Origin of the sequence: Streptococcus viridans (assembly GCF_900636365.1) — a bacterium.
In the GTDB taxonomy this organism is placed as follows: Bacteria; Bacillota; Bacilli; order Lactobacillales; family Streptococcaceae; genus Streptococcus; species Streptococcus viridans_A.
This window is the reverse complement of the sequence record NZ_LR134266.1, coordinates 1057846-1115516: the sequence shown is the minus strand read 5'-3', so window position 1 is coordinate 1115516 and position 57671 is coordinate 1057846. Positions and strand designations below refer to the sequence as shown.

The window sequence follows — 57671 nt, the reverse complement described above, 5'->3', positions numbered from 1 at the left end:
AAACATAACTCTTTTAGAAAAAGCTTTTCAAGCAGGAGCGCGACGAGTAGAACTATGTGATAACTTAGCGGTAGGAGGTACGACTCCTAGCTATGCTGTGATCAAAGAGGCTGTGAGGCTTGCTAAAGAGTATCAGGCCAAGGTTATCGTCATGATTCGTCCACGAGGTGGAGATTTTGTATACTCTGATCAAGAGCTAGACATCATGTTAGAAGATTGGAAAGTTGCTCGTGATTTGGGTGTTGATGGCTTGGCGGTAGGTGTCTTGACTGCTGACAATCAGCTGGATAAAGACGCCATGCTTCGTTTCATCCTAGCTAGCCAAGGGTTTGAATTGACCATGCATATGGCATTTGACCAGATTCCTCTAGAAGATCAAGCGTCGACAATCGAGTGGATGAAAAAGGAGGGTGTGACCCGACTATTAACAAGAGCCGGCAGTCCAGAAACAGACTTAGAACAACGGTTGGAACGCTACGAAGAGTATGCTAAGTTAGCGGATGGCCAGGTAGAAATCTTGGCAGGTGGCGGTGTTTCCTTGGAGAATCGTCAGCTTTTCCTTGACGTTCCTGGAGTGGATCAGGTCCATGGGACCCGCGTTGTCTTTTAAATCTATATGAGTTGAGGACCATTCTCAACTCATTTTTTGCTTCTTTTTGGTATACTGGAGAAGAAGGAGTAGACCAGTGTTTTTACCGGATTATTTTGAGAAATATAGTATAGATAAAGAAAAAGCCCTGGCTTATGGGTTTTCAGAGCAGGGAGAGACCTATCACTATGAGCAACTAATCCTCGATGGAGACTTCAAGCTCTATGTGACTGTTCAAGGTAAGGAAGTGAATTTTTGGTTAGTGGATCAAGAAACAGGTGACGACTATATGCAGCTCCATATGGACCAGATGGTGGGTCAATATGTGGGTCAAGTCAGAGAAGCCTGTCAGCAGGCCTTAGAAGATATAAGAAAGTCTTGTTTTGCTGTCAAAGATTTTATGTATCCACAGACCAAGCGCTTGGTGAATTGGATCAGTCAGCAGTATGATCGTCCCCTCGAATATCTCTGGGACCGCTCACCGGACTCGGGCGTCTTTCGTCATCAAAAGGATCTCAAATGGTTTGGCGTTTTTATGAAGATTGACTGGTCCAAGCTTGATGCGAAACAAGAAGGGAAGATTGAGGTCTTAAATCTTAAACTGGACCATGTCAGCCAACTCTTAGAAGAGCCTCCTTTCTATCCGGCCTACCATATGAACAAGAAATACTGGATCAGTATTCCCTTGGATGAACGAGTAGAGGATAATTATCTTTTCGAGCTTGTGGCCAAGAGTTGGACCTTGACCAAGAAGTAGGGGTTAACACAATTAATTTGTGAAAGTGAATAAAACACAAAAAAAGAATGTTGAGGGGTCAACATTCTTTTTTTTATTGGAGAATTTCCTGTCCTTATTGCTCTTTGGTCAATGAGAAGTGGAAATCTCTGTAATTGCTATAGTCAAAATCTGTATTGATATCTGTTGTGAAGGCTATCGGAGTATAATGACCTTCCTCAAGGATAAATCCTGGTTTGAAGCGGAAATTTGCTACTCCTAATCCAGTAATACCAGGAAGTAGTGCATCTGCGCCGTTAAGACCTTCTGACTCCCAGTAATAGACATTGCCAGATGCTTGAATAGCTCTTGCAGTATAGGTGGCTGTGCGGGTTGGTTCACTATCATTTTTAAAGCTAACGACAGTTGTAATATCACCATTGGCTTCAATAGTCATTTTGATGCTATCCGCCTGAGGGCTAGATCCTACCCATGTGCCGACAAGATCTGCAGGAACAACTGCTTGATCAGTTGAAGATGTATCTTCTGCCTTGTTCGGTTCAGTTGAAGCTGATGGGTTACTTGCCTGACTTGAAGGAGTAGTATTTTCTTTTGCTTGAGAAGAAGAAACTGTAGCTTTTTTATTCAAGCTGGCTTTTGGTTTTTTCTCAACTTTCGAGCTAGAAGCTTTTTCGGATGAGGAAGTTGTTTTATCTTTTGAGCCACACCCTCCCAAAGCAAGTCCAAGTGATGCAGCCACAAGAGAGGCTGCAGTCCAACGAATCAAAGATCGTTTCATAATATCACCTCTTTATCTTTCTGACTTAGATTATACTCCTATTGTTACAGATGTCAAGTGATTTTTGTAATAAATGTAATGTTTCTGTAACATAGTTTTATATATAAAAATAACTCAAGAATAGAAGGATGGGATTGAATCATAGATATGCGTTAATTTGGGGTAAAACCTCTTCCAGTTTATCCTGATTGATACGGGCAAAGGCATAGGGACAGCTTTGAATATAGGCAGATTCGAAGAAGTGGAGAGGGAGACCGCTATGTTTCAGTCGAGCGACTGAAGGGACCTGTCTTAAATCTAGTAAGACTCCTCCAATGACTGGCCATACAGGGACGGACAGGGAATGTTGCTGGAGTAGGGAAGCAGCTTGCTCTTTTTGGATGACTTGCTGTTGGTGAAGGAGCCCTTTATTTTTTGCAAACATGCCATTATCAATATAGAGGCTTAAGGCCTTCTGCATGACCAAGTTACTTTCGTAGTCGAGTGTTCCCTTAAGTTTTAAGACAGGGGCAAGAAGCGCTTGGGGGAGGATCATAGAAGTGATGCGGAGGGCAGAAAATAGGCTGGTAGAAAAGGACTTGATGTAGATAACCCGGTCAGATGCATCCAGATAATGAAAGCTAGGAGAAAAATGTGGATCATAGTCTCCCAAGTAATCGTCCTCGACAATATAGACATCATAGAGGTCTGCTAAGGCCAATATCTGTTCCTTCTCTTGTTTGCTATAACTATGTCCCAGCGGGTAATGGTAGCGTGGAATGGTATAGAAAAATTTGATCTTGCCACTTTTGAAAATGGCTTCTAGTTGCTCAAAGTCAATTCCTTGGGGCAAGCGATTGATGCTTTGGTAAGGCAAGTCTTGCTCCTGAATTAATTTATTGATGCGGTAATAGGTTGGTTGCTCTACTAGGATTTCTTCTTTTTGGTTCGGAAAGGCGACCTGGCTTAGGAGGTAGAGGGCTTGCTGAGTTCCTGAAGTAATAACGATTTGTTGCTCCTGGGTATAAATCGCATCTTCTCGCAGGAGAGAAGCAATAGATTGACGGAGATCGACTAGACCTTCCTGTTTTTCATAGTAGTTGAAGAGGTAATTATCACGACCGACAAGGGTTTCGTTGATACAAGTCCGAAAGTCTTCAAAGGCTTGGAAGCGATCTTCCTTGAGGCGAAGAGGCAGGTCGGTGTGCTTTCCAGTCTCTTCCTCCAGGACATAATAGCCACTTTGGGGCTTGGCATAGATATAGTTCTTGTAGCTGAGCTCGAGCAGGGCTCGTTGGACGGTGTCCTTGCTGCAGGCATACTGACTGGCTAGTTGGCGAACAGAAGGCAGGCGGTCTCCAGTTTTTAGGATCCCCTGGTCAATCTGGTTTTTCAATGTTGTAAAAATCTTTTGGTATTTGGTTGTCATAACTGTCCCCGTACAATTTTTCTTTATTGTAGTCAATATGGTGTAAAAAAGCAACTAAAAAGTGACTCCCTATAAGAGAGTCACTGTCTTACATGACATACACAATCGCGATATATTGGAGAGCTGAAGCAGCGAGGATGAAGAGGTGCCAAATCATGTGGAAATAAGGTTTCTTTTTGGCGTAAAATCCAGCTCCAACTGTGTAACATAGGCCACCCATCAGCATCAAGCCCCAGAAGGTTGGACTTGTCTGGCTGATGATCTGAGGGATAATGAAAATCACCAACCATCCCATAATCAAATAGAGGGCCAAGCTGAATTTTTCATTTACCTTCTTAGCAAAAATCTTATAAAGAATTCCGAAGATGGTCGTCCCCCATTGAATCAGGATAATGGCATAGCCGAACCAGTTGTTCATGAGAGAAAGAACGACGGGTGTGTAGCTACCTGCAATGGCAATATAAATCATGGAGTGATCAATGATCCGAAGGACATACTTCTGAGGTGAGTCATAGGCCATGGCATGGTAGATAGTCGATGAGAGAAACATGAGAAAGAGACTGATGACAAAAATCGAAGTCCCTACAGCTGCTAAAGTGCCATGTGTTTCATAACTATAGATAGCAGAAGTTGGTAATAGAAAGAGCATCAAAACAGCCCCGACGGCATGGGTGACACTATTTGCGATTTCTTCTCCAAAGGATAATCGTTTACTTAATTTACTAGCATAATTCACTTTTATTTTTCCTCCTCAGAATGAACATGGATATAGGATAGGGTTTCTTGGTAGAGTAGCACGGTACGACAGGCAGATTCGATAATAGGTGCTAAAGGTTCTTTCTCTTCATGAAGAAAGTCCACAAAACTATTGTAGAGGTCTGCGGAATTGGCTTGACTCTGCAAGAGGTTCAAGGTAGCCGCGATCTCTTGTATCGAAAAAACCGTCTTTAAGGTCGTAATAGCAATGAGACGGGCAACCTGCTGTCGCTTGTATTTCTTTTTATCTGGTTTTGGCAGGTAGCCATGTTTAACGTAATTATTGACCATGGAGGCTGTCAAGCCCTTGTCTGTTTCTGAGATAAAAGGCGCACACACCTTATTGACATAGAGGAGGACTTGGTCCAAATAAAGGTCAATATCAGGAATTTCTTCCCACTTGGGATAAGTGTAGTTGAATAAAATAGTTCTCACCTCTTTGTTATCTAGTTTTAATAACTAGATGATAACATGATGGTAATTTTATGTCAAGCGAAAATGAAATATGGTACAATTATTCTATGAAACTATTAATTCCAACTGCAAAAGAAATGAATCTGGATACCCCAGAAAAAACGGATCATCCTGTATCAAATGAGACACAAGCGGTCATCGATGCCTTAGCTTCATTATCTCTAGAAGAGTTAGCCTCACTTTATAAGATTTCTGAAGATCGAGCAAGTGAAGAAGAGCAACGGATCCAAGCGCTCAAGTCGGGTACAGCTAAGACCTATCCAGCTTTGAATCTCTTCGACGGCCTCATGTATCGGAATATCCGCCGTACGGACTGGACAGAAGCAGAAGCTGCTTATGTACAAGACCATCTCTTGATTACCTCAGCTCTTTATGGGGTGATTCCAGCCCTTACTCCGATTGCTCCTCATCGTTTGGACTTTCTCATGAAGCTCAAGGTCCAGGGGAAATCCTTAAAGACTTTTTGGAAGGCTAGCTATGATCAAGCCCTTCAAGATGAAGACCTCGTTATTTCTTTACTTTCCAGTGAGTTTGAAACAGTCTTTTCTAAGGAGATTCAAAATCGGATGGTGACTTTTAAATTCCTTGAAGAGAAGAATGGGCTGTTGAAGGTTCACTCAACCATTTCAAAGAAAGCGCGTGGGGCTTTTGTGACAGCTTTATTAGAGAAGCAGATTACAAAGGTCGAAGAGATGAAGCAGCTAACCTTTAGTGGCTTTGCATACCAGTCTGAGTTATCAACTGATAAACAATTAGTCTTTGTGAAATATGAGTAAATGAAAGAGAGTGGGACAGAAATCGGTAATTCGTTAGAATTCGATTTCTGTCCCACCACCTCACAGTTGAGTAGGGCTGTAAAAGCTGATGAAAACAGCGTAGTAGAGCTCACTCAACCACTGCGTCTTGCTCGACAATCCAAATACAATTGAGAGGCTAGGACTTTTGTCCCAGCCTCTTTTGTTTTTGAGAATCAAAAAACGTGTTCATAGCTAGCAACTGTAGTTAGTTGGCCATGAACACGACTGATTGAATGGTTAGAATTTAGTGGGAGCCCTTTAATTTTTTCAGAAGAGTTTGGAGTTGTTTTTGCTCTTCTTCGCTAAAGACACTCATGACTTTTTGAATATTTCGTATATGATCAGGAAGAACTTCGATAATTTTTTTACGGCCCTTTTCTGTCAAAGAAACAATGCAGGCACGACGGTCGTCTGGATCCGTTTCGCGTTTGATCCATCCATCACGCACCATATTTCGAATCACGACGGTCATATTTCCAGAGGTCGCTAAAATACTGTCAATCAGGTTCTGGATACGGAGATCCCCCTTACTGTACAAGGTTTCCAAAACGGAAAACTGAGTAGGGGTCAACTGATGATCCTTAAAGACATGAGACTCTGCTGCACGAAAAGTCCGTTCCGCTTTGTGAAAGACAATCATAGTTTTTAATTCTGTTTGGGCTTCTTCAAATAGTTTTTCTAAATTCTTCATACTATCATTTTAGCAATAAATAGTATTAGACGCTATTAAGCCTTAATATCAAATAGATTACAGGCGGGTGACAAGATAATGGAATTATCAACAGAAGAAAAAATGACTGTTAACTTTAGTGTCAAATTATTTTTTTGTCGAATAGTAAGAAGGAGTAAAGTTTCTTTGCAATCCTTAGTAAAATCTTGCTCCAAGTCTAATCTATGGTGTATAATATAGGTATTGTAGCCAGTTTCTGGTAGAATCTAAGTCTAAATTGGTTCGTCTGTTACTGGTCCCAGATAGAAAGTAGGTAAGGTATGAAAATTTCTGATCGTGTATTAAAGATGGAAGAAAGTGTCACCCTGGCAAGTGACGCCAAAGCGAAAAAATTAAAGGAAGAAGGAAAAGATATTCTCTTTCTAACCTTGGGCCAGCCTGATTTTCACACTCCTGAGAATATTCAAGATGCTGCAGTAGAAGCCATTCGGGATGGGCGGGCTTCCTTTTATACGGTTGCTTCTGGCCTGCCAGCATTAAAGGCTGCCGTCAATACCTATTTCGAACGATATTATGGATATTCAGTATCACCAAACCAAGTCACTTTTGCGACTGGAGCGAAGTTCTCGCTCTATACCTTCTTTATGGCTGTGCTCAATCCAGGTGATGAGGTCATTATCCCAACACCATACTGGGTCAGCTATGGGGACCAGGTCCTAATGGCGGAAGGGGTTCCTGTCTATGTCAAGGGGCACCAAGTCAATGATTTTAAAGTTTCCGTTGAACAATTGGAAGAAGCTCGGTCGGAAAAGACGAAGGTCTTGGTCTTGAATTCTCCATCTAACCCGACGGGTATGATTTATAGCAAGGAAGAACTCTTAGCCATTGGTAATTGGGCTGTCGAACATGACATTATTATCCTAGCGGATGATATCTATGGTCGTCTAGTCTATAACGGCAATGAGTTTGTTCCGATTTCAAGCTTATCTGAAGCCATCCGCAAACAAACGGTTGTCATTAACGGGGTTTCAAAAGCCTACGCCATGACAGGTTGGCGGGTTGGTTATGCGGTTGGTGATCCAGAAATCATTGCAGCTATGAGTAAACTGACTGGTCAAACAACTTCCAACCTGACGGCCGTATCGCAGTATGCTACGATTGAAGCGCTCACTGGTCCACAAGACTCGGTAGAAGTGATGCGTCAAGCTTTTGAGGAACGTTTGAACACCATCTATCCTCTTTTGTGCGAAGTTCCAGGTTTTGATGTCATCAAGCCACAGGGAGCTTTCTATCTCTTCCCAAATGTAAAAAAAGCCATGGAGATGAAAGGTTATACGGATGTGACAGAGTTTGCAACTGCCATCCTGGAAGAAGTGGGTGTTGCCCTTATTACAGGAGCTGGATTTGGAGCACCAGAAAATGTCCGTCTTAGCTATGCAACTGACCTGGAAACGTTGAAGGAAGCTGTTCGCCGCTTGCATCAATTTATGGAAAATTAAAATAAGAGGCTGGGACAAAAGTCCTAGGCTCTCAATTATTTTTGGATTGTTGAGCAAGACGCAGTGGTTGAGTGGGCTCTACTACGCTGATTTCATCAGCTTTTACAGCCCTACTCAACTGTGCGGAGGTGGGACGACGAAATCGAATTCTAACGAATTACCGATTTCTGTCCCACTCTCTTTTCTATGGCATTATAAGTAATCGACAGAAAGAATAGTATTCGCCTTTTTTACAGGTACTCGGGTCTTAGCCCCATTGTTTCCTTTTGGAAGGCGGAATTTTTTCACTTCTGGACTAGATGGTTTTGCTTGAGTCTTCTTGCTAACAGGTACGCGTGTTTTGGCTCCATTATTTCCTTTTGGAAGACGAAGTTTCTGAACAGGTTTTTCTGGAGTAGAAGGAGTCACCGGTTTCTCAACAACTGGGCTTGTCACTTCTTTATAGAAATAGGTTACTGTAACCAGGTTAGAAACCTGGAGTTTATGAGAGGTCAATTCTCCTTTGTCAGCTGATTGGAAGGTATAAGTTTTTCCATTGGCTTGGATCTGAGCGGGTGCTGTTGGGAGACCAGCTTCATAAGCCAAATCAAGGCTCCGCTCGACGCTGTTTTCTTGGGAAGGCGCGATTTCTTGTCCATTTTCATCCACATAACGAGCTCGTTTAATAACGTCTGGATTCAAATCGATATCGTCATAGAGATGAATGACTTCAATGACGGGTGCGGTGGCAGTCCCTTTTTCAGGAGCGCTCTTGTAGTGGAAGCCATCTTTAATATCAAGTTCAGAATATCTCACTCGATACCATGTTTTTCCATTTTCGTCTGTAACGGTTGCAGGCCCATTTCCAGAAACGTCATATTCGGTAAAAGCATGGGCTTCAACTGTTTTGTAAACGACATCTGTTGAAGATGCAATTGGAGAAAAGTCTGGTTTCAGAGTGCGACGACGATGGATGACACGAATTTCGGAGATTCGTGGATCTACTGGTGTTTCAGCGGGAGCTGGGGTTGATTCCTCAACTGTTGGGATAGCAGTTTCTTCGCTAGGAAGTGGAGCTGTTGCTTCGTTTGTAACTGTAGCAACTGAACTATCTGAAGTCGCTGAAACAGGAGCAAGCCCATCTTGTCGTTCAGTGATAGGAGCAGTGACAGGTGTTGTCTGCTCATCCGCAAATGTGGTTGTTGCGAGACTGAGGGCTAAAACAGCTGCACACAATCCCGTAGTGAGTTGAATTTTCTTTTTCATATTTTCCTCCTTATACATACTGTTAGTATAACTTGTAAGCTTTTGACTTGTCAAAAATGGTTGCTAGAAAGGCTTAAAATGACAGGATTTTCCTTTGAAAAATCAAATTATAGGATAAAATATTTTAATAGGTTCAAGAATTTGAAAAAGTTGATTGACTTTTCTTTAAAAAAGTCAGTTTTCGCTAAAAAAGACGGATTTTTAGATTGTGAGAGATAGCTATCGGCTATTATTTGTGGTAAAATGAAAGGTGATCATGTCTTCGGACAAGTACAATGAGAAAAGGAAGATCTATTATGACAAAACGGATTACCATCATCGAAGTAAAAGACTATGTCGGTCAAGAAGTGACCATCGGTGCTTGGGTTGCGAATAAATCAGGAAAAGGGAAGATCGCTTTCTTGCAATTGCGTGACGGAACGGCCTTCTTCCAAGGTGTTGCTTTCAAACCAAACTTTATCGAAAAATTCGGCGAAGAAGTAGGTCTTGAAAAATTTGACACTATCAAACGCTTGAGCCAAGAAACATCTGTCTTTGTAACGGGTGTTGTCAAAGAAGACGAGCGTTCTAAATTTGGTTATGAGCTCGATATTACAGACATCGAAGTGATCGGTGAATCTCAAGATTACCCAATCACTCCAAAAGAACACGGAACAGACTTCTTGATGGACAACCGCCACTTGTGGTTGCGTTCTCGTAAGCAAGTCGCAGTCATGCAAATCCGTAACGCTATCATCTATGCAACTTATGAGTTCTTTGATAAGAATGGTTTCATGAAATTTGATAGCCCAATTCTTTCAGGAAATGCTGCAGAAGATTCGACTGAACTTTTTGAAACAGACTACTTTGGTACTCCAGCTTACTTGAGCCAATCAGGTCAGCTTTATCTTGAAGCGGGTGCTATGGCCCTTGGTCGCGTCTTTGACTTTGGTCCAGTATTCCGTGCTGAGAAATCTAAGACTCGTCGTCACTTGACTGAGTTCTGGATGATGGACGCTGAGTACTCTTACTTGACACACGATGAATCACTTGACTTACAAGAAGCTTATGTCAAAGCCCTTCTTCAAGGTGTGTTGGACCGTGCTCCTCAAGCCTTAGAAACATTAGAGCGTGATACTGAGCTCTTAAAACGCTACATTGCAGAGCCATTCAAACGCATCACTTACGATGAAGCGATTGATCTCTTGCAAGAGCATGAAAACGATGAAGATGCGGATTACGAACATCTTGAACATGGAGATGACTTCGGTTCACCACACGAAACATGGATTTCAAACCACTTTGGTGTACCAACCTTCGTGATCAACTACCCATCAGACATCAAAGCTTTCTACATGAAACCAGTTCCTGGTAATCCAGACCGCGTACTTTGTGCGGACTTGCTCGCACCAGAAGGTTACGGAGAAATCATCGGTGGTTCAATGCGTGAGGAAGACTACGATGCCCTTGTCGCTAAGATGGAATCACTCGGTATGGATCGTACAGAATACGAATTCTACCTTGACCTTCGTAAATATGGTACAGTACCACACGGTGGATTTGGTATCGGTATCGAGCGTATGGTAACTTTCGCAGCTGGTACAAAACACATCCGTGAAGCCATTCCATTCCCACGTATGTTGCACCGTATCAAACCATAATAACTATGAGGCTGGGACAAAAGTCCTAGCCTCTCAATTGTCTTTGGATTATCGAGCAAGACGCAGTGGTTGAGTGAGCTGTAAAAGCTGATTTCATCAGCTTTTACAGCCCTACTCAACTGTGCGGAGGTGGGACGACGAAATCGAATTCTAACGAATTACCGATTTCTGTCCCACTCTCACTTTAAATGAAAGAGGTGGAGAAAATGTAGGCAACTCTAAGTAAGTCTTTTAGAAACAGTCATACTATATATTGAAAGAGAGAAAACAATGTTTAAAAGAACTTACAAAGGCAATATTCCACTCCTAGCGGGTCTGGAATTCACATCTTATTTTGGCATTACCAGTTTTTGGATTTTATTTTTTATTCAGAATGGTCTTTCCTTGCTTCAAATCGGTCTATTAGAGAGTATCTTTCATGGGACAAGTCTCTTGTGTGAGATCCCATCCGGTATGTTGGCCGATCGATTTAGCTACAAGACCAATCTCTATTTGGCTCGCTTGGCCAGCATTGGATCCTCTATCTTGATCTTGTTTGGTCAGGGGAATTTTTGGATCTATGCGCTTGCTATGATGGTCAGTGCTTGGTCTTATAATTTTGACTCGGGAACCAGCACCGCTTTCTTATACGATTCTGCGGTAGAAGCAGGGCAAAAGGACCGGTATCTTCAGATTTCTAGCTTTTTGTCTGGCGTGGCCGAAGTCACCCGAACTTTAGGTACCGTTATGGCAGGCTTCTTTGTTCACGGAGCATTGGCTTGGACCTATCTAATTGCTATTGGTCTCTCCTTGCTTTCCATTCTCTTGATTTTTCTAATGAAGGAGCCAGAGAGCAAAAGTGGTGAAAGAAATCACTTGACCTTAAAACGGATATTGGTAGTAGTGAAACAAGAATGGCAGGAGAAACCAGTCTTGTTTTACTGGATGCTCACCTATCAGTTGGTAGGGACCATCATGTGTATGTTTTATTTTTACTACCAACAGAAAATCAGTGACTTGGCCAGTTGGCAAGTTTCGCTCATCATGTTGATTGGTAGTGGATTCAATATCCTAGCGGTCTATTTAGCCAGTCAAATTGGGAAAAAATGGAATAGTAATCAAGTCTTTCCGGTTTTGGTTGCATTGACAGGGTTGGCCTTGTTTTTTGTAGGCTTCAAGACTCCATTCGCTTATCTAAGTGTCTATCTCTTGACCAATGCCCTTTACGCAGTTTATCAACCTATCTACTACAATGAGTTACAAGCTTATTTACCTTCTAGTGTACGAGCAACCATGCTGAGTATTAATTCGATGATGTTTAGTCTTTCCATGATCGTGATCTTCCCACTGACTGGTTGGTTGATCGATACTTGTGGATTTGTAGCTGTTTTTCTTGTGCTAGGCCTGATAACACTCATCTCTTTCCCTCTCTTACTGATTGGATTAGGGAGAATGGGCAAGACCTTAGGAAAGGTGACAAAGAAGGAATAAGATTTCTGACCTTCATCAGGTCATTATTCAACTCTCTCTGCTTTGCAGGGAGAGTTTTTTTATCTTTCTAAATTGTGGTAAAATAAGTACATCCTTTAGAAAGAAAAACGACTAGTATGAAAGACTTATTAAAATACTTCAGGAATTATAAAAAAGAAACCATACTGGGACCGTTTTTCAAGTTGTTAGAAGCAACTTTTGAATTACTGGTTCCACTTTTAATTGCCCATCTAGTCGATCAGCTCATCCCCAGTCAGGATCAAGGAGGGTTGCTTGGACTGGTTGTTCTCTTGTTTGTTTTTGCTGGTTTTGGGGTTCTTGTAGCGATAACGGCCCAATATTATTCGTCAAAAGCAGCGGTTGGCTATACCAAGGAATTGACTAATGACCTATATGAGAAGATTCTCAGCTTGTCTAAGGAGCAAAGAGACCGTTTAACCACCTCAAGTCTCGTGACGCGCTTAACCAGTGATACCTATCAGATTCAAACGGGGATTAATTTATTTTTACGTCTATTTCTCCGTGCGCCGATTGTCGTTTTCGGATCTATCTTTATGGCCTTCACCATTAGTCCGCAACTGACCTTATGGTTTATTGGTATGGTTGCCCTCTTGACCTTAATCATTGTCCTTATGTCTCGTCTGGTCAATCCTCTTTATGCGCGCATCAGGAAAATTACGGACCGAATGGTTACCATTACGCGTCAGCAGTTACAAGGGATGAGGGTTATCCGCGCCTTTGGGCAGGCATCTCACGAAGAAGCAGAGTTTAATGAGGTCAACCAAGACTATACGAAGTGGCAATTAGTGGTCTCTAAATGGTCTAGTTTAATTAGTCCCTTGACTTTCCTCGTCGTGAATGGAACCTTGATCTGTATTCTTTGGCAAGGGCAAGCCTCTATTCAAATGGGGACCCTCAGTCAAGGAATGTTGGTTGCTTTGGTCAATTACCTGCTTCAAATTTTGACGGAATTACTGAAGTTAGCCATGTTGGTGACATCGCTCAACCAAAGCTATATTGCTGCTGGTCGGATTGTCCAGGTCTTTGATGAGAAAAGTGAAGAGCTGGATCAAGAGTTGGATAATGTATCTGTTTCTGACCCTCAGCTGGCTCTTCAGATCCAAGACCTTGTCTTTACCTATCCTTTAGCCTCAAAACCATCCTTAGAAGGTATTGATTTATCGTTAAAGAAGGGACAAACCTTAGGAATCATAGGAGGGACAGGTGCTGGTAAATCTACTTTGGTTCAATTGTTAGGTCATCTGTATGAAGCAAGCAAAGGAAGTCTAACTATTTTTAAAGATGGAGAAAATCCAAAGACTCTTCGTCAGTGGCGTGACTGGGTAGCAGTAGTTCCTCAAAAAGCAGAGCTCTTTAAAGGGAGTATACGTTCAAACCTAACTTTAGGATTAAATGAGGAACCGAATGAAGAGCGGTTGTGGTGGGCCTTGGGAGTTGCGCAAGCAGCTGTTTTCGTCCATGAGAAAGAGGGAGGACTAGAGGCTCCCGTAGAAGCCTTTGGACGGAATTTTTCTGGTGGTCAACGGCAACGTCTGACCATCGCTCGGGCTATCCTTCGCCAAGCTCCATTTTTGGTGTTGGATGATTCTACATCTGCCTTGGACTATTTGACAGAAGCACGACTCTTACAGGCTCTAAAAGAGGAGTTGACGGAGACGAGCCTCATTCTCATTTCGCAACGGACCAATAGTCTGAGAAGTGCTGAGCAAATTCTCGTCTTAGATAAAGGTCGTCAAGTCGGCCTAGGAAATCATGAGGACTTGGTGGCAACGAATCCTTTATACCAAGAGATTCATTACTCCCAACAGAAGAGAGAGGAGTGGGCAGAATGAAACAGAAGACTTATTTACGGCGCTTGCTTGCTGATATAGCCAAACAGCCCATTTGGCTAATCTTATCCAGTCTGGGAACCATCTTGCAAGTCTTGTTAACCGTCTATATCCCTATCCTGATCGGGCGGGCAATAGACTTAGTGGTGCTCCCTGATGCAGCTCACCTCTTACTCCCACTTATCCTGCAAATGAGTCTAGTGATTCTCTTTGCAACGCTAATTCAATGGTTGAATCCTTTAATTTACAATCAGATGATTTATCGCTACAGTAAGGATTTAAGGGAGAAGGTCATCCAGAAAGTGCATGTCCTACCTTTATCTTACCTGGATCGTCAAGGTACTGGGGATTTGGTCAGTCGCTTGACCACGGACGTTGAACAACTGAACAATGGTTTATTCATGGTCTTCAGTCAGTTCTTTGTTGGTCTTCTTACGATTTTAGTGACCATAGCTAGTATGGCCCGATTGGATTGGATGATGATGGGGATGGTCTTGATCTTGACACCCTTATCACTCTTTATCGCCCGTTTTATTGCCAAGCGTTCTTACCATCTCTTCAGGATGCAGACCCAGGCGCGTGGGGCTCAGACGCAAATGATTGAAGAATCTCTTAGTCAAGAAAGCTTGCTTCAAGCCTTCAATGCTCAGGGTGCATTTCATAGGAAGTTTATCGAGATCAATGGCGACTATGCTGCTTACTCTCAAGAAGCGATTTTTTACTCCTCCACCGTTAATCCTGCGACGCGCTTTGTCAATGCCCTAATCTATGCCCTCGTGACGGGATTTGGTGCCTTCCGTATCCTATCTGGAACTGGCTTTACTGTTGGTCAGTTGGTGACTTTTCTCAACTATGTCAATCAGTATACCAAACCCTTCAATGACATTTCCTCTGTCCTTGCTGAACTGCAGAGCGCCTTAGCTTGTGCAGAGCGCCTCTATAGTATCCTAGACCAAGAGGAAGTGAAAGAAAGTGGTAAGAGAGACTTGCAAGAAGAGACTGTCAAAGGAGCAGTCCAATTCGATCATGTCAGCTTTGGTTATCGCCCTGATCAGACCCTCATAAAGGATCTCTCCATTTCCATCCCGCCGGCTAGTAAGGTAGCCATTGTTGGTCCAACTGGAGCTGGGAAATCTACATTGATTAACCTTCTCATGCGATTCTATGATGTGGATCAAGGTCGCCTACTCTTAGACCAAGTACCTGTAAGTGACTATAGTCTTGCTAGCTACCGCAAGCAGTTTGGAATGGTGCTCCAAGAGACTTGGCTCAAAGTTGGAACGGTTCATGAGAATATCGCCTTTGGTCGACCAGATGCTAGTCGGGAAGAAGTGGTCCAAGCAGCAAAAGCTGCCAATGCTGATTTCTTTATCCAACAGCTTCCAGATGGTTATGATACCTATCTAGCAGATGCTGGAGAGTCCCTCTCTCAAGGGCAGAGACAGCTTCTGACCATTGCTCGGGTCTTTCTTGCAGTACCTAAGATTCTGATCCTAGATGAGGCGACCTCTTCCATTGATACACGGACAGAGTTGCTCATTCAGGATGCCTTTAATAAGCTGATGGTGGGGCGGACCAGTTTTGTGATCGCCCATCGCCTGTCAACGATTGAAAATGCAGACCTGATTCTTGTCATGGTAGATGGAAATATCGTCGAACATGGGGATCATTCGGAGTTGATGGCACAAAAAGGTGTTTATTACAAAATGCAAACTGCCCAACTTTAGAATCAGTAAGACACAAAAAGACTGGATGTTTTTTCCAGTCTTTTTGTTTATTCGTGATGATCTTTTAAAAGATAGAGAAGAGAGAAGGCTAGGAGAGCCATAGCAATACCTAATACAGTAAAGATAAAAGAGTTACTGTCGGAGATGAGACCGATGGTATTGAGGGCGAAAGGTGTAATGGCCGCTCCGAAGCTACATCCCAAGACGGCTACTGAGGTCACCTGGTTTAATCGTCTAGCAGGAATCTTGGCTGACAAGATTTGGAAAACCATGGTAAGAGCAGTACTGTATGTATAGCCTGAGAAGAGGGCGGAAAGAGCCAGAAGAGAGATACTTGGTGAAAGGGCTACAGCCATCATTGAGATTCCGTAAGCAATCCCGGCATAAGTGATCAATTTGCTCTTGAACAAATGAACAAGACCAAAGAAGGTGATACCAGCTAGAATGCCAATCAATTGCATAGCGCTTAGAATGAAGCTGGCTGAATTATGCTGATCCTTGAAGGTGTAGGCGACAATACTAGGAATGCGAAGAGTTACTCCGACGTTGCATAGAACGATCATAGCGGCTACAATGGCTAAAATAATAGTCAACTTCCATTCTTCTTTTTGGAGTGGTTCTTTATGATTGGCATGGATATATTGACTTTCTTCTTGCTGGTGATAAGGAACGAAGGTCATGAAGAGAAAGAGAACGATTAAACCTGCCCCGTAGGCTAGGAAGCTAGAAGTCCAGCCGAATTGGAGGAGGAAGCCAACCAATAAAGTGACCAGGGCTGTCCCTACGACTTCGGCAGAACCACGAAAACCAAGAGTTTGGATTCGTTCTCGTCCCTGGTAGCGTTCGCTGATAATTGAAATAGCCTTAGCATTGATCAATCCGACTCCCATCCCGAAGATGAAACGAGAGATGAAGAGGATAGGATAGGTTTGGTTAAAGAAAGGGACCATTCCAAAGATTGAGAGGATTAATAGACCGGTGATAATCATCTTTCTCTCATCTAAGAAGCGTTCGATAAAGGTGTTGAGGAAGAGGGTGACCATAATCCCAGCGGATGGAAGGGATACTAAGAGTTCGATTTGACTTTTTGGGAGATCCTTATAGTATTCGAACATATAGGGAAGAGCACTAGAAATCGAAAAAGACGTCGTTAATACAAGAGATAAAGAAAGGATACTAACCTTTTCTAATAATTTTTTCATAATCATCCTTTAATCACATATTTAGTCAAAAGACACTCTACTATGGTATAGTTTTTTGCTTCATTTAGCAAGTTATTTAAATGAAATTTCTTAATAATTTTCATCTTTGGAGGAAGAAAAAAACTAGAGGTTTATTCCAGTTTCAAATTGAAGACAAAGTGATTTTAAAAACTTTCCTTAGGTGAGTACGGACGTCAGCGAACTTCTATGAAGTTCCATGACTTAGTTTTGAGCCTAAGGTCTCAAAACTCCCGAGTGCCTGAAACAACTCTGATTCAGGCACTTTTCTCACGGCGGAAAGTTTTACATCTACTTAAATAACTATAAAAAATAATTTTTTTTGAAAATCATCTAGCTGTTTTATGTAAAACAATCGTTTGTATACATTCAAAAAACTGGAGGTTTAACTCCAGTTTTTATTTCTATTACACGTTTAAGACCTTATCTAAGAATTCTTTCAATCGTGGGTGTTGTGGATTGTCGAAAATTTGGTCTGGTTTGCCGTCTTCGAGGAATTCACCATCTGCTGTGAAGATGACACGATTGGCCACTTGGCGAGCAAATCCCATCTCGTGGGTGACGATGATCATGGTCATCCCTTGCTTAGCCAAGTCTTTCATAACATTCAGTACATCTCCGACCATCTCCGGATCAAGGGCAGAAGTCGGTTCGTCAAAGAGCATGACATCTGGTTTCATTGCCAAACCACGCGCAATGGCTACGCGCTGTTTCTGACCACCTGATAGACTATCAGGAGAGACATCAGCTTTGTCAGCCAGTCCAACCTTTTCCAAGAGTTCCATTGCTAGTTCTCTAGCTTCTTCCCGACTCATGCGTTTGTGCTCCAAAGGAGCAAACATGATGTTTTCAATAACACTCATATGAGGGAAGAGGTTGAAATGCTGGAAAACCATCCCGACATTTTCACGAACGATATCAATGTTGGTTTTAGGATCAGTCAGGTCATAGCCGTTCACAGTAATTTGTCCCTTGGTTACTTCTTCAAGAAGGTTAAGACTGCGAAGGAAGGTGGATTTACCAGAACCAGATGGACCGATAATACAAACCACATCTCCTTCGTAGAATTTTGTTGAGATGCCTTTTAGGACCTCATTTTCACCGTAATATTTGTGGAGGTCATGGACATCAATTTTTAATTTAGCCATTAATTAGCCCTCTTTTCTAATCGTTTTGCAAAGCGTGTCAATAAGGTAATGATGACGAGGTAAAAGACAGCAAGGATTGCATACATCTTGAAACTTTGATAATTTCGAGCGATGATAATCTTACCAGTCTGGAAGAGCTCGACCAAACCGATAGCTGACACGATAGTCGTATCTTTCAGTGCAATGACAAATTGGTTGACGAAGTTTGGAAGCATGAGTTTGGTTGCTTGAGGCAAGATAATCTTGCGCATGGTCTTGCTATAAGAAATCCCGAGGCTTCGACTAGCTTCCATCTGTCCAGCTGGTACGGCTTGAATCCCACCACGAACAATCTCAGCAATATAAGCAGCAGCATTGAGTGAGAGAGCAATCGTACCTGCAAGGAAGTCATTGATTGGGGATTGGTGACCCGTCATGGACTCGATCAAATTAGGAATTCCCCAGAAGATGAAGGCAGCAAGAATCATCAGTGGGATACCACGGATGACATCGACGAAAATCTCAGCAGTCCAACGAAGCCATTTATAAGGACTGACACTGAACATCCCGAAGATGATTCCGATCACCATAGCGATCGCAAATGATAGAAGTGCTAGTGCAATAGTGACCCCAAGTCCACTTAACAATTGTTTGTAGTTGTTTTGGAGCAAGCCCCAGATAGTCGTTTCATCCACTGAAGTAGATTCTGTGGTTTCATCACTATCGCTTGAAAGATACTTATCCAAGATTTTTTGGTATTCGCCACTTTCTTTTAAGTTGGCTAAACCGTTGTTAAACATTTCAATCAATTCAGGGTTCGAATCTTTTTGGACAGCAAAAGCAATCTGACCACTTGGAGTACCTTCGATAGGTGTTTTGAATTTACGTCCTTGTTTAATGGCGTATTTGATCACAGGTTCGTCATCCATGATAGCAGCTACAGAACCAGAGTTCAAGCTATCATACATAGAAGCCCCATCTGAGAAGGTTTTGATTTTATATCCATACTTACTCTTGTTTTCCTCGAGGAAAGTTTGAGAAGCCGTGCCATTTTTGACACCGACTGTTTTTCCTTTTAGATCTTCGTAGGAAGCAATGTTACTACTTTCTTGAACGGCAAGAATCGAATTGGTTGTGTAGTATGGGTCAGAGAAGTCAAAAGTTGCCTTACGAGCATCTGTCACAGTCATGCCGGCAATCATTCCATCGGCATTTCCATTCTGGACATCACTGACGGCGGCATCAAAACCAGGGTTGCTAATTTCTAGTGTAAAGCCTTGGTCTTTGGCAATCGCCTTAATTAATTCCATATCAATCCCAGTGTATTTACTTTGATCATTTTGGAAGACAAAGGGAGCAAAAGAGGAATCACTAGAAATTTTGTAGGTTTTCTTCTTTGGAGTTGCTTTTTGTCCTGCTTCAGTGCTCGTTTCTGGAACAACAGAAGTGCTAGCGGTAGTTGTTGTTGCAGATGATGATTGGCTGCTACCAGTCCATTTTTCAATAATTTGATCCAATGTACCATCTTTCTTCATTTGAGCAAGAGCTGTATTGAATTGTTTAATGAGGTTTTCATGAGAACCATCCTTCTTGACCCCAAAGGCAAAGCTTCCGACAGCTTCCCCTTCCATATTAATAGAAAGATCTTGGCCTTGCTTAATGGCGTATTCGATAACAGGTTGGTCATCCATAATGGCATTCACTGCACCAGTTGATAAACTATTGTTCATCAAATCACTGGTATCGAAGGTCTTGATCGTATAACCGTACTTGTCCTTGTTCTTTTGAAGGAAGCGTTGAGCAGCTGTACCGTTTTTAACACCGACTGTCTTGCCTTTAAGCTGGTCATAGGAAGTGATTTTGTTAGCTTTCTTAGTCGCAATCACGACTTTTGTATCATAGTAGGTATCAGACATGGCAAAGACTTGCTCACGTTCCTTGGTCTTGGTCATCCCTGCCATAATGGCATCGGCTTGACCAGCTTGAACTGCATTGACCGCTGCATCAAAGCCTGGGAATGACTTTTCTAAGGTCCAACCGTTGATTTCAGCGACCTTATCCAAGATTTCAACATCAATTCCTTTATAAACTTGGTCTGAGTCTTTAAATTCGAAGGGGGCATATGCCGTATCGAAAACGACTTTTACAGTTTCAGCCTGTGCTTGACTCGCAAAGGCGAATAGTGGAAATAAGAAAAGCAAACATGCTACTAGTTTTTTCTTCATTTCGTTCTCCTTTATATCTAATCCACTGATCTCGAGAAGAGCAATGGAAGGGATACCCAAAAGGGCTCAAAAAAATAAAGAATTCACACTGAAAACAAGTATGAATTTCATCATTTATTTTTTACAGGTATTATCATATCATAAATAAAACCTAAAATCAAGAATTTCAATCATCTCATGTGAGGTTATCTAACATGATTTAATCTTGCAGTCTCAGTTTTTCTTTGCTACAATGGACCTATTAGATAAATGGAGGTCGATCATGAAGAAAGGTAAGATTATTCAAGATATAAAAACTAACACCTCATGGCCAGTACTTGTTTCTACACTATTCTATGTGTTTTTAACCTTCCTATTTGTTGAAGGTGGACTTTGGTTTGGGAGTGAGTTTGTTGGACCATTTTCTCTAGTCATAGAGTTTTTAACAGAGCTCTTTTCACCAGGCAATGGAGGAGCGAGTGTCCAAGAATTTTTCTACCATTATTTTCTTTATTATGAGCTTTTCAGTTTTGTATTCATTCTCTTACTCTTTATTTTTTGGGTGAAGTTCATTGAGAAGAATCCTCTATCCACTTTAGGTTTTGTAAAAAAGAATTGGCTCAAGTTTCTAGGTTGGGGGATCTTGCTTTCACTGCTTCAAATGGGTGTGATTGCCCTTGTCTACCAGTTGGGTGGAATTGGGTCTTTTGAGCTTAATGAATTAAGTTTAGAACCCATTCTCTTTATTCTAGGCTTATTTCCATTTTGGCTCCTTCAAGGAGGAACGGAAGAAGTAGCGACGAGGGGTTGGCTCCTAACTCGGATTGCTGCAAGAACTAATCTACCTTTAGCGATCGCGATTTCTAGTAGTCTCTTTGGCTTTCTTCATCTGGGAAATTCAGGAGTGACCTTCTTATCCGTACTGAATATCATCCTCGATGGAGTGCTAGCTGGTTTGCTTGTTATCTACACCGATAGTATCTGGCTAGTGGTTGCCCAACACGGTACTTGGAACTATGTACAAGGAAATCTCCTTGGTTTTCAAGTCAGTGGGACGGGCGCAGATGCGTCTATCTTTAGTTTTACCATGGGTTCAGGACCTGACTGGCTGACCGGAGGGGCATTTGGTGCAGAAGGATCGATCATCACAACTCTGGTTCTTCTTGTATCCCTAGTGATTGTTTATCGTTTAGGGGAGAGGAGAGAAAGTGCTGTTACTGAACAAGTGTGAAATGGCTGAAAGGAAATAATGATGAATAAGGAGACAGGTTATTGAGCCTGTCTTTTTCTGTACAAGGATCCTCTTTTCAAAAGTCAGAGAAATATCCTTCATTGTGGTAAAATAAAAGGAGTATAGTCAAAGGAAGAAAGTATGATTAATCGAATTACAGATAACAAATTTAAACTCGTCTCCAAATACCAACCGTCTGGGGATCAACCGCAGGCGATTGAACAGTTGGTGGATAACATCGAGGGAGGAGAAAAGGCACAAATCCTGATGGGAGCGACTGGTACGGGGAAGACCTATACCATGAGCCAGGTCATCGCCCAAGTCAATAAGCCGACCCTGGTCATCGCCCACAATAAAACGCTAGCAGGCCAGCTCTATGGGGAATTTAAGGAATTTTTCCCTGAGAATGCCGTCGAGTACTTCGTATCTTACTACGATTACTATCAGCCAGAAGCTTATGTGCCGTCGAGCGATACCTATATCGAAAAAGATAGTTCTGTCAATGATGAGATTGACAAACTACGTCACTCAGCAACCTCAGCTTTGTTGGAGCGTAACGATGTCATCGTTGTAGCTTCCGTCTCTTGTATCTATGGTTTGGGTTCGCCTAAGGAATATGCCGATAGCGTGGTCAGCCTGCGACCCGGTCTGGAGATTTCTCGTGATCGTTTGCTCAATGACCTGGTGGACATCCAGTTTGAACGCAATGACATCGACTTTCAACGGGGCAAATTCCGTGTTCGGGGGGATGTGGTCGAGATTTTCCCAGCTTCGCGTGATGAGCATGCCTTTCGCGTTGAGTTTTTCGGGGACGAAATTGACCGCATCCGTGAGGTTGAAGCTCTGACTGGTCAAGTCCTTGGTGAAGTGGATCATTTAGCGATTTTCCCAGCTACCCACTTCGTGACCAATGACGACCATATGGAAGTTGCCATTGCCAAGATTCAAGCGGAACTTGAAGAGCAGTTAAAGGTCTTTGAAAAAGAAGGCAAGTTGCTGGAAGCCCAACGCCTGAAACAACGGACCGAGTATGACATCGAAATGTTGAGGGAGATGGGCTATACCAATGGGGTCGAAAACTACTCTCGCCACATGGATGGCCGAAGTGAAGGAGAGCCTCCCTACACCCTTCTTGACTTCTTCCCAGAAGATTTTCTCATTATGATCGATGAAAGTCACATGACCATGGGACAGATCAAGGGCATGTACAATGGAGACCGCTCGCGCAAGGAGATGCTGGTCAACTATGGTTTCCGTTTGCCGTCAGCCTTGGATAACCGGCCACTGCGTCGTGAGGAGTTTGAAAGCCATGTCCACCAGATCGTTTATGTGTCTGCGACACCAGGCGACTATGAGATGGAGCAAACGGATACTGTCATCGAACAGATCATTCGTCCGACAGGTCTACTCGATCCTGAAGTCGAAGTGCGTCCGACTATGGGACAAATGGACGATCTCTTGGGTGAGATCAATGCGCGTGTAGAACGTGGAGAGCGGACTTTTGTCACCACCTTGACCAAGAAGATGGCAGAAGACTTGACCGACTACTTCAAAGAAATGGGTGTCAAAGTCAAATACATGCACTCGGATATTAAGACCTTGGAGCGGACTGAGATTATTCGTGATTTGCGTTTGGGCGTCTTTGATGTCTTGGTCGGTATCAACCTCCTTCGGGAAGGGATTGACGTACCGGAAGTGAGTCTAGTTGCCATCCTCGATGCGGATAAGGAAGGTTTCCTCCGTAATGAACGCGGATTGATTCAGACCATCGGTCGTGCAGCCCGTAATAGTGAGGGTCACGTGATCATGTATGCGGACACCATGACTCAGTCTATGCAAAAAGCCATCGATGAAACAGCCCGTCGTCGTCAGATTCAGATGGCTTATAATGAAGAGCATGGCATTGTGCCACAAACCATTAAGAAGGAAATCCGTGACCTGATCTCTGTTACCAAGGCTGTGGCCAAGGAAGAGGACAAGGAAGTGGATATCACCAGTCTCAACCGCCAAGAGCGCAAGGAACTAGTCAAGAAACTGCAAGGACAAATGCAAGAAGCCGTCGAAGTGCTTGACTTTGAGTTGGCAGCACAAATCCGCGATATGATGTTGGAAGTCAAGGCCTTGGATTAGGGAGGAGATAGGAATGAAAATTCTAGTCATCAATGGGCATCCAGATAAGGAAAGTTACTGTCAGGCTATTTTTCAAACCATAGTCGAAACTATTGACTCAAAGCGCCATGAGCTTGAAGTCATCAGTCTCAATGAAGAGGATTTTGACCCTGTATTACGCTATGGCTATCGAAAGCGGATGGAAGAAGATCCCTTTATCCTTCGTTCTCAGGAATTGATCCAGTGGGCGGATCATTTCATCTTTGTCTATCTCATCTGGTGGAGTAGTATGCCGAGTCTCTTGAAAGGTTGGATCGATCGGGTCTTCACACCTGGAATTGCCTACTCGGCTAATGATCAGGGAAGCTTTATCTGGAATTACCTGAGAGGCAAGCAATTTAAGAAGTTGCTTAAAGGCAAAACGGCTAGTGTTTATGCGACCTCCATGGCGCCTACTTGGTGGTATAAGATTTTTTCAGGCCCCCTTAACATTCCTGATAGTTATGGCATCTCTGTTTTGAAGAATGCCGTCTTGAACCATTGTGGAATTAAAACCAAGCGCGTCTGCATCTTGGGAGAAGTCGGCCGAGATGTGAATACCGCTAGCATACGGGAACAGCATCTCCAAAAGGTGGCAGCAGAAGTCAAGAAACTTTGATCAGAGATGGGTTACTACTGATAAGTTAGTGTCTTTAGTTGTATTTTGAATAGGTTTTAGTTAAACTATTAACATAATCTATAAAACATAGGAATGATTTAATATGCTACTTTTTATCTATATGATCTATGTCATTTATTCACTATCAAAAATGAAAAATGAAGGCAAAAGAGTCTCAATTTTCACTAAGTTGATTGTTTACGGCTTATTGATACTCTCTTTGTTTATGCTCTATTTCAGTTTTTTGTCATTTTTATTTAGTCCGTTACCATTTTTTGGCTTTCTAGCTGCTTTTGCTATTGGTGGTATGATGCTATCTCTGAAAATAGTCATTGCCTTTCTTTTGCTTCTATTATCACTCAGCCTATTCTTAGATAGTAAAAATAGTGAACCGGATACGCCTCTGATTGATCATTGGCTACGGTTAGCAGTCCATATTCTGTTGATTATTATTTAAGGGGAGCACGCTATTCGTTTTATCTTAAACTCAAACCAATGTTTACATAGCAGAGGTCAATGATGGGAAAGCATTTGAATCTGTTTAGGATCCTGTATCTAATTCTTTTACTTTTTGTTTTTGTTAACTTTGTATTAGGTTACTATGGCTATGCCTTTACTCCTCTCTTGTGGAATCCTTGGTTATATCTAGGAGCTGTGATAGTTTTTTGTCATATCTGGTATCGCTTCTATCGAACTCACGCAGTCAATTGGAAGAATGTAGTGGGGCTACTGTTTAGTTTCTTTGCTAGCCTGATCCTAGTATTATTCATTGTGTTTTTCTTTAGTTTTGATGGTCATGGTTCGGTAACGATTCACTCGGAGTATTATTTAAAAGAGAATTCAATTGTCTTTCAGAGAGGTTCCCTTTTAGATGCCTTCGATGAATACCATGAGCTAGTAAATCCCTTTGTCATGAAAAAAGAAATACAGAAAAAAGTGTATATTGATGAATGAATTACATCATAGAAAGGAACTTTATGTCACGTACAACGCCTACTATACTGTGCAATCTTTGCATGGTCGAAGATCTTGAAAATGGGAAGGTGGTCCTCCAATACCGCTCACCTGAAAAGACTCACTGGGCTGGCTATGCTTTTCCAGGTGGCCATATTGAAGAAGGAGAAAGCATTGTAGAATCCGTCATTCGTGAAATCTACGAAGAGACAGGACTTACAATTACAAATCCAAAACTGGTTGCAGTCAAAGACTGGCCACAAGATGAGGGCGGCCGCTACATCGTCTTTTGCTACAAAGCGACAGAATTTACAGGCCAGCTAAGATCGTCTGATGAAGGAGAAGTTTCTTGGGTTGAGAAGGACCAATTAGATCAGTTGGACTTGTCCTACGACATGCTTCCTCTGCTGGAAGTGATGGAAGACCCAGATTTATCCGAGTACTATTATCGCAAACGGACAGACGATGATTGGGAAAAATTTCGCTATTAAGGAGTTGGGTAGACCAGCTCTTTTCTTATTCTTGTAAGAAGTGGAAAAAAGTAGTATGATGGAAGGGTTTAGGAATACCTGATCTAGGGGGATTTATTATATATGAAGGATTTTCACTTTGATGCTATTGCGGCATTTGAAAATTACGAAATTGAAACCATGAGAGATGGCCATGTGGTGGTGACCACCAAGGTGGTCGAATCGTCGCTCAATTATTATGGAAACGCGCACGGTGGCTATCTCTTTACCCTGTGTGACCAGATCAGTGGCTTGGTCATTATTTCACAGGGAGTAGATGGTGTGACCTTGCAGTCTTCCATCAATTATTTGAAAGCAGGGCGCCTAGGAGATGTCCTAACGATTCACGGGGAATGTGTCCACAGTGGCCGGACGACTCGGGTTGTGGATGTCGATATTACCAATCAGGAAGGTGCCAATGTCTGTAAGGCCACCTTTACCATGTTTGTAACGGGAGAAAGAGATGAATCAGCAAAAGTACGCATTTAAAAACTATATTTTTGATTTTTATGGAACCTTGGTCGATATCGAAACTGATGAGTCGAGTCCAGTCTTGTGGGAGACCATGGCCCAGATCTACCAGTCCTATGGAGCTCTTTATACAGGGGACAGCCTGCAAGTCCGGTATAAGGAGTTGGTACAGCAAGCTGAGCAAAGTATCGCTAAGGAAAAACAGGTCACTTATCCGGAGATAGACTTGACTGTGATTTTCGTTCAACTCTATCTAGAGAGTCATCCAACAGGAGCCAGTGTCCATCATCTTAAAGAGTGGGGACGCTTGATTGCTCGGACCTTCCGTGTCCTCTCTCGCAAACGATTGGAGCTCTATCCGCACACGAAAGAAGTCTTAGAAGAAATGAAGGCGGCAGGGTGTCGGATCTATCTCTTATCCAATGCCCAAGCGGACTTTACCAACCCAGAGATTGATTTGGTCGGCTTGAGAGAGATTTTCCATGATATTTATCTGTCGTCTGATGCAGGGATTCGCAAACCTCAGCGCGAATTTCTCATGAAAGTCATCAAAGAACACCAGTTAAATCCTGATAAAACGGTCATGGTAGGGAATGACTTCACTACAGATGTGGCTGTGGCGAAAAGTATCGGCATGCAAAGTATCTTGATCAATACCTTCCCCTACTCGGACGAAGAATTACAGAATAGGAGTCAAGCAGGCGTGCGCGTGATTCGAGACATTCAGGAATTGCAAGAAGATTAAAGGTGATCATCGATTCTAGGAGGCCAAGTTGCCTCTTCTTTTATTGAAAATGCTACAGTTAAACAGAATTTGTCAAATTTTCCCATTCATGGTATACTATGGGAGTTAATTTTGCTAAGGAGATTGAAATGAATAACTTACCAAACTGTCCAAAATGTAATTCGGAATATGTCTACGAAGATGGTACCCTCTTGGTCTGTCCAGAGTGTGCCTATGAATGGAACCCAGCTGAACTCGTAGAAGAAGAGGGTGTTGTAGCCATCGACGCGAATGGAAATAAATTGGCTGATGGCGATACTGTCACTTTGATCAAAGACTTAAAAGTGAAGGGTGCACCAAAAGATTTGAAACAAGGAACGCGCGTGAAAAACATCCGTATCGTAGAAGGCGACCACAACATCGATTGTAAGATTGATGGCTTTGGCGCAATGAAACTCAAATCAGAATTTGTCAAGAAAATCTAAAGATAAGAAGAAGGGCCTAAACCCTTTTCTTTTGGGAGAATACTATGAAATTCAAACTATTGTTTAGCTATCGTTTTCTATTGTTTATCTTGAGTGTGATCGGCGTTTATCTGCAACTGACCAAGCATGGTGGCTTTGGGATGATGCTCTATTACACCATTTTGTCCAACATGTTGGTCATGTTCTTTATGGGGGACATGGTCTGGCGCATGATTCGTGGTCGTTCGACCCAGACTCAGGGCTATCTTCGCTTAAAGGGTGGTGTCACCATGTCTATCATGATCACCTGTGTCATCTACCACTTTATGCTAGCACCCATCGCGACACCTGAGAAGTTTTACCGTTTGGAAAACTTCCTCTGTCACTACATTGTTCCTTTGATGTTCTTCTTTGACACCCTGGTGATTGATAAACCGAAACAATACCGTAAGTCGGATCCATTAGCTTGGACCTTGCTTCCCTTGCTCTATATGGTCTTTGCTCTTCTCAATGGTTTGGTCCTTAAGTGGCCAGTTCCAGGGGCAAAAGACAGTCCTTTCCCTTATTTCTTTATCAATGTCAATCGTTTTGGCTGGCTCTATGTGGTTAAGATGGCGACCATCATTTTTGTTGCTTATTTACTAGCAGGATGTGGCTTGTTTGCCTTGAAGAAGATTGGGAAAAAAGGAACAGATCATCATTAAATAAAAGATTTGTGGATGTAAATCCGAACATTCGTAGAAAATAATGAGTTTTTTCTTGCATCCCACTATAAACTGTGATATAGTATGGATAATTAAATAGTCCTTTAATCCTGTCCCGTGAGGCAGGCAAGGAGTCTGATCAAAATAAGGGGTGAACTAGATGCGTTCTAGGTCTTATCTCTTGATATTTTTCTGAAGCCTCCTTGGAAAGGGAGGCTTTTTTCTATCAATTAGGAGGAAAAGATGAAGATCAAAAAAGTCGTTGATGATCTGACCATGAAGCGAGCAATTACTCGCATCACTTATGAAATCATCGAACGGAATAAGGATCTGAGCCAAATTGTTTTGGTAGGGATCAAAACTCGTGGCGTTTTCATTGCCAATCGCATCAAAGAACGGTTAGCACAGCTAGAACAAATAGAAGTTCCAGTCTGTGAATTGGATACCAAGCCTTTCCGTGATGATATCAAAGTAACAGAAGATTCAACCGTTTTACCAGTAGATATTACTGGCAAAGATGTCATCCTGATTGATGATGTCCTTTATACAGGTCGGACCATTCGAGCAGCCATCGATAATCTTGTCAGTCGTGGACGTCCATCACGTGTCAGCCTGGCAGTCCTAGTGGATCGTGGTCATAGAGAATTGCCGATCCGACCAGATTATGTTGGAAAGAACATTCCAACAAGTCGATCAGAGGAAATCATTGTCGAGATGACTGAGCTAGATGGTCAAGATCGCATCTTGATCGAGGTGAGTGAATAAGGTAGTTTTCAAATCGTCGCTATATACAGGAGTGACTGAGGAAGCTTCCTGTATCGTTTTCACATATGCATATCTTTGGAATGGAGTTACAACATGTCTACAAATCAAATCGCACTTAAAAACCTTGTCTCAATGGAAGCTTTATCAAACGAAGAAGTTATGGCCTTGATTAAGCGTGGTATTGAGTTTAAAAATGGAGCAAAAGCTCATTACGATGAGCAACATATCGTGGCTAACCTCTTCTTTGAGTCGTCAACACGTACGCACAAAGCATTTGAAGTGGCTGAGTTGAAATTAGGTTGTGACCTCCTTGACTTTGATGTGAAAACGAGCTCTGTAAACAAGGGTGAAACTCTGTACGATACCATTTTGACCATGTCAGCTCTCGGAGTTGATATCTGCGTCATCCGTCACCCAGAAGTAGACTACTACAAGCAATTGATTGAAAGTCCAACTATCACAGCCTCTATTGTCAACGGGGGAGATGGATCCGGTCAACACCCAAGTCAAAGTTTGCTAGACTTGATGACCATCTATCAAGAGTTTGGTCATTTTGATGGACTTAAGGTTTGTATCGCTGGTGACTTGGATCACTCACGGGTTGCAAAATCCAATATGCAAATCTTGAAACGCTTGGGAGCAACTCTTTACTTTGCTGGTCCAGACGAGTGGAGAAGTGCAGAGTTTGAAGAATACGGAACCTTTGTGACGATTGATGAAGTAATCGAAGAGGTCGATGTCATGATGTTCCTCCGTGTGCAACACGAGCGTCATGATTATGAATCTCTCTTCTCAAAAGAGAACTACCATCGTTTGCATGGCTTGACACAAGAACGCTATGATCGTATGAAAGACACAGCCATCTTGATGCACCCAGCTCCAGTAAACCGTGATGTGGAGATTGCTGACCATTTGGTAGAAGCTCCTAAATCACGCATTGTGGAGCAAATGACCAACGGTGTCTTTGTCCGCATGGCTATCATCGAAGCGGTTTTAGCTGGACGGAAATAATAGAGTAAGAAAATAGAAAGGAGAAGTGAGGGAGTCTACAAAAAGGTGGTCTTTTCTCACTTTTCTTTTTGGAGTTTGTAAGGAGAATTTATGGTAAAACGTCTCTTAGTGTTAGAAGATGGGACGGTTTTTGAAGGAACTGGTTTTGGAGCTGATACCTATGTCAGTGGAGAATTGGTCTTAAATTCTGCCATGACGGGTTATCAGGAGTTGATTACCGACCAGTCCTATAAGGGGCAAATTTTAGCCTTTACTTTTCCAGTTATCGGTACAACTGGGATAAACCGAGATGATTATGAATCTATTTTTCCTGGGTGTCTAGCAGTGGTAGTGCATCAATTAGCGAGTCATCCCAGTAATTGGCGCAAACAGTTATCCTTAGATGCTTATCTGAAGAAACACAATATTCCAGGGATCCAAGGAGTCGATACTCGAAAGCTGGCTAAAATTGTTACTGAACATGGAAGTATGAAGGCTACAGTGGTCAATGAGGGGGATGCGATCGAGCATATCTTAGACCAGCTTCGGGCAACCGTCTTGCCTTTTGACCAAGTCCGTCAGGTGTCGACCAAAACGCCCTATGCTGCACCAGGATTTGGGAAGAGTATTGTCCTGATTGACTTGGGCTTACGGCATTCCGTTTTGCGTCAATTGATTGCGCGGGGTTGTAACGTCACGGTCGTTCCTTATTCAGTTAAATTGAAGGAATTGAAGGATTTGCAGCCAGATGGCATTATTCTATCTAGTGGTCCAGGGAATCCTCATCATATCGATGGTATTTGCCAGGTTATTGCTAAAATTGATCCTCATATTCCGATTATGGGGATCGGCTTGGGGGCAGAATTGCTGGCCCTTGCCCACGGGGGAAGCCTCGCGAAACTAAAAAGTCCTCATCGAGGTCTCAACATTCCGGTAAAAGAGGTGGCTACTGGAAAAGTCGAAATCACTAGCCAGAATCACCAGTACAACATCGAGCGCGATACTCTTCCACGTGATTTTCTGATCACCCATGAGGAGCTTCATGATCACTCGATTGAGGCCTTTCGTCACCGCTATCTTCCTTTGATCGGTGTCCTCTACCATATTGAGTCCAGTCCAGGACCAAGGGAAAGTCTCTATTTCTATGACGAATTTATGGATCTGATTGAAAGTAAATTAGACGAAAGAAGGGAGGAGTTATGGTCATGAATCAAGTAACGCTTTTGTGTGCAGAATCCTTCAATGATGTCAGTTTGCTTGGAGCACTCACGTCTTGTCCCTTATTAAAAGAACGTGGCTACCAGACAGAAATCCTCTATTGTGGAGACGAGAACGGAATCACAAAAGAAGTAGGAAATGCTGTTTCCGTTATTCGTTTAAAGTTGGATAGTCTAAAAGAAGCCCTTCTAGCGACGAAAACCAAAAATTTACTGCTGTCATTTGCGGATAAGCAAGTCCTTGGGCTATTATTTCGATTGGAGGAAATTGGGTTTCTCAAGGAACACAAGATCCGTATTCTAGGAACTTCGCTTAGGCAGTACCGTACCTTTTACCACCAGGCAGACCAAAAGTCTTTTCTAAAGGACTTAGGTTATCAAGTTCCTTCCTCTTCCTTGGTTTCGACAGTCAGAGAGGCTATTGAGTTCTCAGAGCAAATCCAATTCCCTATTGTTGTTTGGCCACTTGCCAGCAAGCATGGGCAAGGCCGTCGGATCGCTAATAACTTGGATGATTTATGTGATGCTGTCGAAAAAGGACTAGAAGTATCGCCACAGGCTCAGTGTTTGTTGGAGTTCTCGACGGTTGGTTTCAAGGAGTTGGAATACATCGTTGTCCGAGATCGTCAGGATAATTATTACCTTGCGGGAAACATTGAGAGCGTCGACCCGGTGGGGATCCATTCCAGTGATTCTTATCAAGTCATCCCTAGTCTGACGCTGACGGATACCGAGCATCAGACCTTGAGAGAGGCAGCACTGTCTATTGTCCGGCATTTGAGACTAGTTGGAGCGACGTCCATCAAGTTTGCGCTAGATCCAAAGAGTTACCAATTCTATATTCTTGAGGTCAATCCTTTTGCTTCGGATTCCTTCTCGACCATGTCCATGGCCTTAGGTTATTCGATTTATCACCAGGCCTTATGCTTAAAATTAGGCGACCACCTTTTGGATCTTCCTCATCCTACGATGAAGGGTCTTACAGCCCTCTTTGAACCCACTCTAGATCGTATTTTCTTTAAACTCCCTGTTTTTCCAATGGAAAAGGTGACAAAAGTTCTCAACACACAAATTCATTCAGTTGGTGCAATTCATGGGTTTGGTACAAGTCTAGAAGAAGCCTATCAGCAAGCCGTTGAAAATTTCGGTTCGGATCAATGGCCTAAGCATATTCTAAAAGAGGTTTCGGACGATGAACTCATTCAACGGATTGCTAAACGAATGCCATATCGCTTCTCATCTATCTTAGAGGCATTTCATCGAGGGTTCGAGATGGAAGAAGTGAGTGACCTGAGTCGAATGGATCCGTTTTATCTCCAGTTTTTATATAATCTTTACTTGTATGAGCGACAAGAGAAGGAGCAACTATGTCCTGAGCTAAAATTACGTCCTTTGGATTTAACAGCTGGATTCGGTCAAGTTGGCGAAAGGGTTTCTTACTATACTTCGATCTGTGGCGAGAATGAGGCACCAGATTGGAGTCAATGGACATTATTGGTTGATCGAAGCGCTCCAGAAGATTCGAGCCAGATTCTTAGACTGATAGATTGCTTGAAGCAGGAGCATGAAAAGGGAAGAAAAGTAGCCCTTCTGACACATCGTCCTTTTGCAGGACATGAAGCAGATACTTGCTTGCGAATCCCCCTCTCAATTTATGAGACTTACCAAGACCAGATTAACAGCCAGTTTGGTCAGGTAGAATATTTGGATGAATAGAAAATGAGCTTCGGTCAAGATAACCGAAGCTCTTTGTTTAATTCAATAGTGTGGATTAGGAATGGCTAACAATTCCGATAATGGTATCCACTGCACGTTCCATGGTTTGAAGGCTGACGTATTCAAAGCGACCATGCATATTTTCGCCACCAGCGAAAAGGTTTGGAGTTGGAATTCCCATGAAGGAAATCTTAGAACCGTCTGTACCACCGCGGATTGGTTCGATAATAGGAGTAATGCCTAAATCTTCCATGACTTCCTTAGCCAAGTTGACAGGTGTCATATCTTTCTCGATGACCTGTTTCATGTTGTAGTACTGGTCTTTAAGTGTCAAGAGAACACGTTCGGCACCAAGTTCTTGGTTCATCTTGCTTGCGATGTCTTCCATCATAGCTTTACGGGCTTCAAAGTTCTCTGTCTCGAAGTCACGTATAATGTAGCTAGCATGCGCTTCCTCAACAGTCCCCTCGATATTCATCAAATGGAAGAAGCCTTGATAGCCATCTGTTTTTTCTGGGCGGTCTTCTTCAGGGAGTTGATTGTGGAAGTCAATGGCTAACTGGAGGGCATTGACCATTTGGTTCTTAGCAGTACCTGGGTGCACATTGCGCCCTTTAAAGGTAATTTCAGCTCCTGCAGCAGAGAAGGTTTCGTATTGCAATTCACCAAGAGGACCACCGTCCACTGTATAAGCGAAGTCTACATTGAAATCTTCTGCATCAAACTTATCTGCTCCGACTCCGATTTCTTCATCTGGTCCAAAGCCAACTCGGATTTCGCAGTGTTTGATTTCTGGATGAGCATTCAAGTATTCGATGGCTGTCATAATCTCAGCAATCCCTGATTTGTCATCTGCACCAAGAAGGGTCGTACCGTCAGTAGTGATCAAGGTTTGACCTTTGTAGTTATGGAGGTTAGCAAAGTCGGCTGGATCAAGTGAATAACCAGAATCCCCGAGAGCAATAGTGCCACCATCATAGTTTTCGATGACTTGTGGGCTGATATTCTCAGCATTGAAGTCAGCTGTATCCATATGAGAGATAAAGCCAATCTTTCGGGTAAGACTTGGATCGTTTGCTGGCAGCGTTCCAATCGCAAAACCGTTTGGAAGATAATAAACATTTTGCAGTCCAACTCGTTCCATTTCAGGAAGCAGTACATTCTTTGCAAACTCTACTTGAGAAGCTGTACTAGGAGTTGTTGTTGAAGTCTCATCAGAGCGAGTGTTGACTTTGACATAGGTTAAAAAACGTTCTAATAATGTTGGGTATTTCATTTGTTTTTCCTTTTCTAGTTCTGTGCTTGTAAAACATAGCGCTTGATAGCAGTAGCGACACCGTCTTCTTCGTTAGAAGTAGTAGTGACATCAGCCAAGGCTTTAATAGGAGATGGAGCATTGCCCATAGCAACTCCAAGACCCGCGAATTCAATCATTTCAATATCGTTGTTCTCATCGCCAATAGCCATGACCTCTTGCCTTGGAATTCCTAAGTATTCAGCCAGTGCCTTTAAGCCGGTCGCTTTATTTACCCCTTTAGGAAGGATCTCAAATAGGATCGGTTGGGAGCGAATAGTGTGGAAGCGCTGGGCTAATACTTCTTCATAGGTTTCTTGAAAGACATCAATCTGCTCTTTCTGATCGATAAACATCCCTTGGAAAATCGGTTGTGCCTCAAGAATTTCTTCTAGGCCAAGTGACACGGGGACTGCAGAAACGATGCTAGCATCCATTTTAGCTATTTCAGAAGGTTTCCGATTCAAAATGATATAGCGATTTAAATCGAATAAGCTTAATTGAGGATGGATCTCCTGAGTCAGTTGATCGAGATAAACCAAATCTTCTTCAGATAAGGCATCATAACTGATAACAGACCAATCTGATGATTTGACAGTTGTACAACCATTATTAATCACAGAGTAGGAGTGGTTACTTTTGAAGCCGATTTCTTCAAAAATTGGACGAACACCAGAGAGAGGGCGACCTGTACAGATGACGACGTGTACACCAGCAGCTTCAGCATCCAAAAGAGCCTGCTTATTAGCAGGACTAATGGTTTTGTCTGGTGATAAAAGTGTCCCATCTAAATCAATAGCAACTAATCGAATCATAGCTCATCCTCCTTAGCTGGAAGAAAGCTAGCAATGACTTTTCCGATGACTCTCGGTTCCTCTTCTAAAGGAATAATCTTATCACTGTACTTTTTATTGAGGGAAACGAGACGAATCCCTTGGGCTTCACGGAAGACACGCTTGATCAAGGTTTGCCCGTCGTACTCAATAGCATAGATTGCACCGGCAGTATCGTAGAAAGTTTGCTTGATTAGGGCAACAGCTCCCTTTGGATATTTAGGTTCCAGCGAGTCTGTATGAATCCAAAGTGCTAGATCGTAGGCCAGTTTTTGATCAAACCAAACCAAATCTCCCTTAGAAGCACTTTGACTTGCAGCATAACTGTCGAAGACCGTATATGGTGTGTATTTTTTCTCGATACGTTTCCGTTCAGCCTGTAAAACCAACAAGCGATTGGCTTCCTCTAAGAGTGAATCTTGAAAATCCTCATCCAGTTGCTTATAGATAAACTCAATCTTAGAATCCTCCAAGGTATCTGGTTGACTATAACGAGGATCTAGGTCAGAGATGGGGATTTCAAAGAAGCTAGCAATCTTTTCTAAGTTCTCACTAACTGGGAGAGAAGTGCCCTTCACATAGCCAGTTAAGGTACTAGCTGGAATACCAGTTGTACGAGATAAATCGACCTGTTTCTTGTTTTGAACCTTTAATAGTTCTCTTATTTTTTCGGAAATAATGCGCAAAGCCTCTTTATCTTGTGGGCTTGCTTTTCCACGTCCTCTTGCCAAGAGCTTCACCTCCTTTTACATTACAACTCATTATAGCGAATTAAATCGAAAAAGTAAACAAAAACCTTACATAAATGAAGAATTTAAACAATTTCGATATAAATCATATATAGCTAGTTTTGATTTCTTAAAACTAGCCAAGAAACAGCCTTTTTGTTATAATATACTGAATGATTTTATAAGGATGAAAAAATGAATTTAGAAGAATTAAAGAAACGACAAGAGAAGATTCGGAACTTCTCCATTATCGCCCATATTGACCACGGAAAGTCAACCTTGGCGGACCGAATCTTAGAAAAAACTGAGACCGTTTCTAGTCGGGAAATGCAAGCCCAACTTTTGGACAGCATGGATTTAGAACGGGAACGTGGGATTACCATTAAGCTTAATGCCATCGAGTTGAATTACACGGCTAAAGATGGGGAAACCTACATCTTCCACTTGATTGACACACCGGGACACGTGGACTTTACTTATGAGGTTTCTCGTTCGCTGGCTGCCTGTGAGGGAGCCATTCTCGTAGTGGATGCGGCTCAAGGGATTGAAGCTCAGACCCTAGCCAATGTCTACTTAGCGCTGGACAATGATTTGGAAATCCTGCCAGTTATCAATAAAATCGATTTGCCAGCTGCCGATCCAGAACGGGTGCGCACAGAAGTAGAAGATGTCATTGGTTTGGATGCCAGTGAAGCAGTTCTAGCTTCAGCCAAGGCTGGTATCGGGATTGAAGAGATTTTGGAACAAATTGTTGAGAAAGTTCCAGCTCCTACTGGGGATGTTGCTGCTCCATTGCAAGCCTTGATCTTTGACTCAGTATACGACCCCTATCGTGGAGTTATCCTTCAAGTTCGGGTTGTCAATGGTATGGTGAAGCCTGGCGACACCATCCAGTTGATGAGCAATGGTAAGACCTTTGACGTGACTGAGGTAGGGATCTTTACTCCTAAAGCAGTTGGTCGTGATTTCCTTGCGACAGGAGATGTTGGTTATATTGCGGCTTCTATCAAGACTGTTGCGGACACCCGTGTCGGGGATACGGTGACCCTAGCGACCAATCCAGCAAGTGAGCCCCTTCATGGTTACAAGCAAATGAACCCAATGGTCTTTGCCGGTCTTTACCCAATCGAATCAAACAAATACAATGATCTTCGTGAAGCCTTGGAAAAGTTGCAATTGAATGATGCTAGTCTCCAATTTGAGCCTGAAACATCTCAAGCCCTTGGTTTTGGTTTCCGTTGTGGTTTCTTGGGACTCCTTCATATGGACGTTATCCAGGAACGCTTGGAGCGCGAGTTCAATATTGACTTGATCATGACAGCGCCGTCTGTAATCTACAAGGTCAATTTGACAGACGGAGAAGTGCTGGATGTGTCCAACCCATCTGAGTTCCCAGATCCAACCAAGATTGCTTCGATTGAAGAACCTTATGTCAAAGCGCAAATCATGGTGCCACAAGAGTTTGTCGGGGCCGTCATGGAATTAGCCCAACGGAAACGTGGGGATTTTGTGACCATGGACTACATCGATGAAAATAGGGTCAATGTCATCTATCAAATCCCACTAGCTGAGATTGTCTTTGATTTCTTTGATAAATTGAAATCCTCTACGCGTGGCTATGCAAGCTTTGACTATGAGTTGTCTGAATACCGTCCATCTAAATTGGTTAAAATGGATATCCTTCTCAATGGCGATACCGTCGATGCTCTCAGCTTTATCGTTCACAAGGACTTTGCCTATGAACGTGGTAAGTTGATAGTTGAGAAGCTCAAGAAGATTATCCCTCGTCAACAGTTTGAAGTGCCTATCCAAGCAGCCATCGGTCATAAGATCGTTGCACGTACTGATATCAAGGCTCTTCGTAAGAACGTCTTGGCCAAGTGTTATGGTGGTGACGTATCACGGAAACGGAAGCTTCTTGAAAAACAAAAAGCTGGTAAGAAACGCATGAAAGCTATCGGTTCGGTAGAAGTACCACAGGAAGCCTTCTTGTCAGTTTTGTCAATGGATGAGGAGTAAGCTTCTCTCTGAAATGTTCGAACAAATCAAACGTCCCACTAGGGGCGTTTTTTCTTTCGGACTAGACAAATAGCGCTTTCAAATCTTCATTGAACGTGATAAACTAGAGGTATCAAAATCCATCACAAAGGAGAGAAAAGATGAAAAATAAGTTCCTACTAGCGACCGTCTCGGTCTTATCAGCTGTTGCCCTTGTAGCTTGTAGCACACCTAAAAAAGAGTCTAGAAAACCATTGTCATCTGAATCTAGTTCCACTGAGGTGGTAAAAAAGAGCAAAAAATCCTCTAGTAAAAAAACCTCTAGCAAGGTAGAATCAAAATCATCGGATGATAACAAGGGTTCTGTCGAAACCAAACGGGTTGGTTCTGCAGATTATGGTTATATCGATATCCCAAGCAAGTGGATTAAATTTACAGATATAGATGGCGGAGACAGCATTCAATTTACAGATGGAAGTGCCTACAACATCGTTACCATGAACGGGTATACTAAAGAGAAAGCAAATGTCGGTGAAGGGGAAGTCTTCAACGCAGAGTTGATTGCCAACCGAATTGCTTACTATTGGAATGACAATAAAGAAGTAGAGAAAATGTGGGGAGCGAAGACTACTGTCTCAGGGAATGAAGCCTTGCAGCTGAATATTATCCTAAAATCTGGACAGTACCTCATTACTTGGGTCTTCCAAAAGGATGATAAGGTATACTTGATGTCTTTTGAAGGGGATCCAGAGACCTTGGCTCAATTCATTCCTTACATTGAGGAAACTTGGAGTTTGGATGAGAAAGGTTCAAATGCCTAATGCATTCGTGAGGAAGTTGTTTTCATTGTCACCAATTTTCAATTGCTGATAGATGAAATTTGAGAAGCTGTGATAAAGCACAGCATCTTGTAATAATCAACTTCTTATAGCCTGGTTAGCAAAGAATCTCTCAGGTTGTATATCCTTAAGAAAGCAGGGACTAATTCAAACAGTTCATCAGTTTGAATTAGTTCTTGTTTTTTTGGTCAGAAATTTAAATGGTCCTTTTAAAATAGAGTATAAGATGTTAGACTAGTGTATATAATCTATCATAGAGGAGAGAAAGATGAAAAATAAGTTCCTACTAGCGTCAGTTATGTTTTTATCTGTTGGCAGTCTCTTTGCTTGTACTAGTCCAAAGAAAGAGTCTAGTAAATCATCGTCAGCATCTAGTTCCACGAATGTGGCAAAAGAAACAACAAAATCAAGTAGCAAGGTAAAGGAAGAGCTATCAGATAATAGTGAAAGTCTCGCAGAAACGAAACGAATTGGATCAGCAGATTATGGGTATGTCAATATTCCAAGTGATTGGGTAAAATATATAAATGAAGAAGGTGGAGATAATATCCAGTACTCAGATAAAAGCGTGGATAATGCGATTATTTTGAACTCTACTACTAGAGAAAGAGCGGGTGTCGCCGAAGAGGAAGATTTTAATGAAGTGATGGCTCAAAGATTTGAGAATGACTTGAACGAAATAAATAAAGTAGTAAAATCGTGGAGATCTACTAGAAAAGTTGGTGGAAATGTAGCCACCCAATTAAACATGATTCTTAAGTCGGGTCGACATGTTACTTGCTGGTTTTTTCAAATAGATGGGAAGATGCATTACATTGCCTGTCTTGGAGATGAAAAAACATTAGCTCAATTAACCTCTTATGTAGAAAATACTTGGAGCCTTGATGGAACAGGTGCCGTGACGGATTAATGAAGTGAGATAGATCGCAGGATCTATCTTTTTTTACAGTCTTTGTGGTATAATCTTTCTATTGTTTAGAAGAGGAAATAGAGGATGACTCAAGAAATTGACTTAGAAAAATACCATCAGTTAGCGCTCCAAAAACAAAAGGAGCACCGCAAGGTATTGGCGAATCTGAAAAAGAAGCCTCCTAAAAATCTAGATAAAATAGCCCAAGAGATTCACGATGAAGTCTTTCAAGAAATTGATTGTACCGCCTGCGCCAACTGCTGTAAGACCCTGGGACCCGATTTTAAGGAAGCAGATATCACGCGCATCGCCAAGTATTTCAAGATGAAGCTTCCCGCTTTTGAGGCGGAATTTCTTCAAGTCGATGAAGACGGAGATAAGGTTTTTAAATCCATGCCTTGCCCTTTCTTGGGTGGTGATAATCTCTGTTCCATCTACGATGTGCGTCCGAAAGCCTGTCGAGAATTCCCTCATACAGACCGCAAGAAAATCTATCAGATCAACCATCTGACCATCAAGAATACTCTCACTTGCCCAGCAGCCTATTTATTTGTAGAAAAATTAAAGGATCGTTTGTAATGACATATACATTTTTACTTTTTGACCTAGACCACACCTTGTTGGACTTTGATACAGCGGAGGAAGTGGCCTTAACGCAATTCCTCCAAGATCAGGGGGTTCAAGATATCCAAGCCTTTAAAGATTACTACAAACCCATGAACCAAGGCCTCTGGAAAGATTTGGAGCAAAAGAAGATTAGCAAGAAAGACTTGATTAATAGCCGGTTTGCCATTGCCTTTGCCCATTTTGGTAGAGAGGTAGATGGTGAAGAGATGGCTCTTCGTTACCAGGACTACATTAGTCAACAGGGACAGACTTTCTCAGGAGCAGAAGACTTGTTAGCTAAGCTAGTAAAAAGAGGTTACCGGCTCTATGGTGCTACCAACGGCGCTACTGCCATTCAACAAGGGCGTTTGAAGCAATCAGCCATTACCCCTTATTTCAAAGAAATTTTCATCTCTGAACAATTAGGAACTCAAAAACCGGAAGTGGCCTTTTACGAAAAGATTGGGAACCTGATCCCAGGATTTGCTAAGGAACAAGCTCTCATGATTGGGGATTCTTTGACGGCGGACATCGCTGGAGGCAATGCTGCGGGGATTGATACCGTCTGGTACAATCCGGATCACAAAGAAAATACCAGTCCAGCAGTGCCGACTTATGAAGTGGATTCTTATGAGGCCTTATTGGCGCTCTTGCGAAAAGATTAGCCTAGTACGGATACCAGTTGCTTTCAGTTAGAGCTAAAAAGGAATTGACCTGAAAAGAAGGAGAGTGTAAACGGGGATAAATGATTAGAAAGAGTTTATTTTTTCAATTTCTTATTCGACTAGCTTATATCCTCCTATTAGCTGGTGCAGCTTTCTATCTGTTATGCTCGTTGAATGGGATGGATTGGGACCAAGCTACTATCCAGGAAAGAAAAGGGTTTCGAGCGTGGATCATGCTTGGCTGCACGGTTTCTTTCATTCTCATTCGGCAAGTATTCGAATTTGTTCGTCTGATTTGTAAAACAAGCAGAAGAGGCAGAGAGTTTTCACAGGAATGGATCGAATCAATCTCTTTGCGGGAAATAGAGAAGGAAGCGGAATTCAGAGAACCGAGGTTGAAATTACTAGTATATAAGGGCTATTTGATAACCTATCGGTCTTGTTTCGACTATCTGAGAATAGATGAGGACATTTGGAAAATCCAACTTCAGAAATTTCAAAAGTATAGTTATAGTAGATACTCTGGTAGAAACAAATCACTTCTTCCTCCTAAGTATTTTCTTGTGTTAAGGGATTTTGACTACAAGGAATACTATCTCGCTATTAGCTATCAGAAAGAGGAGTGGTATCACTTTTGGTCCTATCTGATCAGGGAATATCCATGGATAGAGTGCAGCGGTGATGTGGAGGAACATCAAATATAAGCGTTTCTTTAAGTAAATGAACAAGCTTTGTTCAAATTTCATTCCATTACAAACTAGCTCTCGGGCTAGTTTTTTGTTATTATGGATAAATGAATATATTTAAACAAATACCATTCAACATGAAGAAATGGGTCGGCTACCTGGTTCGTGCATTCTTCACAGTGGTCGCTCTCTTGATTTGTATTCTCTTTTATTTTACTAATCAAGAAGAAAAAGAAATCCAAGAGCAAATTTTTGGCTTTTATCAGGAAGCGGGATTTAAAGGAGACCTACATTTTAAAGCAGCTAAACTCCATGGGATGTCGACCAAATATGCTTATACCTATCAAGAAAGAGTTGAGGGAAAGACGGTTCAGTTTGACTTTCCCGATGCAACTCATCTATCAAAAGAAGAAACTGGGAAAAACTATGACACGGCAGGAGAACTAGCTCAACATTACAACAGTTGGTTAGTAGCTCCGTTCTTCGAAAGAGCCTTTACGGAATCTAAAGGATTTAAACAATTAAAGCAAGAGATAAAAGATCGATTCCATCAACAGGGCCTCGAGGTAAGTGAGATTCGTCTCCAGTTACCAATTCAAAATCCCGATTTTGAAGATCAGTTAGCAAGAGACTTGCTAGCTGCCGAGAAAGCTGGAGAAACGGATCTTCGAGGAATTCTGACTTTAAATTATGCTACCTACCGCCAAATTAAGGGATTTTCCTTTACCATCACAGTGACTTCCCTCGCCAAAGAATTTGAAGGGAAGCACTTGGATGTATCCGGTCTTCCCCCTGGCAACTATGTGATTGAATCGGATTCCAAAAATGAAGGATCTTATTACTTTGAGATCGATTAAAATTTTTTTAATAGTGTCAAGTTTTTTTCTTGACAGGTCTATAAAATGTGTTATAATAGATCATGTGCTAAATAGCTTGTCTATTTCACCGAAAATTAAAATATAGAAAAGAGACTTATAAAAATGGCAGTTAAAATTCGTTTGACTCGTATGGGTTCTAAGAAAAAACCTTACTACCGTATCAACGTAGCAGATTCACGTTCACCACGTGATGGACGTTTCATCGAAACAGTTGGAACTTACAATCCACTTGTTGAAGAAAACCAAGTAACTTTGAAAGAAGACCGCGTTCTTGCATGGTTGGCTGATGGAGCTCAACCTTCAGATACAGTTCGCAACATCCTTTCAAAAGAAGGTGTCTTGAAGAAATTCCACGATTCTAAATTCTCAAAATAATCATAAAGTAGGTTGATGTATGGATACGATTGAAAATCTTATTATTGCAATTGTGAAACCCTTGATTTCACAACCGGATGCCTTAACCATCAAGATCGAAGATACTCCTGAATTCTTGGAGTACCACCTTGACCTTGATCCTAGCGATGTTGGTCGAGTGATCGGTCGGAAAGGTCGCACCATTTCTGCGATAAGAACGATTGTCTACTCTGTACCAACTGAAGATAAAAAAGTAAGAATCGTTATTGACGAAAAATAAAAAGGCGGGACATTGTCCCGTTTTTTTGTTGGAGCACTCAGGGAGCAACGTTGAGAATTGTTGCTGAACGTGATAAAATAGAGTGAATAAACTACACTGGAGAAATCATGAATTACTTTAATGTTGGGAAGATTGTCAATACCCAAGGCTTACAAGGAGAGATGCGGGTCTTGTCTGTAACAGACTTTGCGGAAGAGCGCTTTAAAAAAGGAGCTGAATTGGCCCTCTTTGATGAGAAGGATCAGTTCGTCCAAACAGTGACCATTGCTAGTCACCGCAAGCACAAGAACTTTGATATCATCAAGTTTAAGGATATGTACCATATCAATGCCATCGAAAAATTCAAGGGCTTTAGCCTCAAGGTTGCGGAAGAAGACTTGACGGATTTGGAGGATGGCGAGTTTTATTACCATGAGATCATCGGCCTTGATGTTTATGAAAATGACCAACTAATCGGTCAGATCAAGGAAATCCTGCAACCAGGTGCCAATGATGTCTGGGTAGTCAAACGCAAAGGCAAACGAGACCTTCTCTTGCCTTATATCCCACCAGTGGTGCTCAATATCGATATCCTGGGTAATCGGGTCGATGTGGACATCTTAGAAGGGTTAGACGATGAAGATTGATATTTTAACCCTTTTCCCAGAGATGTTTTCTCCCCTTGAGCATTCCATCGTCGGAAAGGCGCGTGAAAAGGGACTCCTTGAGATCAACTACCATAATTTTCGTGAAAATGCAGAAAAGGCGCGCCATGTGGATGATGAACCCTATGGTGGTGGGCAAGGTATGCTTCTACGAGCGCAGCCGATCTTTGATGCCTTTGATGCCATTGAGAAAAAGAATCCGCGCGTGATCTTGCTAGATCCTGCTGGTCGGACCTTTGACCAAAGGTATGCAGAAGAGTTAGCTCAAGAAGAAGAATTGATCTTTATCTGTGGTCACTATGAGGGCTATGACGAGCGGATCAAAACCTTGGTGACGGATGAAATTTCACTAGGGGATTATGTCCTGACGGGTGGTGAGCTAGCGGCCATGACTATGATTGATGCGACAGTGCGCTTGATTCCAGAAGTGATTGGAAAAGAGTCCAGCCACCAGGATGATAGTTTTTCGTCTGGTCTCTTAGAGTATCCTCAATACACACGGCCTTATGAATACCGAGGGATGACGGTTCCAGATGTCCTCATGAGTGGTCACCATGAAAATATCCGTCAGTGGCGCCTCTATCAGAGTTTGAAAAAGACCTTGGAGCGTCGCCCTGACCTGCTAGAAAACTATGAGTTGACAGCAGAAGAAGAGAAGATGTTGGAGCAAATTAAACAAGAAGACTAACAGCGTTAGCTGTTTTTCTTTTGCCCTAAAATTAGAAAAAATCTTTCCCATCCTACTAGTTATTGGTAACAAAATGTGGTATCCTTATGAAGAGAGAAGAGAAATGAAAAAGTTTTGGTGGGGATTGCAATGGGCAAAAGAATAGGAAAATCAGTCTTTACAACGGGTGTCGCTGCGACAACCCTCTTTTCAGCTTTGGCTGGGCATAAGGCGCAAGCGGAGGAAATCACTCAGAATGATGCTGCTGATCAGCAGTCGACGGATATGACTGGAATGGATTCAAGTTTTATGGATATGAATATCTTAAATGAACAGTTGTTAAAAGCTGAAAAAAGAGTAGAAGACCAACGTTTGCGCTTGAATCAGGCTCAATCTGAATACAATGTAGCCAAGTCTGGTCTTGAAGCTGCTGAAGCTAACTTACAGAATACTGAAACAAGGATTCAAAACTCCAATCAAAGCACTATTGGCAAAACTGAAAATGAAGTTGCGGTTGCTGAAGCAGTTGTTACTTTAGAAGAAGACAAGGTACGCCAAGCAACAGAAGCCGATCGCCAAGTCCGTTCTGCCATCAAGAATCAAGAGAATAAAATCGCTGCCCAACAATTACTTGTAGATATTGCAGGTAATGAATTGAGAAAAGCCAAACAACCCATCCAGAACGATGAGATAGTATTAGCCAACGCACAGCTAAAAGAGGGGAAGGCGCAAAACGAATTAAAAATAGCTCAAGCATTAGTGGTTAATTTGACAGAAACTCATGCCAATGTGCCCCAGGTCTTAAAGCAGGTTTCCAGTGAGATTGCTGGTGTACAGGAAAAAATTGAGCGATTAGCCCATCAAATTTCCCTAAAAGAAGTGGAGTTAGAACAGGTCCGTGAAGCGGCAATGCTGAGTCCCATCAATCTTCAACAGGCAAGCTATGAGACCTTACTTCAAGAGTGGGTCAAGGCGGGTGACCAAGGCGCTGTCGAAGCCTTGTCTCTTTATCGCCGTAAGGATGAAGAGAACCAGCTGACAGGTGGAAAGGTCACTAGATTAGATAACGTCTTAAAAGCGTTAGAAATCGTAGATACGATTAATCTGTACCGTCGCCAGGCTGGTTTAGAGGAGCTCTTGGTGGCTCCTTATCAATTGCCTGCTAGTCAACTTCAAACAGAGTATTATGTAAACCATCGAAAAGGCTTGTCCAGTTACCAAGAGAATGAGAATGTTGCTTGGGGCTATCGACCTAGAGAAGCGGTTGCCTTCTGGTATAGTGAAAAAGACCACTATCGTCAATTAGCCAAGCAATTCGATTTACCGACGGATGAAAGTCAGCTAGATCCTAGTCAGATTTCCAGAAAAGTGGGACCGGAGCTATTTGCTAAGGTTGGCCACTATATCCACATGATGGGGAATCAATACAAGGCTATTTCAGTTGCCTATGATCCAGATTTAGAAGTATCTCAAGCAGCTTTCTTTGAAGAAGGAAGCCCACTTTATACCAGTGAAGAACTGACCAAGTGGATGAGAAAAATTGCTAATGCAAGGACGACAAAAGCGGATGTGAAGGCTGTAAAAAATACATTGGAGAGCCTAAAGGTCGAAAAGATTAACCAAGAGTCTCGTATCAATATCCTTTCTGGGCATTTATTCGATGTCAAGAATTCTCTTGCAAGTCATGAGCAACTATTGGCGCGTGCTCAACGTAACCTTGCTTCAGCGATGAAGAAATGGCAGGCTGCGTCGACAGAAGTCAAGGAAGCGGAAAACTCACTGGCAGTATCACAGGCTCGGATACAAGGCAGTATTAGCCCGAAAGAAGAAGCCTTGAAAAATGTTACTCTAGCATTAGAAGAAGATAAAAAGAAATTAGATGCTTTACAGTATGCAGCAAAAGAGACTGCATCTAAGCTTGAAGGAGCACATGCCCAACTTCAAATCGCTCAAAAACAATTAACGCAAGCCAAAGGTCATCTGAAACTGTTTACCAATTCATCTGAACTACTAGTTGATGCCCAGGCCTTAGTGGCTTCCGCAAAATCTGAACTCGAAGAGAAAAAAGTAGAATTTGAAACAGCCTTTGCAAGTTTTATGGCTTATCAAAAGGAAGCTAGTGAGTTCAGAAGTCGGATAGAGAAAATTCTGTCAATTGAGGAAGGTAACAAATCTGCAGTAGCAAGAGAGGAAGAAGTTACTGATCAGGCCCAAGTTTCGTTACTGGCTTCTACTCAATCAGAAGATCACTTGCAAGACGAAGCTAACCTTGAGAAAGCTACTGGAAAAGACGAACACAAAAGTAAAAAGGGATTATCCAAATGGTTCCGAGGGCTTGGGTTTAAAAAAGATGAATAGTTGTTAAAGTGAGAGTGGGACAGAAATCGGTAATTCGTTAGAATTCGATTTCGTCGTCCCACCTCTGCACAGTTGAGTAGGGCTGTAAAAGCTGATGAAATCAGCGTAGTAGAGCCCACTCAACCACTGCGTCTTGCTCGATTATCCAAAGACAATTGAGAGGCTAGGACTTTTGTCCCAGCCTCTTTTGTATAATCTAGCAGTAATAGAAACAGGATAAAACAATAGTATAATACTATCCTATTGTTTTATCCTTTATAACCCTACCATTCAACCAGAGAATAGTAGGGTAAAAATTATCTGCATAAAGAATGAGTATAGTTCTATGAGTAAAATAAGAAGGTTCTCAAATTATTTGCTATTCAAAACTTTCTGTGCTATAATTTTCACAAAGGAAGAAAAAGTGTCGATACAAAATATGCCGTCAATATCAGTTTTTTAGGCAAAAATATGTGGGAATCTGACTGATGTGTTCATTTTTTAAATAGGCCTTAAAATAAAATGAACGTCTCATTCAGGAGCTCTCTTTACCTATATAAACTGGAAGAATGGTTGAATTACACTTATGCATAGGTTTTTTTCATCCTTTTTATTTATAATACTATCCTAATGGAGATTATTGATATGGATAAAAAATATAGATATGTAACTCGGGCTATCTTAGCCTCTGCTGTAGCAGTTCCAGTATTTGTCGCGTCGAATGTTCAGGCTGAGAGCTATAGTTGGAACACCAGTCGTTATATCTACAGTTACTATACTCCAAGTTATGGTTACAACAATTACAACTATAACTACGGCTATAACAACTATGATTATTACTATGGTTATAACAATTACGGCTATAATAATTACAATTATGGCTATAACTACGGTTATAATAACTGGAATAACTACTATGGCTATAACAATCTCACACATGATGAGAATTACATTTACTGGAATGGCAACCACTACTATCGCATGAGTGATGGAAGTTACCGGATCTATCGCAATGGGCAATGGCTACCGTTGACCAATCGTAACAACTCTAGAAATAATCTAGCCAACGATCCTCATTACCTTTACGAGAATGGTTACCATTACTATTTATTAGAGAATGGGGATTACTATTACTATCAAAATGGTAAGTGGGTATTTGTGAAGAATTCTAGCGAAACAGAAAATCCTGTAACGCCGGATACTCCAACCCCAACTCCAACCCCAACACCGGAGGAACCAAATCCGTCTGATAAACCAGATCAACCGGTGGAACCATCAGAACCAGCTACACCTGAAGATACAGGTAACTTGGTCTTTCCTGAGAATCCGCCATTTGTAGGCGCAGATGGTGAATTCGATCCATTCGCTCCAACTCCTGAGAATCCAGCTGAGCCGAAGCCAGAAGTTCCGGTTCAACCAGAAGTACCTGGTAATGACGGATTGGTAACAACTGACCAGCCAAGTGAAAACCAAATTCCACCATACGTTGAGACACCAGCAGAAGGATTGGAACACCTTCCTTGGGCGCCAAATGGTCGTGTACCTAAGCTAGTCTACCCACCTGGTAAGCCTGGATCAGCTGCTTTGCGTAACGATAAGAACTATTACTTTGATGGGACAACTCATTACTACTATGTTCCATCTGATACAGAGGCTACAGGATATTCTGCATACTGGAAGTGGATTGATGGTAAATGGAAACTTCAAGGAATGACAGATCCAAATGACCCTGTCGTCGATCCAAAATTCCATGAAGATGCAAAAGATGACGAGTACGCTTATAGCGATCGTGACTCAAGTGTGAAACTATACTCTACCAATGTAGTAGAAACAGTCAAAGCTGGCCAACCGTTACCGTTCAAAAACGTCGAAGAATTTAAGAACTATGTCATTGAAAAAATGAATCCTAAGTTCATTGACAACGCTGGTTGGGATTGTAAAGTTGAGTGGGAAATCGAAGACCCTGAACTTTTTGAACAATCAAAAGAAAATCCTTGGGCAAAAGATTATGTCTTGATTGCTAACTTGAAGAGTGGTGTCGACGAAAAAGAATACAAGGATGTTGAATTTGGTTATGTGAAATTCGTCTTCCGTGTGGAAGCGACAGACGATACCAACTATATTTCTTTAGATAAGGCCAAAGAAGCATTTGCTAAAATCAATGAACTAAGAAAAGCTCAAGGCTTGAAAGAGTTGACTTGGTCTGATGATATCTACAACAAGCTTTCTCTTCCAAAAGCAAACCAAATCTCAAGACAATATGATAGCACTGGATTTGTGGCTCGTCGTGAAGAAGACCCAGCAACTGTAGCAATGAAATGGTTCAACAGTGGCTTGCGTGAATTGTTACTAGATCCAAACGCAACTGAAGGAGCTGTAGCAGCAGTTGTTAATGGAGATGGTTACTATTACTGGGCTTATAATTATAAATAATGTCTATTCTGGATAAACATTTCCAGATTGCTTATGTAATATCAAAGAAGGTATCCTAGTGATACCTTTTTTGTTCTGTCAGAAATTTGTTGCTGAGTTTAAGGGGATGGAGGAATTGTTCAAGCGTTAAGTAGCTAGATTTAAAGAGAGAACAATGGACATTTTTGGAGAAAATGATAGAAAATGAAAGAAAATGATATTTAGTGCTTGACTTTGAAAGATAAGAGAGTATAATAGTCCTTGTAATCGTTTCCGAAAAGGGGGTTATATGTTAAAATCTGAACGAAAACATATCATTTTAGAAAAGGTTATCAAAGAGCGAATCGTCTCTATTGAGGATTTGGTTCAAGAGTTAAACTCTTCAGAATCAACGGTTCGGCGCGATTTAGATGAACTAGAAGCTGAGAATAAACTAAGACGAATTCACGGTGGGGCAGAAAGTCTCCATTCCTTGCAAGAAGAAGAAAGCAATAAAGATAAAGCAATCAAAAACGTGCAAGAAAAATCTGCCATTGCAAAAAAAGCAGCAGAATTGATCAAAGATTTTGAAGTTATCTTTATCGATGCAGGAACCACCAATGAATTATTGGTTCATGAATTAGCCAATCCAACCGTTACAGTTGTGACCAATTCCATTCACCATGCAGCGAGTTTAGTGGAGAGAGACATTCCGACGGTCATCATCGGCGGGATGGTCAAAACATCGACTGACGCTAGCATCGGAGGAATAGCCTTGAATCAAATCGGCCAGTTGAGCTTCGATCGAGCTTTTATTGGTATGAATGGCGTCGATCTGGAGTCTTACAGCACACCAGATCTTGAAGAAGGGGCGGTTAAACGCGCTATTCTAGAGAATGCAAAGAATACTTACATTCTTCTAGACTCGTCGAAACTTGGGCGGACATCTTTTGTTAAGGTAGCTCCGGTTAAGAGAGCAACCATCATTACCAATGCTTCAGATACTGAAATCCTTTCTAAATTAAAAGAAAAAACGGAGGTTATAGAGGTTTGATTTATACAGTTACATTAAATCCAGCTATTGATTACATCGTCCGTCTCGATCATGTTGAGACAGGGGCGGTCAATCGGATGGCTTCGGAAGATAAATTCGCCGGTGGTAAGGGAATCAATGTCAGTCGTGTCTTGAAGCGGCTTGATATCGAGAACACATCGACAGGATTTATCGGTGGCTTCACAGGACGCTTCCTAGAAGACGTACTGACCAGCGAAGCCATTTCAACCAACTTTGTGACAGTGGACCAAGATACCCGGATCAACGTCAAAATCAAAGCCGATGAGGAAACGGAGATCAATGGCAATGGCCCAGAAGTGACGGAAGCTCAGTTGCAAGAATTGCTCAGCATCCTATCAAGCTTAACAGCAGATGATGTGGTAGTCTTTGCAGGATCTGCCCCATCTTCACTTGGAAATGCCGTTTACAAACAATTGATCGCAGCAACTCGTGAGACAGGTGCGCAAGTGGTTTGCGACTTTGAAGGGCAAACCTTGATTGATTCCTTGGAATTCAATCCGCAATTGGTCAAACCAAACAACCATGAGTTGGGAGATATTTTTGGCGTTACCTTGACGGAATTGCCAGAAATCGAACGCTATGCCAAAGAAATCTTGGCAAAGGGTGCACAAAACGTCATTATTTCCATGGCGGGTGATGGTGCTCTTCTTGTCAGTCCAAGCGGCACTTACTTCGCAAAACCAATCAAAGGGCAAGTGAAGAATTCAGTCGGAGCTGGCGATTCTATGGTAGCAGGCTTCACTGGGAAGCTCGCAACGACAGGAGATGTCATCGAAGCCTTCAAATGGGGAGTGGCTTGTGGAACTGCGACCACCTTCTCAGATGATTTGGCGACAGCTGACTATATTAAAGAAACTTATGAAAAAGTAGAGGTAGAAAAACTATGAAAATTCAAGACGTTTTAAATAAAAACGTGATGTTGTTTGATCTTCAGGCAACAGATAAAGAGGGCGTGATCAATGAGATGGTCCAATCGCTCGTTGACAATGGTGTGGTGACAGATTTTGAAACCTTCAAGACTGGGATTATGAACCGTGAAGCACAAACTTCAACTGGTTTGGGTGACGGAATTGCTATGCCGCACAGCAAAAATGAAGCTGTCAAAGAAGCAACGGTCTTGTTTGCAAAATCAAACAAAGGTGTTGATTACGCATCACTTGATGGGCAACCGACTGATTTGTTCTTCATGATCGCAGCTCCAGAAGGAGCAAACGACACTCACTTGGCAGCCCTTGCTGAATTGTCTAAGTACTTGATGAAACCAGGATTTGCGGATAAACTTCGCCAAGCAAGCACGCCTGAGCAAGTGATCGCAGCCTTTGATGCGGAGGAGCAAGTAGCTGCAGCAGAAGAAGCCAAAAAAGCAGAAGCAGTCAAAGAAGCAGCATCATCTGACAAACCTCTGATCGTTGCCGTTACAGCATGTACAACTGGTATCGCCCACACTTACATGGCAGAGGAAGCCCTCATCAAAAAAGGTGAAGAAATGGGTGTTACGGTTCGTGTTGAAACAAATGGGGCATCCGGTGTCGGCAACCGCTTGACAGCTGAAGAAATCGCCAAAGCTGAAGGAGTGATCATTGCAGCTGATAAGGCAGTTGAAACAGCTCGTTTCGATGGCAAAAAATTGATCTCTAAACCAGTCGCAGCTGGTATCCGTCAAACCGAAGAATTGATCCAAACCATCTTAGATGGCAAAGCAGAAGTCTTCCACGCAGAATATGCTGCAGAAGCTAGCGCAAGCCAAGAAAAATTGAGCTTGGGTGGAGCCTTCTACAAACACTTGATGAGTGGGGTTTCTCAAATGCTTCCATTCGTTATCGGTGGAGGGATCTTGATCGCCCTTGCCTTCTTGATCGACCAAATTCTTGGGGTGCCTCAAGATCAATTGTCTCAACTTGGTTCATACCATGAATTAGCAGCTCAATTTAAAACAATCGGTGGTGCAGCCTTTGGCTTCATGCTTCCTGTACTTGCAGGGTACATCGGATTCTCCATCGCTGAAAAACCTGGTTTTGTAGCAGGTTTCGTTGCTGGTTCCATTGCGAGCTCAGGTTCAGCATTTGGTAACATCGCTTTCGGTGCTGCTAAAGGTGAATTGCCAGCCGCCGTATCATCTGGTTTCCTTGGAGCTTTGGTAGGTGGTTTCCTTGCGGGTGGAGTCGTTCTCTTCCTACGCAAAGCCCTGGCAGGTCTTCCACGTTCACTCGAAGGTATCCGCTCGATCCTTCTCTTGCCATTACTTGGTGTTGGTTTGACAGGATTCTTGATGTTCCTTATTAATATTCCAATGTCAGCGATCAATACCTCTTTGAACAACTTCTTGACTAGCTTGTCAGGTAGCTCTGCAGTTCTTCTTGGTCTCCTTGTTGGTGGTATGATGGCTGTCGATATGGGTGGACCAGTCAACAAAGCAGCTTATGTATTTGGTACAAGTACGTTGACAGCTTCAGCCCTTACTAGTGGTGGTTCAACCGTTATGGCGGCTGTTATGGCAGCTGGTATGGTTCCTCCATTGGCAGTCTTTGTAGCATCTGTCTTATTCAAAGACAAATTTACAGAAGAAGAGCGCAACTCAGGTTTGACAAACATTATCATGGGTCTTTCCTTCATCACAGAAGGTGCCATTCCATTCGGTGCAGCTGACCCAGCTCGTGCCATCCCAAGCTTCATCGCTGGTTCTGCTTTGACAGGTGCCCTTGTTGGTCTTGCAGGATTGAAACTCATGGCTCCTCACGGAGGAATCTTCGTTATCGCCCTTACATCAAATCCACTTCTTTACATCTTGTTCGTATTGATCGGTGCAGTTGTAAGTGGTATCTTGTTCGGATTGCTTCGCAAACCTAAAAATTAATCATATCTAACAGAGGCTGGGACAAAAGTCCTAGCCTCTCAATTGTTTTTGGATTGTCGAGCAAGACGCAGTGGTTGAGTGGGCTCTACTACGCTGATTTCATCAGCTTTTACAGCCCTACTCAACTGTGCGGAGGTGGGACGACGAAATCGAATTCTAACGAATTACCGATTTCTGTCCCACTCTCTTTTCTTCTTTCTGTGATAGAAAACAGTGTGAAAAGACATAGTTCTGCAATAGAATCTTGATTTAATTTGTGGTATAATTTTCATAACGCTTATTTTTAGGAGAACAAGTATGGATATTCAACGTGAAAAAGAATTCGTCAGCCAGTATCATTATGATGCTCGTAACTTTGAATGGGAAAAAGAAAATGGAACTCCCGAGACGAAAGTAGACGTTAACTTTCAATTGATTCAACGCGATACAGAGTTAAAAACAACCTCTTTAATCGTTATTTTGACCTATATGATTGTCTTTGATGGCTTTGTCATCAGCGGGACCATTACCCAAATCAACCACATTCACAATCGTTTAGTCAACGAGCCAAGCGAATTCAGCAAAGAAGAAGTAGAAGAACTAGCTCGTCCTTGCTTGAATATGCTGAATCGTTTGACCTATGAAGTTACTGAAATCGCCCTTGATTTACCAGGAATCAATTTGGAGTTTTAATGCATGAAATTAGCAGTCATCACGGATTCTTCTGCCTATCTATCAGATGAATCAAGAGGACACGATAATTTATTTGTCCTAGATATTCCAGTTGTCATTGATGGAGTATCTTACGTAGAAGGTAAAAACCTGACAGCAGAAGAGTTCTATCAAAAGATGGAAGCTTCGTCTGAACTTCCGAAAACTAGCCAACCTAGTATCGCGGAATTAGAAGAACTCTTGCCGCAACTAGAAGCTAAAGGCTATACCCATGTTTTAGGGATTTTCCTTTCTTCTGGCATTTCTGGATTTTATCAGAATATCCAGTATTTGAAGGAAGAGTTCCCGAATCTAACTATTGCTTTTCCAGATTCTAAGATCACCAGTGCCCCACTTGGGTGGATGGCCGAAGAAGCAATCAAATGGGCAGGTGAAGGTCGATCGTTCGATGAAATCCTGGCCAATATTCAGATGCAAATTGATGGGACTTCTGCCTATATCATGGTGGATGATCTCAATCATTTGGTCAAAGGTGGCCGTCTCTCTAATGGAGCAGCAATCCTTGGGAACCTTCTCAGCATCAAGCCCATCCTCTATTTTAACGAGGAAGGCGTGATTGAAGTGTATGAGAAAGTTCGTACTGAGAAAAAAGCCATTAAACGTTTAGCTGAGATTGTCAAAGAAGGAACTGCGGATAAAGACCATCAGATCATTATCATTCATGGGAATGCACTGGATAAAGCAGAAACACTTCGCGATATTCTTCATCAAGAAGGTTTTGCTGGTGAGATTCCATTTGCGACTTTTGGCAGTGTCATTGGTACACACTTAGGAAATCATAGCGTTGCTATTAGTTTTGTACCAAAAGTATAAGGAGAAAACATGCCGATTAAAGTAGTGATTGCAGGTTTTAAAGGGCGAATGGGTCAAGCAGCTTATCACATGGTGTTAGAGGATCCTGAGCTAGAATTAGTCGGCTTGATTGATCCCCATGCGTCTGAAAAAGAACTAGCAGGTGTTCCAATCTTTACCACCAAGGAAGGTGTTTTGTCGCTGGATGCGGATGTGTGGATTGACTTCACCATCCCTAAAGTGGCGTATGAACATACCCGCTTTGCTTTGGAGCATGGACTAGCGCCTGTGGTTGGGACAACTGGATTTACAACAGAAGAAATCACTGATTTGATTGAATTGTCTCGTGAGAAGAATCTTGGAGGCCTCATCGCGCCAAACTTTGCTATAGGAGCAGTTTTGCTCATGCAATTTGCAGCACAGGCAGCTAAGTATTTCCCGAATGTAGAGATTATCGAGTTGCATCATGATAAGAAGAAGGATGCACCGAGTGGGACTGCTGTGAAGACAGCTGAGCTGATCAGTCAGGTCCGTCAACCACAAGAGCAGGGAGCGCCAGATGAAGAAGAGAGCCTTCCAGGTGCACGCGGTGCTAACTACCAAGGCATGCACATCCATTCGGTGCGCTTGCCTGGTCTGGTAGCCCATCAAGAAGTGATTTTCGGTAGTCAAGGAGAAGGATTGACCTTACGCCACGATTCCTATGATCGGGTGTCCTTCATGACAGGGGTCAATCTAGGAGTAAAAGAAGTAGTCAAGCGTCATGAGCTTGTCTATGGTTTAGAACATCTATTATGAGATTAAAAAAACTGCCTTCTGAATTTCAGGAGGCTTTGCCAATATTAGAAAAGATTCGAAAAGCTGGATATGAAGCTTATTTCGTCGGGGGCTCTGTGAGAGACGCCATTTTAGGTCGTCCCATCCACGATGTCGATATCGCTTCCTCCTCTTACCCAGAAGAGACCAAGGCTATTTTTGAGCGAACCATTGATGTCGGGATTGAACACGGGACGGTTCTGGTTCTTGAAAACCATCAAGAATATGAAATTACAACCTTTCGAACAGAGGATGTCTACGTCGATTTTCGCAGACCCAGTGCGGTTAATTTTGTCCGTTCCTTGGAGGAAGATCTTAAACGTCGCGATTTTACAGTCAATGCCTTTGCGTTGAGTGAGGAAGGGGAAATTATTGACCTCTTCAACGGACTAGAAGATTTGGAGAATCGGGTTTTACGAGCTGTAGGTGTAGCGACAGAACGTTTTAACGAAGATGCCCTTCGAATCATGCGTGGTTTTCGCTTTCAGGCCAGTCTTGGGTTTGATCTAGAAGAAGAGACCTTTAAGGCCATGGCAGATTGCGCCCCCTTGTTGGAGAAAATCTCTGTCGAGCGTATCTTTATTGAATTGGATAAGCTCCTCTTAGCTCCTTTTTGGCGCAAGGGCTTGGAGGGTGTGATTGCTAGCCAGAGCTATCAGTATCTTCCTCTCTTACAGAATAGTCGCTCGTCACTAGAGAAACTGTTCCAGCTCTCCATGGACTATACCTTTACGAGTTCAGAACAAGCTTGGGCTGCCTTACTCTTAACCTTAGATGAGAATAAGGTCTCTGCTTTTTTCAAGAAATGGAAAACGTCACGTGACTTTGCTAAGAAGGTAGAACAGCTGGTTGAAATCTACCGCTTGCGTGAAAAGTCCAGCTTAAATCGCCGGGATGTGTATCGTTACGATCGTAATCTCCTCTTGTCAGCGGAAGAACTACATCAGGCTCATGGCTTGCCCATAGATTTCCAAGTCATCGAAGAATTGTATGATAGTCTAGCTATTCATGATAAACACGAAATTGTAGTCAATGGTGGGATGCTGATGAAGGAATACGGCTTAAAACCAGGTCCAAGTCTAGGACAATTACTATCTGCCATTGAATGGGCCATTGTAGATGGGGAATTAGAGAATGACAAGAAAGCGATTGGGAATTTTTTGAGCCACTATCTTGAAGAGATGAAGGGAGAAGCATGAGCGATTTTATCGTTGAAAAACTAACCAAGTCCGTCGGGGATAAGACGGTCTTTAAAGAGATTTCTTTTATCATTCATGAGCTGGACCGGATTGGACTAATCGGGGTCAATGGGACTGGGAAAACAACTCTCTTAGATGTTTTGTCTGGTCGTTCAGGCTATGACGGAGATCGTTCTCCTTTTTCTGCAAAGAATGATTATAAGATTGGTTATCTGACCCAAGAACCTCAATTTGATGATAGCAAGACGGTCCTCGATACAGTGTTGTCAGAAGATGTGAAAGAACTCCAATTGATTCGTCAGTATGAACTGTTGACGAGCCAGTACGATGAAAGTCAGCAAGTGAAACTGGAAAAAGTCATGGCGGAGATGGATTCTCTCAATGCATGGGAGATCGAAAGCCAGGTCAAAACAGTCCTGACCAAACTGGGCATTCAGGACCTATCTGCTAAGGTTGGTAGTTTGTCAGGTGGCTTGCGTCGCCGTGTCCAGCTGGCACAAGTTCTCCTTGGAGACCATGATTTGCTGCTGTTGGATGAACCAACCAACCATTTGGATATTGATACCATCGAATGGTTGACCAATTTTTTGAAGAACTCTAAGAAAACCGTTCTTTTCATTACCCATGACCGTTATTTCTTGGACAATATTTCAACTCGTATTTTTGAGCTGGATCGCGCTGGTTTAGTTGAATACCAAGGGAACTACCAGGATTATGTCCGCTTGAAAGCTGAGCAGGACGAACGAGATGCGGCTCTTCTTCACAAGAAGCAGCAACTCTATAAGCAAGAATTAACCTGGATGCGTCGGCAACCGCAAGCGCGTGCTACCAAGCAACAGGCGCGGATCAATCGCTTCCACGACCTCAAGAAGGATCTATCCCATCAGACGACAGAAACAGATTTGGAAATGTCTTTTGAAACTAGTCGGATCGGTAAGAAAGTCATTGAATTTCAAGATGTCGATTTCGCCTATGACCAAGGGCCGATTCTGCAGCAGTTTAACCTACTGGTTCAAAACAAGGATCGGATTGGAATTGTGGGTGATAATGGTGTTGGGAAATCAACCCTGCTCAATCTGATTGCCGGGAAACTCCAACCGACTGCTGGAAAGGTCGTTATCGGAGAAACGGTACGAATTGCTTACTTCTCGCAGCAGATCGAAGGTTTAGATGAAAGTAAGCGGATGATTAACTTCCTGCAGGAGGTAGCAGAAGAAGTCAAGACTAGTGCAGGATCTACTTCGATTGCGGAGCTACTGGAACAATTTCTTTTTCCGCGTTCGACCCATGGCACCTTGATTGAAAAACTTTCTGGTGGGGAGAAGAAGCGTCTTTATCTCTTGAAACTTCTCATCGAAAAACCAAATGTCTTGCTCTTGGACGAACCGACCAATGATTTGGATATCGCGACC

53 protein-coding genes (2 of these 53 only partly in view) are annotated in these 57671 nt (G+C 42.4%); 41 read left to right on the top strand and 12 right to left on the bottom strand.

The window, feature by feature from the left end:
• Positions 1 to 610, top strand: the 3' portion of a protein-coding gene (locus tag EL081_RS05910; protein WP_126404348.1) for a copper homeostasis protein CutC. Its footprint begins 26 nt before the window's first position; the window shows 610 of its 636 coding nt (coding positions 27-636); the start codon falls outside the window, past its left edge; its stop codon occupies positions 608 to 610.
• 76 nt (positions 611 to 686) lie between these two features.
• Positions 687 to 1346, top strand: coding sequence for an MmcQ/YjbR family DNA-binding protein (locus EL081_RS05905; protein ID WP_126404347.1), 660 nt, complete (start codon positions 687 to 689; stop codon positions 1344 to 1346).
• A 94-nt stretch (positions 1347 to 1440) separates the two neighbouring features.
• On the opposite strand, the gene EL081_RS05900 is transcribed toward EL081_RS05905, so the two are convergent.
• The 4 genes from EL081_RS05900 to EL081_RS05885 all read right to left on the bottom strand — a co-directional run bounded on the left by EL081_RS05900 (position 1441) and on the right by EL081_RS05885 (position 4702).
• Entirely contained in the window at positions 1441 to 2103 is a 663-nt protein-coding gene (locus tag EL081_RS05900; RefSeq protein WP_126404345.1) for a hypothetical protein, read from the bottom strand.
• Between the two features lie 139 nt (positions 2104 to 2242).
• Positions 2243 to 3511, bottom strand: a complete 1269-nt coding sequence (locus tag EL081_RS05895; RefSeq protein WP_126404344.1) for a PLP-dependent aminotransferase family protein — start codon at positions 3509 to 3511, stop codon at positions 2243 to 2245.
• Between the two features lie 88 nt (positions 3512 to 3599).
• The gene (gene trhA, locus EL081_RS05890) at positions 3600 to 4247 is read right to left on the bottom strand and encodes a PAQR family membrane homeostasis protein TrhA (RefSeq protein ID WP_048788819.1); all 648 of its coding nucleotides are present in this window, start codon (positions 4245 to 4247) and stop codon (positions 3600 to 3602) included.
• Between the two features lie 2 nt (positions 4248 to 4249).
• Positions 4250 to 4702: a DUF1836 domain-containing protein gene (locus EL081_RS05885; RefSeq protein WP_126404342.1), complete on the bottom strand. Its 453-nt coding sequence runs from the start codon at positions 4700 to 4702 to the stop codon at positions 4250 to 4252.
• An 86-nt stretch (positions 4703 to 4788) separates the two neighbouring features.
• On the opposite strand from EL081_RS05885, the gene yaaA reads away from it, so the two are divergent.
• Complete coding sequence (gene yaaA / locus EL081_RS05880) at positions 4789 to 5517, top strand: peroxide stress protein YaaA (protein ID WP_126404340.1); 729 nt, start codon at positions 4789 to 4791, stop codon at positions 5515 to 5517.
• Between the two features lie 265 nt (positions 5518 to 5782).
• On the opposite strand, the gene EL081_RS05875 is transcribed toward yaaA, so the two are convergent.
• Positions 5783 to 6229 carry a MarR family winged helix-turn-helix transcriptional regulator gene (locus EL081_RS05875; RefSeq protein WP_126404338.1) on the bottom strand — a complete coding sequence of 149 codons (447 nt, stop codon included), beginning with the start codon at positions 6227 to 6229 and terminating at the stop codon, positions 5783 to 5785.
• 299 nt (positions 6230 to 6528) lie between these two features.
• On the opposite strand from EL081_RS05875, the gene EL081_RS05870 reads away from it, so the two are divergent.
• Positions 6529 to 7707 carry a pyridoxal phosphate-dependent aminotransferase gene (locus EL081_RS05870; RefSeq protein WP_126404337.1) on the top strand — a complete coding sequence of 393 codons (1179 nt, stop codon included), beginning with the start codon at positions 6529 to 6531 and terminating at the stop codon, positions 7705 to 7707.
• A gap of 192 nt (positions 7708 to 7899) precedes the next feature.
• Here EL081_RS05870 and EL081_RS05860 read toward each other — a convergent pair whose 3' ends face one another.
• The gene (locus EL081_RS05860) at positions 7900 to 8952 is read right to left on the bottom strand and encodes a MucBP domain-containing protein (RefSeq protein WP_126404335.1); all 1053 of its coding nucleotides are present in this window, start codon (positions 8950 to 8952) and stop codon (positions 7900 to 7902) included.
• A 296-nt stretch (positions 8953 to 9248) separates the two neighbouring features.
• Between EL081_RS05860 and asnS the strand changes: the two genes are divergently transcribed.
• The 4 genes from asnS to EL081_RS05835 all read left to right on the top strand — a co-directional run bounded on the left by asnS (position 9249) and on the right by EL081_RS05835 (position 15639).
• On the top strand, positions 9249 to 10592 hold the full coding sequence (gene asnS, locus EL081_RS05855; RefSeq protein ID WP_126404333.1) for an asparagine--tRNA ligase: 1344 nt from the start codon (positions 9249 to 9251) through the stop codon (positions 10590 to 10592).
• A 270-nt stretch (positions 10593 to 10862) separates the two neighbouring features.
• Positions 10863 to 12062 (top strand): MFS transporter, encoded by a 1200-nt coding sequence (locus EL081_RS05845; RefSeq protein WP_126404331.1) that lies wholly within the window; start codon positions 10863 to 10865, stop codon positions 12060 to 12062.
• 116 nt (positions 12063 to 12178) lie between these two features.
• A complete protein-coding gene (locus EL081_RS05840; protein ID WP_126404330.1) occupies positions 12179 to 13915 on the top strand; it encodes an ABC transporter ATP-binding protein in 1737 nt (578 codons plus the stop codon).
• A complete protein-coding gene (locus EL081_RS05835) occupies positions 13912 to 15639 on the top strand; it encodes an ABC transporter ATP-binding protein (protein WP_126404329.1) in 1728 nt (575 codons plus the stop codon). The genes EL081_RS05840 and EL081_RS05835 overlap by 4 nt, the downstream gene beginning before the upstream one ends.
• A 47-nt stretch (positions 15640 to 15686) precedes the next feature.
• On the opposite strand, the gene EL081_RS05830 is transcribed toward EL081_RS05835, so the two are convergent.
• The 3 genes from EL081_RS05830 to EL081_RS05820 all read right to left on the bottom strand — a co-directional run bounded on the left by EL081_RS05830 (position 15687) and on the right by EL081_RS05820 (position 20211).
• Positions 15687 to 16841, bottom strand: coding sequence for an MFS transporter (locus EL081_RS05830; RefSeq protein ID WP_185946454.1), 1155 nt, complete (start codon positions 16839 to 16841; stop codon positions 15687 to 15689).
• A 425-nt stretch (positions 16842 to 17266) separates the two neighbouring features.
• The gene (locus tag EL081_RS05825) at positions 17267 to 18007 is read right to left on the bottom strand and encodes an amino acid ABC transporter ATP-binding protein (RefSeq protein ID WP_023026884.1); all 741 of its coding nucleotides are present in this window, start codon (positions 18005 to 18007) and stop codon (positions 17267 to 17269) included.
• Entirely contained in the window at positions 18007 to 20211 is a 2205-nt protein-coding gene (locus tag EL081_RS05820; protein ID WP_126404325.1) for an ABC transporter substrate-binding protein/permease, read from the bottom strand. The genes EL081_RS05825 and EL081_RS05820 overlap by 1 nt, the downstream gene beginning before the upstream one ends.
• Before the next feature lie 262 nt (positions 20212 to 20473).
• On the opposite strand from EL081_RS05820, the gene EL081_RS05815 reads away from it, so the two are divergent.
• The 13 genes from EL081_RS05815 (at position 20474) to EL081_RS05750 (ending at position 32702) form a co-directional block, all read left to right on the top strand.
• Positions 20474 to 21421 (top strand): CPBP family intramembrane glutamic endopeptidase, encoded by a 948-nt coding sequence (locus tag EL081_RS05815; RefSeq protein ID WP_185946455.1) that lies wholly within the window; start codon positions 20474 to 20476, stop codon positions 21419 to 21421.
• 141 nt (positions 21422 to 21562) lie between these two features.
• The gene (gene uvrB, locus EL081_RS05810) at positions 21563 to 23551 is read left to right on the top strand and encodes an excinuclease ABC subunit UvrB (RefSeq protein ID WP_126404321.1); all 1989 of its coding nucleotides are present in this window, start codon (positions 21563 to 21565) and stop codon (positions 23549 to 23551) included.
• 13 nt (positions 23552 to 23564) lie between these two features.
• On the top strand, positions 23565 to 24188 hold the full coding sequence (locus tag EL081_RS05805) for an NAD(P)H-dependent oxidoreductase (RefSeq protein ID WP_126404319.1): 624 nt from the start codon (positions 23565 to 23567) through the stop codon (positions 24186 to 24188).
• A gap of 516 nt (positions 24189 to 24704) precedes the next feature.
• A complete protein-coding gene (locus EL081_RS05795) occupies positions 24705 to 25142 on the top strand; it encodes a hypothetical protein (protein ID WP_126404316.1) in 438 nt (145 codons plus the stop codon).
• Positions 25143 to 25165: 23 nt separating this feature from the next.
• Positions 25166 to 25633, top strand: coding sequence for an 8-oxo-dGTP diphosphatase (locus tag EL081_RS05790; RefSeq protein WP_185946456.1), 468 nt, complete (start codon positions 25166 to 25168; stop codon positions 25631 to 25633).
• A 102-nt stretch (positions 25634 to 25735) separates the two neighbouring features.
• Positions 25736 to 26140: a PaaI family thioesterase gene (locus tag EL081_RS05785; protein ID WP_126404314.1), complete on the top strand. Its 405-nt coding sequence runs from the start codon at positions 25736 to 25738 to the stop codon at positions 26138 to 26140.
• The gene (locus EL081_RS05780; RefSeq protein ID WP_126404313.1) at positions 26115 to 26867 is read left to right on the top strand and encodes an HAD family hydrolase; all 753 of its coding nucleotides are present in this window, start codon (positions 26115 to 26117) and stop codon (positions 26865 to 26867) included. The genes EL081_RS05785 and EL081_RS05780 overlap by 26 nt, the downstream gene beginning before the upstream one ends.
• A 128-nt stretch (positions 26868 to 26995) precedes the next feature.
• Positions 26996 to 27331: a zinc ribbon domain-containing protein YjdM gene (locus tag EL081_RS05775; protein WP_126404312.1), complete on the top strand. Its 336-nt coding sequence runs from the start codon at positions 26996 to 26998 to the stop codon at positions 27329 to 27331.
• Positions 27332 to 27375: 44 nt separating this feature from the next.
• The gene (locus EL081_RS05770) at positions 27376 to 28014 is read left to right on the top strand and encodes a Pr6Pr family membrane protein (RefSeq protein ID WP_126404311.1); all 639 of its coding nucleotides are present in this window, start codon (positions 27376 to 27378) and stop codon (positions 28012 to 28014) included.
• A 243-nt stretch (positions 28015 to 28257) separates the two neighbouring features.
• Positions 28258 to 28779, top strand: coding sequence for a bifunctional pyr operon transcriptional regulator/uracil phosphoribosyltransferase PyrR (gene pyrR / locus EL081_RS05765; RefSeq protein WP_126404310.1), 522 nt, complete (start codon positions 28258 to 28260; stop codon positions 28777 to 28779).
• Positions 28780 to 28872: 93 nt separating this feature from the next.
• Positions 28873 to 29790 (top strand): aspartate carbamoyltransferase catalytic subunit, encoded by a 918-nt coding sequence (locus EL081_RS05760; RefSeq protein ID WP_048690641.1) that lies wholly within the window; start codon positions 28873 to 28875, stop codon positions 29788 to 29790.
• Positions 29791 to 29880: 90 nt separating this feature from the next.
• Complete coding sequence (locus EL081_RS05755) at positions 29881 to 30978, top strand: carbamoyl phosphate synthase small subunit (RefSeq protein WP_126404309.1); 1098 nt, start codon at positions 29881 to 29883, stop codon at positions 30976 to 30978.
• Positions 30975 to 32702, top strand: a complete 1728-nt coding sequence (locus EL081_RS05750; RefSeq protein ID WP_232011396.1) for an ATP-grasp domain-containing protein — start codon at positions 30975 to 30977, stop codon at positions 32700 to 32702. The genes EL081_RS05755 and EL081_RS05750 overlap by 4 nt, the downstream gene beginning before the upstream one ends.
• Positions 32703 to 32757: 55 nt before the next feature.
• Here EL081_RS05750 and pepT read toward each other — a convergent pair whose 3' ends face one another.
• From pepT to EL081_RS05735, 3 genes are read right to left on the bottom strand one after another with little or no spacing between them, the layout of a single operon-like run.
• Positions 32758 to 33978, bottom strand: a complete 1221-nt coding sequence (gene pepT / locus EL081_RS05745; protein WP_126404307.1) for a peptidase T — start codon at positions 33976 to 33978, stop codon at positions 32758 to 32760.
• 14 nt (positions 33979 to 33992) lie between these two features.
• Entirely contained in the window at positions 33993 to 34811 is an 819-nt protein-coding gene (locus EL081_RS05740) for a Cof-type HAD-IIB family hydrolase (protein WP_126404306.1), read from the bottom strand.
• Complete coding sequence (locus tag EL081_RS05735; protein ID WP_126404305.1) at positions 34808 to 35560, bottom strand: LexA family transcriptional regulator; 753 nt, start codon at positions 35558 to 35560, stop codon at positions 34808 to 34810. The genes EL081_RS05740 and EL081_RS05735 overlap by 4 nt, the downstream gene beginning before the upstream one ends.
• 192 nt (positions 35561 to 35752) lie before the next feature.
• Here EL081_RS05735 and lepA point away from each other — a divergent pair, with 192 nt between their 5' ends.
• From lepA to EL081_RS05625, 20 genes are all read left to right on the top strand, one after another.
• Positions 35753 to 37576, top strand: coding sequence for a translation elongation factor 4 (gene lepA, locus EL081_RS05730; protein WP_048716124.1), 1824 nt, complete (start codon positions 35753 to 35755; stop codon positions 37574 to 37576).
• A 140-nt stretch (positions 37577 to 37716) separates the two neighbouring features.
• Positions 37717 to 38376 carry a hypothetical protein gene (locus tag EL081_RS05725; RefSeq protein WP_126404304.1) on the top strand — a complete coding sequence of 220 codons (660 nt, stop codon included), beginning with the start codon at positions 37717 to 37719 and terminating at the stop codon, positions 38374 to 38376.
• Positions 38377 to 38662: 286 nt separating this feature from the next.
• Positions 38663 to 39304 carry a hypothetical protein gene (locus tag EL081_RS05720; RefSeq protein WP_126404303.1) on the top strand — a complete coding sequence of 214 codons (642 nt, stop codon included), beginning with the start codon at positions 38663 to 38665 and terminating at the stop codon, positions 39302 to 39304.
• An 84-nt stretch (positions 39305 to 39388) separates the two neighbouring features.
• On the top strand, positions 39389 to 39883 hold the full coding sequence (locus EL081_RS05715; protein WP_009731114.1) for a YkgJ family cysteine cluster protein: 495 nt from the start codon (positions 39389 to 39391) through the stop codon (positions 39881 to 39883).
• Entirely contained in the window at positions 39883 to 40575 is a 693-nt protein-coding gene (locus EL081_RS05710; RefSeq protein ID WP_126404302.1) for a YjjG family noncanonical pyrimidine nucleotidase, read from the top strand. Before EL081_RS05715 ends, EL081_RS05710 begins: the two co-directional genes overlap by 1 nt.
• Before the next feature lie 793 nt (positions 40576 to 41368).
• Entirely contained in the window at positions 41369 to 42118 is a 750-nt protein-coding gene (locus EL081_RS05705; protein ID WP_126404301.1) for a hypothetical protein, read from the top strand.
• 123 nt (positions 42119 to 42241) lie between these two features.
• Positions 42242 to 42514: a 30S ribosomal protein S16 gene (gene rpsP, locus EL081_RS05700; protein ID WP_006596292.1), complete on the top strand. Its 273-nt coding sequence runs from the start codon at positions 42242 to 42244 to the stop codon at positions 42512 to 42514.
• Positions 42515 to 42533: 19 nt separating this feature from the next.
• A complete protein-coding gene (gene kphA / locus EL081_RS05695; protein WP_003001620.1) occupies positions 42534 to 42773 on the top strand; it encodes an RNA-binding protein KphA in 240 nt (79 codons plus the stop codon).
• 107 nt (positions 42774 to 42880) lie between these two features.
• Positions 42881 to 43399: a ribosome maturation factor RimM gene (gene rimM / locus EL081_RS05690; RefSeq protein ID WP_126404300.1), complete on the top strand. Its 519-nt coding sequence runs from the start codon at positions 42881 to 42883 to the stop codon at positions 43397 to 43399.
• Complete coding sequence (gene trmD / locus EL081_RS05685; RefSeq protein WP_118095195.1) at positions 43389 to 44105, top strand: tRNA (guanosine(37)-N1)-methyltransferase TrmD; 717 nt, start codon at positions 43389 to 43391, stop codon at positions 44103 to 44105. The genes rimM and trmD overlap by 11 nt, the downstream gene beginning before the upstream one ends.
• Positions 44106 to 44234: 129 nt before the next feature.
• Entirely contained in the window at positions 44235 to 46442 is a 2208-nt protein-coding gene (locus EL081_RS05680; protein WP_126404299.1) for a secretion protein, read from the top strand.
• Positions 46443 to 47066: 624 nt separating this feature from the next.
• Positions 47067 to 48854, top strand: a complete 1788-nt coding sequence (locus EL081_RS05670; RefSeq protein ID WP_126404298.1) for a CAP domain-containing protein — start codon at positions 47067 to 47069, stop codon at positions 48852 to 48854.
• Between the two features lie 268 nt (positions 48855 to 49122).
• The gene (locus EL081_RS05665) at positions 49123 to 49866 is read left to right on the top strand and encodes a DeoR/GlpR family DNA-binding transcription regulator (RefSeq protein ID WP_126404297.1); all 744 of its coding nucleotides are present in this window, start codon (positions 49123 to 49125) and stop codon (positions 49864 to 49866) included.
• Positions 49863 to 50774, top strand: coding sequence for a 1-phosphofructokinase (pfkB, locus tag EL081_RS05660; RefSeq protein WP_126404296.1), 912 nt, complete (start codon positions 49863 to 49865; stop codon positions 50772 to 50774). The genes EL081_RS05665 and pfkB overlap by 4 nt, the downstream gene beginning before the upstream one ends.
• Positions 50771 to 52741 (top strand): PTS fructose transporter subunit IIABC, encoded by a 1971-nt coding sequence (locus EL081_RS05655; RefSeq protein WP_126404295.1) that lies wholly within the window; start codon positions 50771 to 50773, stop codon positions 52739 to 52741. Before pfkB ends, EL081_RS05655 begins: the two co-directional genes overlap by 4 nt.
• 297 nt (positions 52742 to 53038) lie before the next feature.
• Positions 53039 to 53413 carry a DUF1149 family protein gene (locus EL081_RS05645; protein ID WP_048788860.1) on the top strand — a complete coding sequence of 125 codons (375 nt, stop codon included), beginning with the start codon at positions 53039 to 53041 and terminating at the stop codon, positions 53411 to 53413.
• Positions 53414 to 53416: 3 nt separating this feature from the next.
• Entirely contained in the window at positions 53417 to 54265 is an 849-nt protein-coding gene (locus tag EL081_RS05640; RefSeq protein WP_126404294.1) for a DegV family protein, read from the top strand.
• Positions 54266 to 54274: 9 nt separating this feature from the next.
• A complete protein-coding gene (dapB, locus tag EL081_RS05635) occupies positions 54275 to 55042 on the top strand; it encodes a 4-hydroxy-tetrahydrodipicolinate reductase (protein WP_126404293.1) in 768 nt (255 codons plus the stop codon).
• The gene (locus EL081_RS05630) at positions 55039 to 56259 is read left to right on the top strand and encodes a CCA tRNA nucleotidyltransferase (RefSeq protein WP_126404292.1); all 1221 of its coding nucleotides are present in this window, start codon (positions 55039 to 55041) and stop codon (positions 56257 to 56259) included. The genes dapB and EL081_RS05630 overlap by 4 nt, the downstream gene beginning before the upstream one ends.
• On the top strand, positions 56256 to 57671 hold the 5' portion of the coding sequence (locus EL081_RS05625; RefSeq protein WP_126404291.1) for an ABC-F family ATP-binding cassette domain-containing protein. Its footprint extends 456 nt past the window's final position; 1416 of the gene's 1872 nt are visible here — the first part of the coding sequence; its start codon is at positions 56256 to 56258; the stop codon falls past the right edge of the window. The genes EL081_RS05630 and EL081_RS05625 overlap by 4 nt, the downstream gene beginning before the upstream one ends.

What these genes read in the sequence shown, in the direction of transcription:
- EL081_RS05900 (WP_126404345.1), bottom strand. Translation starts at nt 2,103, where the DNA reads ATGAAACGATCTTTGATTCGTTGGACTGCAGCCTCTCTTGTGGCTGCA.
- EL081_RS05895 (WP_126404344.1), bottom strand. Translation starts at nt 3,511, where the DNA reads ATGACAACCAAATACCAAAAGATTTTTACAACATTGAAAAACCAGATT.
- yaaA (WP_126404340.1), top strand. Translation starts at nt 4,789, where the DNA reads ATGAAACTATTAATTCCAACTGCAAAAGAAATGAATCTGGATACCCCA.
- EL081_RS05875 (WP_126404338.1), bottom strand. Translation starts at nt 6,229, where the DNA reads ATGAAGAATTTAGAAAAACTATTTGAAGAAGCCCAAACAGAATTAAAA.
- EL081_RS05870 (WP_126404337.1), top strand. Translation starts at nt 6,529, where the DNA reads ATGAAAATTTCTGATCGTGTATTAAAGATGGAAGAAAGTGTCACCCTG.
- EL081_RS05860 (WP_126404335.1), bottom strand. Translation starts at nt 8,952, where the DNA reads ATGAAAAAGAAAATTCAACTCACTACGGGATTGTGTGCAGCTGTTTTA.
- asnS (WP_126404333.1), top strand. Translation starts at nt 9,249, where the DNA reads ATGACAAAACGGATTACCATCATCGAAGTAAAAGACTATGTCGGTCAA.
- EL081_RS05845 (WP_126404331.1), top strand. Translation starts at nt 10,863, where the DNA reads ATGTTTAAAAGAACTTACAAAGGCAATATTCCACTCCTAGCGGGTCTG.
- EL081_RS05840 (WP_126404330.1), top strand. Translation starts at nt 12,179, where the DNA reads ATGAAAGACTTATTAAAATACTTCAGGAATTATAAAAAAGAAACCATA.
- EL081_RS05835 (WP_126404329.1), top strand. Translation starts at nt 13,912, where the DNA reads ATGAAACAGAAGACTTATTTACGGCGCTTGCTTGCTGATATAGCCAAA.
- EL081_RS05830 (WP_185946454.1), bottom strand. Translation starts at nt 16,841, where the DNA reads ATGAAAAAATTATTAGAAAAGGTTAGTATCCTTTCTTTATCTCTTGTA.
- EL081_RS05825 (WP_023026884.1), bottom strand. Translation starts at nt 18,007, where the DNA reads ATGGCTAAATTAAAAATTGATGTCCATGACCTCCACAAATATTACGGT.
- EL081_RS05820 (WP_126404325.1), bottom strand. Translation starts at nt 20,211, where the DNA reads ATGAAGAAAAAACTAGTAGCATGTTTGCTTTTCTTATTTCCACTATTC.
- EL081_RS05815 (WP_185946455.1), top strand. Translation starts at nt 20,474, where the DNA reads ATGAAGAAAGGTAAGATTATTCAAGATATAAAAACTAACACCTCATGG.
- uvrB (WP_126404321.1), top strand. Translation starts at nt 21,563, where the DNA reads ATGATTAATCGAATTACAGATAACAAATTTAAACTCGTCTCCAAATAC.
- EL081_RS05805 (WP_126404319.1), top strand. Translation starts at nt 23,565, where the DNA reads ATGAAAATTCTAGTCATCAATGGGCATCCAGATAAGGAAAGTTACTGT.
- EL081_RS05795 (WP_126404316.1), top strand. Translation starts at nt 24,705, where the DNA reads ATGATGGGAAAGCATTTGAATCTGTTTAGGATCCTGTATCTAATTCTT.
- EL081_RS05790 (WP_185946456.1), top strand. Translation starts at nt 25,166, where the DNA reads ATGTCACGTACAACGCCTACTATACTGTGCAATCTTTGCATGGTCGAA.
- EL081_RS05785 (WP_126404314.1), top strand. Translation starts at nt 25,736, where the DNA reads ATGAAGGATTTTCACTTTGATGCTATTGCGGCATTTGAAAATTACGAA.
- EL081_RS05780 (WP_126404313.1), top strand. Translation starts at nt 26,115, where the DNA reads ATGAATCAGCAAAAGTACGCATTTAAAAACTATATTTTTGATTTTTAT.
- EL081_RS05775 (WP_126404312.1), top strand. Translation starts at nt 26,996, where the DNA reads ATGAATAACTTACCAAACTGTCCAAAATGTAATTCGGAATATGTCTAC.
- EL081_RS05770 (WP_126404311.1), top strand. Translation starts at nt 27,376, where the DNA reads ATGAAATTCAAACTATTGTTTAGCTATCGTTTTCTATTGTTTATCTTG.
- pyrR (WP_126404310.1), top strand. Translation starts at nt 28,258, where the DNA reads ATGAAGATCAAAAAAGTCGTTGATGATCTGACCATGAAGCGAGCAATT.
- EL081_RS05760 (WP_048690641.1), top strand. Translation starts at nt 28,873, where the DNA reads ATGTCTACAAATCAAATCGCACTTAAAAACCTTGTCTCAATGGAAGCT.
- EL081_RS05755 (WP_126404309.1), top strand. Translation starts at nt 29,881, where the DNA reads ATGGTAAAACGTCTCTTAGTGTTAGAAGATGGGACGGTTTTTGAAGGA.
- EL081_RS05750 (WP_232011396.1), top strand. Translation starts at nt 30,975, where the DNA reads ATGAATCAAGTAACGCTTTTGTGTGCAGAATCCTTCAATGATGTCAGT.
- pepT (WP_126404307.1), bottom strand. Translation starts at nt 33,978, where the DNA reads ATGAAATACCCAACATTATTAGAACGTTTTTTAACCTATGTCAAAGTC.
- EL081_RS05740 (WP_126404306.1), bottom strand. Translation starts at nt 34,811, where the DNA reads ATGATTCGATTAGTTGCTATTGATTTAGATGGGACACTTTTATCACCA.
- lepA (WP_048716124.1), top strand. Translation starts at nt 35,753, where the DNA reads ATGAATTTAGAAGAATTAAAGAAACGACAAGAGAAGATTCGGAACTTC.
- EL081_RS05725 (WP_126404304.1), top strand. Translation starts at nt 37,717, where the DNA reads ATGAAAAATAAGTTCCTACTAGCGACCGTCTCGGTCTTATCAGCTGTT.
- EL081_RS05720 (WP_126404303.1), top strand. Translation starts at nt 38,663, where the DNA reads ATGAAAAATAAGTTCCTACTAGCGTCAGTTATGTTTTTATCTGTTGGC.
- EL081_RS05715 (WP_009731114.1), top strand. Translation starts at nt 39,389, where the DNA reads ATGACTCAAGAAATTGACTTAGAAAAATACCATCAGTTAGCGCTCCAA.
- EL081_RS05710 (WP_126404302.1), top strand. Translation starts at nt 39,883, where the DNA reads ATGACATATACATTTTTACTTTTTGACCTAGACCACACCTTGTTGGAC.
- EL081_RS05705 (WP_126404301.1), top strand. Translation starts at nt 41,369, where the DNA reads ATGAATATATTTAAACAAATACCATTCAACATGAAGAAATGGGTCGGC.
- rpsP (WP_006596292.1), top strand. Translation starts at nt 42,242, where the DNA reads ATGGCAGTTAAAATTCGTTTGACTCGTATGGGTTCTAAGAAAAAACCT.
- kphA (WP_003001620.1), top strand. Translation starts at nt 42,534, where the DNA reads ATGGATACGATTGAAAATCTTATTATTGCAATTGTGAAACCCTTGATT.
- rimM (WP_126404300.1), top strand. Translation starts at nt 42,881, where the DNA reads ATGAATTACTTTAATGTTGGGAAGATTGTCAATACCCAAGGCTTACAA.
- trmD (WP_118095195.1), top strand. Translation starts at nt 43,389, where the DNA reads ATGAAGATTGATATTTTAACCCTTTTCCCAGAGATGTTTTCTCCCCTT.
- EL081_RS05680 (WP_126404299.1), top strand. Translation starts at nt 44,235, where the DNA reads ATGGGCAAAAGAATAGGAAAATCAGTCTTTACAACGGGTGTCGCTGCG.
- EL081_RS05670 (WP_126404298.1), top strand. Translation starts at nt 47,067, where the DNA reads ATGGATAAAAAATATAGATATGTAACTCGGGCTATCTTAGCCTCTGCT.
- EL081_RS05665 (WP_126404297.1), top strand. Translation starts at nt 49,123, where the DNA reads ATGTTAAAATCTGAACGAAAACATATCATTTTAGAAAAGGTTATCAAA.
- EL081_RS05655 (WP_126404295.1), top strand. Translation starts at nt 50,771, where the DNA reads ATGAAAATTCAAGACGTTTTAAATAAAAACGTGATGTTGTTTGATCTT.
- EL081_RS05645 (WP_048788860.1), top strand. Translation starts at nt 53,039, where the DNA reads ATGGATATTCAACGTGAAAAAGAATTCGTCAGCCAGTATCATTATGAT.
- EL081_RS05640 (WP_126404294.1), top strand. Translation starts at nt 53,417, where the DNA reads ATGAAATTAGCAGTCATCACGGATTCTTCTGCCTATCTATCAGATGAA.
- dapB (WP_126404293.1), top strand. Translation starts at nt 54,275, where the DNA reads ATGCCGATTAAAGTAGTGATTGCAGGTTTTAAAGGGCGAATGGGTCAA.
- EL081_RS05630 (WP_126404292.1), top strand. Translation starts at nt 55,039, where the DNA reads ATGAGATTAAAAAAACTGCCTTCTGAATTTCAGGAGGCTTTGCCAATA.